General features: G+C 72.8%; 51 protein-coding genes (2 of these 51 cut by a window edge). 42 read left to right on the forward strand and 9 right to left on the reverse strand.

Going from position 1 to position 57,671, the window contains the following annotated elements:
- A protein-coding gene (locus ACFWJB_RS13065) for an ATP-binding protein (protein ID WP_386922146.1) crosses the window boundary here: on the reverse strand, window positions 1-1,971 show its 5' portion. Its footprint begins 210 nt before the window's first position; only the first 1,971 of its 2,181 coding nucleotides appear in the window; the start codon lies at window positions 1,969-1,971; the stop codon falls past the left edge of the window.
- A 171-nt stretch (window positions 1,972-2,142) separates the two neighbouring features.
- Here ACFWJB_RS13065 and ACFWJB_RS13070 point away from each other — a divergent pair, with 171 nt between their 5' ends.
- The 14 genes from ACFWJB_RS13070 to nusB all read left to right on the forward strand — a co-directional run bounded on the left by ACFWJB_RS13070 (window position 2,143) and on the right by nusB (window position 15,471).
- Window positions 2,143-2,586, forward strand: a complete 444-nt coding sequence (locus tag ACFWJB_RS13070; RefSeq protein WP_385470920.1) for a DUF948 domain-containing protein — start codon at window positions 2,143-2,145, stop codon at window positions 2,584-2,586.
- 7 nt (window positions 2,587-2,593) lie between these two features.
- On the forward strand, window positions 2,594-2,944 hold the full coding sequence (locus ACFWJB_RS13075) for a hypothetical protein (RefSeq protein WP_385470922.1): 351 nt from the start codon (window positions 2,594-2,596) through the stop codon (window positions 2,942-2,944).
- On the forward strand, window positions 2,944-5,616 hold the full coding sequence (gene alaS, locus ACFWJB_RS13080) for an alanine--tRNA ligase (RefSeq protein WP_386922149.1): 2,673 nt from the start codon (window positions 2,944-2,946) through the stop codon (window positions 5,614-5,616). The genes ACFWJB_RS13075 and alaS overlap by 1 nt, the downstream gene beginning before the upstream one ends.
- Window positions 5,617-5,624: 8 nt before the next feature.
- Window positions 5,625-6,089: a Holliday junction resolvase RuvX gene (gene ruvX / locus ACFWJB_RS13085; RefSeq protein WP_386922151.1), complete on the forward strand. Its 465-nt coding sequence runs from the start codon at window positions 5,625-5,627 to the stop codon at window positions 6,087-6,089.
- 129 nt (window positions 6,090-6,218) lie between these two features.
- Complete coding sequence (mltG, locus tag ACFWJB_RS13090) at window positions 6,219-7,946, forward strand: endolytic transglycosylase MltG (protein WP_385470928.1); 1,728 nt, start codon at window positions 6,219-6,221, stop codon at window positions 7,944-7,946.
- Window positions 7,936-8,772, forward strand: a complete 837-nt coding sequence (locus ACFWJB_RS13095; RefSeq protein WP_386922154.1) for a shikimate dehydrogenase — start codon at window positions 7,936-7,938, stop codon at window positions 8,770-8,772. Before mltG ends, ACFWJB_RS13095 begins: the two co-directional genes overlap by 11 nt.
- Window positions 8,773-8,820: 48 nt before the next feature.
- Window positions 8,821-9,156 (forward strand): hypothetical protein, encoded by a 336-nt coding sequence (locus tag ACFWJB_RS13100; RefSeq protein WP_386922156.1) that lies wholly within the window; start codon window positions 8,821-8,823, stop codon window positions 9,154-9,156.
- 162 nt (window positions 9,157-9,318) lie between these two features.
- Complete coding sequence (gene aroC, locus ACFWJB_RS13105) at window positions 9,319-10,503, forward strand: chorismate synthase (RefSeq protein WP_385470934.1); 1,185 nt, start codon at window positions 9,319-9,321, stop codon at window positions 10,501-10,503.
- Complete coding sequence (locus ACFWJB_RS13110; RefSeq protein ID WP_385470936.1) at window positions 10,500-11,015, forward strand: shikimate kinase; 516 nt, start codon at window positions 10,500-10,502, stop codon at window positions 11,013-11,015. The genes aroC and ACFWJB_RS13110 overlap by 4 nt, the downstream gene beginning before the upstream one ends.
- A complete protein-coding gene (gene aroB / locus ACFWJB_RS13115) occupies window positions 11,012-12,103 on the forward strand; it encodes a 3-dehydroquinate synthase (RefSeq protein WP_385470938.1) in 1,092 nt (363 codons plus the stop codon). Before ACFWJB_RS13110 ends, aroB begins: the two co-directional genes overlap by 4 nt.
- Before the next feature lie 196 nt (window positions 12,104-12,299).
- Window positions 12,300-13,148 (forward strand): Pro-rich N-terminal domain-containing protein, encoded by an 849-nt coding sequence (locus ACFWJB_RS13120; protein ID WP_385470940.1) that lies wholly within the window; start codon window positions 12,300-12,302, stop codon window positions 13,146-13,148.
- A 149-nt stretch (window positions 13,149-13,297) separates the two neighbouring features.
- Window positions 13,298-14,404 (forward strand): aminopeptidase P family protein, encoded by a 1,107-nt coding sequence (locus tag ACFWJB_RS13125; protein ID WP_385470942.1) that lies wholly within the window; start codon window positions 13,298-13,300, stop codon window positions 14,402-14,404.
- 63 nt (window positions 14,405-14,467) lie between these two features.
- A complete protein-coding gene (gene efp, locus ACFWJB_RS13130; RefSeq protein WP_385470944.1) occupies window positions 14,468-15,034 on the forward strand; it encodes an elongation factor P in 567 nt (188 codons plus the stop codon).
- Between the two features lie 2 nt (window positions 15,035-15,036).
- Window positions 15,037-15,471, forward strand: a complete 435-nt coding sequence (gene nusB, locus ACFWJB_RS13135) for a transcription antitermination factor NusB (RefSeq protein WP_385470946.1) — start codon at window positions 15,037-15,039, stop codon at window positions 15,469-15,471.
- A gap of 58 nt (window positions 15,472-15,529) precedes the next feature.
- Here the strand turns inward: nusB and ACFWJB_RS13140 are convergent, their stop codons facing one another.
- The 3 genes from ACFWJB_RS13140 to bldD form a co-directional block, all read right to left on the reverse strand.
- Window positions 15,530-16,270, reverse strand: coding sequence for a hypothetical protein (locus ACFWJB_RS13140; RefSeq protein WP_385457881.1), 741 nt, complete (start codon window positions 16,268-16,270; stop codon window positions 15,530-15,532).
- A complete protein-coding gene (locus ACFWJB_RS13145) occupies window positions 16,270-19,377 on the reverse strand; it encodes a CHAT domain-containing protein (protein WP_386922160.1) in 3,108 nt (1,035 codons plus the stop codon). The genes ACFWJB_RS13140 and ACFWJB_RS13145 overlap by 1 nt, the downstream gene beginning before the upstream one ends.
- 177 nt (window positions 19,378-19,554) lie before the next feature.
- Window positions 19,555-20,058, reverse strand: a complete 504-nt coding sequence (bldD, locus tag ACFWJB_RS13150) for a transcriptional regulator BldD (RefSeq protein ID WP_385457877.1) — start codon at window positions 20,056-20,058, stop codon at window positions 19,555-19,557.
- 296 nt (window positions 20,059-20,354) lie between these two features.
- On the opposite strand from bldD, the gene pyrR reads away from it, so the two are divergent.
- The 14 genes from pyrR (at window position 20,355) to ACFWJB_RS13220 (ending at window position 36,982) form a co-directional block, all read left to right on the forward strand.
- Window positions 20,355-20,951 (forward strand): bifunctional pyr operon transcriptional regulator/uracil phosphoribosyltransferase PyrR, encoded by a 597-nt coding sequence (gene pyrR, locus ACFWJB_RS13155; RefSeq protein WP_386922163.1) that lies wholly within the window; start codon window positions 20,355-20,357, stop codon window positions 20,949-20,951.
- Window positions 20,952-21,064: 113 nt separating this feature from the next.
- A complete protein-coding gene (locus ACFWJB_RS13160) occupies window positions 21,065-22,063 on the forward strand; it encodes an aspartate carbamoyltransferase catalytic subunit (protein WP_385457873.1) in 999 nt (332 codons plus the stop codon).
- 4 nt (window positions 22,064-22,067) lie between these two features.
- A complete protein-coding gene (locus ACFWJB_RS13165; protein WP_385457871.1) occupies window positions 22,068-23,354 on the forward strand; it encodes a dihydroorotase in 1,287 nt (428 codons plus the stop codon).
- Window positions 23,351-23,917, forward strand: coding sequence for a hypothetical protein (locus ACFWJB_RS13170; protein ID WP_385457869.1), 567 nt, complete (start codon window positions 23,351-23,353; stop codon window positions 23,915-23,917). Before ACFWJB_RS13165 ends, ACFWJB_RS13170 begins: the two co-directional genes overlap by 4 nt.
- A complete protein-coding gene (carA, locus tag ACFWJB_RS13175) occupies window positions 23,914-25,056 on the forward strand; it encodes a glutamine-hydrolyzing carbamoyl-phosphate synthase small subunit (RefSeq protein ID WP_385457867.1) in 1,143 nt (380 codons plus the stop codon). The genes ACFWJB_RS13170 and carA overlap by 4 nt, the downstream gene beginning before the upstream one ends.
- Window positions 25,049-28,357, forward strand: a complete 3,309-nt coding sequence (gene carB, locus ACFWJB_RS13180) for a carbamoyl-phosphate synthase large subunit (RefSeq protein ID WP_385457865.1) — start codon at window positions 25,049-25,051, stop codon at window positions 28,355-28,357. Before carA ends, carB begins: the two co-directional genes overlap by 8 nt.
- 90 nt (window positions 28,358-28,447) lie before the next feature.
- A complete protein-coding gene (locus tag ACFWJB_RS13185; RefSeq protein WP_385457863.1) occupies window positions 28,448-29,554 on the forward strand; it encodes a quinone-dependent dihydroorotate dehydrogenase in 1,107 nt (368 codons plus the stop codon).
- Window positions 29,551-30,405, forward strand: coding sequence for an orotidine-5'-phosphate decarboxylase (gene pyrF / locus ACFWJB_RS13190; RefSeq protein WP_386922165.1), 855 nt, complete (start codon window positions 29,551-29,553; stop codon window positions 30,403-30,405). The genes ACFWJB_RS13185 and pyrF overlap by 4 nt, the downstream gene beginning before the upstream one ends.
- Window positions 30,406-30,628: 223 nt before the next feature.
- Window positions 30,629-30,952 (forward strand): integration host factor, encoded by a 324-nt coding sequence (locus tag ACFWJB_RS13195; RefSeq protein WP_003977346.1) that lies wholly within the window; start codon window positions 30,629-30,631, stop codon window positions 30,950-30,952.
- Between the two features lie 37 nt (window positions 30,953-30,989).
- Window positions 30,990-31,583 (forward strand): guanylate kinase, encoded by a 594-nt coding sequence (gmk, locus tag ACFWJB_RS13200; RefSeq protein ID WP_385457860.1) that lies wholly within the window; start codon window positions 30,990-30,992, stop codon window positions 31,581-31,583.
- 69 nt (window positions 31,584-31,652) lie between these two features.
- Window positions 31,653-31,925, forward strand: coding sequence for a DNA-directed RNA polymerase subunit omega (gene rpoZ / locus ACFWJB_RS13205; protein ID WP_003977348.1), 273 nt, complete (start codon window positions 31,653-31,655; stop codon window positions 31,923-31,925).
- 114 nt (window positions 31,926-32,039) lie between these two features.
- Entirely contained in the window at window positions 32,040-33,242 is a 1,203-nt protein-coding gene (gene coaBC / locus ACFWJB_RS13210; protein ID WP_386922251.1) for a bifunctional phosphopantothenoylcysteine decarboxylase/phosphopantothenate--cysteine ligase CoaBC, read from the forward strand.
- Window positions 33,243-33,483: 241 nt separating this feature from the next.
- Window positions 33,484-34,692, forward strand: a complete 1,209-nt coding sequence (metK, locus tag ACFWJB_RS13215) for a methionine adenosyltransferase (RefSeq protein ID WP_386922168.1) — start codon at window positions 33,484-33,486, stop codon at window positions 34,690-34,692.
- Window positions 34,693-34,831: 139 nt separating this feature from the next.
- Window positions 34,832-36,982, forward strand: coding sequence for a primosomal protein N' (locus tag ACFWJB_RS13220; protein WP_386922173.1), 2,151 nt, complete (start codon window positions 34,832-34,834; stop codon window positions 36,980-36,982).
- A gap of 152 nt (window positions 36,983-37,134) precedes the next feature.
- Here the strand turns inward: ACFWJB_RS13220 and ACFWJB_RS13225 are convergent, their stop codons facing one another.
- The gene (locus ACFWJB_RS13225; RefSeq protein WP_386922177.1) at window positions 37,135-37,683 is read right to left on the reverse strand and encodes a hypothetical protein; all 549 of its coding nucleotides are present in this window, start codon (window positions 37,681-37,683) and stop codon (window positions 37,135-37,137) included.
- Window positions 37,684-38,012: 329 nt separating this feature from the next.
- Here ACFWJB_RS13225 and fmt point away from each other — a divergent pair, with 329 nt between their 5' ends.
- The 11 genes from fmt (at window position 38,013) to ACFWJB_RS13280 (ending at window position 50,807) form a co-directional block, all read left to right on the forward strand.
- A complete protein-coding gene (gene fmt / locus ACFWJB_RS13230; RefSeq protein WP_385457851.1) occupies window positions 38,013-38,945 on the forward strand; it encodes a methionyl-tRNA formyltransferase in 933 nt (310 codons plus the stop codon).
- 74 nt (window positions 38,946-39,019) lie between these two features.
- On the forward strand, window positions 39,020-40,441 hold the full coding sequence (locus ACFWJB_RS13235) for an RsmB/NOP family class I SAM-dependent RNA methyltransferase (protein ID WP_386922179.1): 1,422 nt from the start codon (window positions 39,020-39,022) through the stop codon (window positions 40,439-40,441).
- 121 nt (window positions 40,442-40,562) lie between these two features.
- Window positions 40,563-41,249: a ribulose-phosphate 3-epimerase gene (rpe, locus tag ACFWJB_RS13240; protein ID WP_385457847.1), complete on the forward strand. Its 687-nt coding sequence runs from the start codon at window positions 40,563-40,565 to the stop codon at window positions 41,247-41,249.
- Between the two features lie 77 nt (window positions 41,250-41,326).
- Window positions 41,327-42,370, forward strand: coding sequence for a sugar-binding transcriptional regulator (locus ACFWJB_RS13245; protein ID WP_385457845.1), 1,044 nt, complete (start codon window positions 41,327-41,329; stop codon window positions 42,368-42,370).
- 25 nt (window positions 42,371-42,395) lie between these two features.
- Window positions 42,396-42,749 (forward strand): barstar family protein, encoded by a 354-nt coding sequence (locus ACFWJB_RS13250; RefSeq protein WP_386922181.1) that lies wholly within the window; start codon window positions 42,396-42,398, stop codon window positions 42,747-42,749.
- A 108-nt stretch (window positions 42,750-42,857) separates the two neighbouring features.
- Entirely contained in the window at window positions 42,858-44,300 is a 1,443-nt protein-coding gene (locus ACFWJB_RS13255) for a GuaB1 family IMP dehydrogenase-related protein (RefSeq protein WP_385457841.1), read from the forward strand.
- A 453-nt stretch (window positions 44,301-44,753) separates the two neighbouring features.
- Window positions 44,754-46,250, forward strand: a complete 1,497-nt coding sequence (locus ACFWJB_RS13260; RefSeq protein ID WP_386922183.1) for an amino acid permease — start codon at window positions 44,754-44,756, stop codon at window positions 46,248-46,250.
- Between the two features lie 10 nt (window positions 46,251-46,260).
- Window positions 46,261-46,713 (forward strand): Lrp/AsnC family transcriptional regulator, encoded by a 453-nt coding sequence (locus tag ACFWJB_RS13265; protein WP_385457837.1) that lies wholly within the window; start codon window positions 46,261-46,263, stop codon window positions 46,711-46,713.
- Window positions 46,714-46,851: 138 nt separating this feature from the next.
- A complete protein-coding gene (locus ACFWJB_RS13270) occupies window positions 46,852-48,057 on the forward strand; it encodes an MFS transporter (RefSeq protein WP_386922186.1) in 1,206 nt (401 codons plus the stop codon).
- A 216-nt stretch (window positions 48,058-48,273) separates the two neighbouring features.
- Window positions 48,274-49,062, forward strand: a complete 789-nt coding sequence (locus tag ACFWJB_RS13275; RefSeq protein ID WP_385457834.1) for a carbon-nitrogen hydrolase family protein — start codon at window positions 48,274-48,276, stop codon at window positions 49,060-49,062.
- A gap of 47 nt (window positions 49,063-49,109) precedes the next feature.
- Window positions 49,110-50,807 (forward strand): flavin monoamine oxidase family protein, encoded by a 1,698-nt coding sequence (locus ACFWJB_RS13280; RefSeq protein WP_385457832.1) that lies wholly within the window; start codon window positions 49,110-49,112, stop codon window positions 50,805-50,807.
- Window positions 50,808-50,810: 3 nt separating this feature from the next.
- On the opposite strand, the gene ACFWJB_RS13285 is transcribed toward ACFWJB_RS13280, so the two are convergent.
- On the reverse strand, window positions 50,811-51,740 hold the full coding sequence (locus ACFWJB_RS13285; protein ID WP_386922188.1) for an LLM class F420-dependent oxidoreductase: 930 nt from the start codon (window positions 51,738-51,740) through the stop codon (window positions 50,811-50,813).
- 101 nt (window positions 51,741-51,841) lie between these two features.
- On the reverse strand, window positions 51,842-52,537 hold the full coding sequence (locus tag ACFWJB_RS13290) for a DUF5995 family protein (RefSeq protein ID WP_385457828.1): 696 nt from the start codon (window positions 52,535-52,537) through the stop codon (window positions 51,842-51,844).
- A gap of 174 nt (window positions 52,538-52,711) precedes the next feature.
- Here ACFWJB_RS13290 and ACFWJB_RS13295 point away from each other — a divergent pair, with 174 nt between their 5' ends.
- On the forward strand, window positions 52,712-53,836 hold the full coding sequence (locus tag ACFWJB_RS13295) for a glycoside hydrolase family 6 protein (RefSeq protein ID WP_385457884.1): 1,125 nt from the start codon (window positions 52,712-52,714) through the stop codon (window positions 53,834-53,836).
- Here the strand turns inward: ACFWJB_RS13295 and ACFWJB_RS13300 are convergent.
- Entirely contained in the window at window positions 53,818-55,224 is a 1,407-nt protein-coding gene (locus tag ACFWJB_RS13300; protein WP_386922191.1) for a uracil-xanthine permease family protein, read from the reverse strand. The genes ACFWJB_RS13295 and ACFWJB_RS13300 overlap by 19 nt on opposite strands.
- 185 nt (window positions 55,225-55,409) lie before the next feature.
- On the opposite strand from ACFWJB_RS13300, the gene ACFWJB_RS13305 reads away from it, so the two are divergent.
- Window positions 55,410-55,868, forward strand: a complete 459-nt coding sequence (locus ACFWJB_RS13305) for an acyl-CoA thioesterase (RefSeq protein WP_385457824.1) — start codon at window positions 55,410-55,412, stop codon at window positions 55,866-55,868.
- On the opposite strand, the gene ACFWJB_RS13310 is transcribed toward ACFWJB_RS13305, so the two are convergent.
- Window positions 55,828-57,039, reverse strand: coding sequence for an MFS transporter (locus tag ACFWJB_RS13310; protein ID WP_385457823.1), 1,212 nt, complete (start codon window positions 57,037-57,039; stop codon window positions 55,828-55,830). The genes ACFWJB_RS13305 and ACFWJB_RS13310 overlap by 41 nt on opposite strands.
- Before the next feature lie 123 nt (window positions 57,040-57,162).
- Between ACFWJB_RS13310 and ACFWJB_RS13315 the strand changes: the two genes are divergently transcribed.
- Window positions 57,163-57,671: the 5' end (the start) of an ROK family transcriptional regulator gene (locus tag ACFWJB_RS13315; RefSeq protein WP_386922194.1), read on the forward strand. The gene runs 685 nt beyond the window's last position; 509 of the gene's 1,194 nt are visible here — the first part of the coding sequence; it begins with the start codon at window positions 57,163-57,165; the stop codon falls past the right edge of the window.

Consider the following 57,671-nt stretch of genomic DNA (forward strand, 5'->3'; position numbering starts at 1 on the left):
CGTCGCCTCGCACAGCTCGTGCGGCGCGTTGTAGTGCGCCGAGCCGAACAGCGGCAGCCCCACCGACGGCCACATCCGCGCCGCCGCCCCCTGCAGCACCGCGGCCTCCGCCGCATCGCCCTCCGTCACCGTGACCAGGGCCAGCAGCTCCACCGCCAGCACCGAACCCAGCTGGTCCCGGAAGCGGTGGGCGCCGCCCAGGCAGTCGGTCAGCAACCGCCGGGCGCGCACCGGGTCGCCCTCGCTCCAGGCCGCGTACGCCAGCACGTACAGCGCGTAGCCCCGGGCCCAGCGCTCGCCGTGGTCCTCGCACACCTGACGCACGTCCTCGCACAGCCGCACCGCGTCCGGCAGATCGCCCTGGAACGCCCGCGCCATCGCCAGTTCCACCTGGCCCATCAGCACGTTGGTGTTGAGCTCGCCGATCCGCCGGTACCGGCGCAGCGCCGAACGCAGCAGCGTCTCCGCGCGCGGCATGTCGTCCGTGACCAGCGCCAGACAGCCGGTGCGGTGCTCCGCGTACGCCACCGCCGTCGGGTTGTCCGACCGCTCGGCCTCCTCCCGGCACTCGTGGAGCGCCGCCAGCGCGGGAACGGTGTCGCCCTGGAGGATCGCCACGTGGCCGAGCACCCACAGCGCCTTCAGCCGGGACTGCTCCCCGGCCGGCCCCGTCACGTCCAGCCGTACCGCCTGCTCCAGCCAGTGCCGCCCCTCCGACAGCCGCCCGCAGCCCACCCAGTGGAACCACAGGGCGCCCGCCAGGTACTGGCCCAGGTGCACCTCGTCGGGGTCGGCCAGGCAGTACTCGAGTGCGCCGCGCAGATTCGGCAGCTCCGCCTCCACCCGGGCGGCCACCTCGCGCTGGCGCGGCGAGAACCACTCCAGCTCGCACCAGGTCGCCAGCCCCACGTACCAGTCCCGGTGGCGCCGCCGCAGCCGCGCCGCGTCACCCGTCGCCTCCAGCCAGCCGGCGCCGTACGCCCGCACCGTGTCGAGCATCCGGTAGCGGACCCCGGCCGGTGCCTCCTCGCGCGTCAGCACCGACTGCGTCAGCAGCGCGCAGACCACGTCGAGCACCTCGTCGGCCGGCAGCCCGTCGCCGCTGCACACGTACTCGGCGGCCTCCAGGTCGAACGACCCCGTGAACACCGACAGGCGGGCCCACAGCAGCCGCTCCCCGGGCGTGCACAGCTCGTGGCTCCAGCCGATCGCGGTGCGCAGCGTCCGGTGCCGGGGCGGCGCGGTGCGGTCGCCGCCGGTCAGCAGCCGGAAGCGGTCGTCCAGCCGCCGCAGCACCTGCCCCGGCGACAGCGCGTCCAGCCGCCCGGCGGCCAGCTCGATCGCCAGTGGGATGCCGTCCAGCCGCCGGCACAGCTCCCGCAGCACTCCCTCGGTCTCGGTGTCCACCGCGTCCGCGCACGCGAGGTCCCGCTGCGCCGCCCGCACCGACAGCAGCTCCACCGCCTCCTCGGTGCCCAGCGGCGCCAGCGGGACCAGCCGCTCCCCGGACACGCCCAGCGGCCTGCGGCCCACCGCCAGCACCCGCAGCCCCGGCACGCGGCCCAGCAGGGCGGTCGTCAGCGCGCCGCAGGCGTCCACCAGGTGCTCGACCCCGTCCAGGACCAGCAGCAGCTCCCGTTCGGCGAGGTGCGCCAGCAGCGTCTCGCGCGGCAGGCGCGTCGTGTGGTCGGTCAGGCCGAGCGCCTCCACGACCGCGTAGTCGACGAACTCCGGATCGCGTACCGGCGCCAGGTCCACCCGCCAGACCCCGTCCCGCGGCGCGCACCGTGCCGCGGCCCGCGCCGCCAGACGGGACTTGCCGACCCCGCCCGCCCCGGTCACCGTCACCAGCCGGGAGCCCTCCAGGGCCAGGGCCAGCCGGGCGAGTTCCGCCGCGCGCCCCACGAAGACGTCGAGCTCCAGCGGAAGGTTGCCGGGCGGTGGGCTGCAGGCGCGCCACTGATCTCGCATGGAACACGGAGCGTACTGGTCCGTATGCACTCCGTACAATCTCTTCGCCCGACTTCCCGGCCGGCGGACGGTAATCCGGTACGGAGCCCCGTGTGCGGCGCGATAGGCTCGGTGCACGACTTTCTCGATGTTCTCGATGTTCAGGCACGTCTTTCAGGGAGCGGGTGCACAGTGTCCGGTGGTGAGGTGGCCGGAATCCTGGTGGCCGTCTTCTGGGCGATCCTGGTCTCCTTCCTCGCCGTCGCACTGGCGAGGCTGGCCCAGACGCTCAGGGCGACCACCAAGCTGGTGGCGGACGTGACCGACCAGGCGGTCCCGCTGCTGTCCGACGCCTCCTCGGCGGTGCGCTCCGCGCAGACCCAGATCGACCGGGTCGACGCGATCGCCTCCGACGTCCAGGAGGTCACCTCGAACGCCTCGGCGCTGTCGACCACCGTGGCCTCCACCTTCGGCGGCCCACTGGTCAAGGTCGCCGCGTTCGGTTACGGCGTGCGCAGGGCACTCGGGGGTCGCAAGGAGGACGTGCCCGCGGGCCCGGCCAAGGAGCCGCGGCGCACCGTGATCGTCGGCCGTACGATCCCGGCCGCGCGGCGGACGAAGCGGAAGAAGGACTGATCCAGCGATGTTCCGCCGTACGTTCTGGTTCGGCACCGGTGTCGCCGCCGGTGTGTGGGCCACCACCAAGGTCAACCGGAAGCTCAAGCAGCTGACCCCCGAGAGTCTCGCCGCGACCGCGGCGAACAAGGCGATCGACGCGGGCACCCGGATCAAGGACCGCGCGGTGGGCTTCGCCCTCGACGTCCGCGACAACATGGCCCAGCGGGAGGCCGAACTGGACGACGCGCTCGGGCTGAACGCCCCCGTCGACCGTGAACTGCCCGCGCCCAGGCGGTACACCGCCATCGAGAACGGCAACGAACCGAGGTACGTCGACAGGACGACGTACTCGTACAACCGGAATGAGGACCACTGATGGAGTCGGCCGAGATCCGCCGCCGCTGGCTGAGCTTCTTCGAGGAGCGCGGGCACACCGTCGTCCCTTCGGCGTCGCTCATCGCGGACGACCCGACTCTGCTGCTGGTCAACGCCGGCATGGTGCCCTTCAAGCCGTACTTCCTCGGCGAGGTCAAGCCGCCCTACGACCGCGCCACCAGCGTCCAGAAGTGCGTGCGCACGCCGGACATCGAAGAGGTCGGCAAGACCACCCGGCACGGCACGTTCTTCCAGATGTGCGGCAACTTCTCCTTCGGCGACTACTTCAAGGAAGGCGCCATTAAGCTCGCCTGGGAGCTGCTCACCAGCCCCCAGGACAAGGGCGGTTACGGCCTCGACCCCGAGCGCCTGTGGATCACCGTCTACCAGGACGACGACGAGGCCGAGCAGCTCTGGCGCGAGGTCGTGGGCGTCCCCGCCGAGCGCATCCAGCGCCTGGGCAAGAAGGACAACTTCTGGTCCATGGGCGTGCCCGGCCCCTGCGGTCCGTGCTCCGAGATCAACTACGACCGCGGCCCCGCGTTCGGCGTCGAGGGCGGCCCCGCCGTCAACGACGAGCGGTACGTGGAGATCTGGAACCTCGTCTTCATGCAGTTCGAGCGGGGCGAGGGCACCGGCAAGGAGGACTTCGAGATCCTCGGGGACCTGCCGAGCAAGAACATCGACACCGGGCTCGGCCTCGAGCGGCTCGCCATGATTCTGCAGGGCGTGCAGAACATGTACGAGATCGACACCTCGATGGCCGTCATCGACAAGGCCACCGAGCTGACCGGTGTGGCCTACGGCGACGCCCACGAGTCGGACGTCTCCCTGCGTGTGGTCACCGACCACATCCGCACCGCCGTGATGCTCATCGGAGACGGCGTCACCCCCGGCAACGAGGGCCGCGGTTACGTGCTGCGCCGCATCATGCGCCGCGCCATCCGTAACATGCGCCTGCTCGGCGCCACCGGTCCGGTCGTCAAGGACCTGATCGACGTCGTGATCGGCATGATGGGGCAGCAGTACCCCGAGCTGATCACCGACCGCGAGCGGATCGAGAAGGTCGCCCTCGCCGAGGAGAACGCCTTCCTCAAGACGCTGAAGGCCGGCACCAACATCCTCGACACCGCCGTCGGCGACACCAAGGCCGCCGGTGGCACCGTCCTGGCCGGCGACAAGGCCTTCCTGCTCCACGACACCTGGGGCTTCCCGATCGACCTCACCCTGGAGATGGCCGCCGAGCAGGGGCTGTCCGTGGACGAGGACGGCTTCCGGCGCCTGATGAAGGAGCAGCGGGAGCGCGCCAAGGCCGACGCCCAGGCCAAGAAGACCGGGCACGCCGACCTCGGTGCCTACCGCGAGATCGCCGACCGCGCCGGTGCCACCGACTTCATCGGCTACACCGACACCGAGGGCGAGTCCACGATCGTCGGCATCCTCGTCGACGGCGTCTCCTCCCCGGCCGCCACCGAGGGCGACGAGGTCGAGGTCGTCCTCGACCGCACCCCCTTCTACGCCGAGGGCGGCGGCCAGATCGGCGACACCGGCCGCATCAGGGCCGACTCCGGCGCCGTCATCGAGATCCGCGACTGCCAGAAGCCGGTCCCGGGCGTGTACGTCCACAAGGGCGTCGTCCAGGTCGGCGAGGTCACCGTCGGCGCCAAGGCCCACGCCTCCATCGACGGCCGCCGCCGTACGGCCATCGCCCGCGCCCACTCGGCCACCCACCTCACCCACCAGGCCCTGCGCGACGCCCTCGGCCCGACGGCCGCCCAGGCCGGCTCCGAGAACCAGCCCGGCCGCTTCCGCTTCGACTTCGGTTCGCCGTCAGCCGTCCCGACGGCCGTGATGACCGACGTCGAGCAGAAGATCAACGAGGTGCTCGCCCGCGACCTCGACGTCCGCGCCGACGTCATGGGCATCGACGAGGCCAAGAAGCAGGGCGCCATCGCCGAGTTCGGCGAGAAGTACGGCGAGCGGGTCCGCGTCGTGACCATCGGCGACTTCTCCAAGGAGCTGTGCGGCGGCACCCACGTGCACAACACCGCCCAGCTCGGCCTGGTCAAGCTGCTCGGCGAGTCGTCCATCGGCTCCGGCGTGCGCCGCATCGAGGCCCTGGTCGGCGTGGACGCCTACAACTTCCTCGCCCGCGAGCACACGGTCGTCGCCCAGCTCCAGGAGCTGATCAAGGGCCGCCCGGAGGAGCTGCCGGAGAAGGTCTCCGCCATGCTCGGCAAGCTGAAGGACGCCGAGAAGGAGATCGAGAAGTTCCGCGCGGAGAAGGTCCTCCAGGCTGCCGGCTCGCTCGCCGACTCCGCCAAGGACGTGCGCGGTGTGGCCCTGGTGACCGGTCAGGTCCCGGACGGCACCACCGCCGACGACCTGCGCAGGCTGGTCCTCGACGTGCGCGGCCGCATCCAGGGCGGCCGGGCCGCCGTGGTCGCCCTCTTCACGACGGCGAACGGCAAGCCGCTCACCGTGATCGCCACCAACGAGGCCGCCCGCGAGCGCGGCCTCAAGGCCGGTGACCTGGTGCGCACCGCCGCCAAGACCCTCGGCGGCGGCGGTGGCGGCAAGCCGGACGTCGCCCAGGGCGGCGGCCAGAACGCGGCCGCCATCGGCGACGCCGTCGACGCCGTCGAGCGCCTCGTCGCCGAGACGGCGAAGTAGGACCGGCGATGCGCAGAGGACGCCGGCTCGCCATCGACGTCGGGGACGCCCGCATCGGGGTCGCCTCCTGCGACCCCGACGGGATCCTCGCCACCCCGGTGGAGACCGTCCCCGGGCGCGACGTCCCGGCGGCGCACCGCCGTCTGCGCCTGCTGGTCGAGGAGTACGAGCCCATCGAGGTCGTCGTCGGTCTCCCTCGCTCCCTCAAGGGGGGCGAGGGCCCGGCCGCGGCCAAGGTCAGGGGCTTCGCACAGGAGCTCGCCAAGGGCATCGCCCCCGTTCCCGTACGGCTGGTCGACGAGCGGATGACGACCGTGACGGCGAGTCAGGGGCTGCGCGCCTCGGGTGTGAAGTCCAAGAAGGGCAGGTCGGTCATCGACCAGGCCGCCGCTGTGATCATCCTCCAGCAGGCGCTGGAATCCGAACGGGTGTCAGGCAATGCACCCGGCGAGGGCGTCGAAGTGGTCATCTGATCGCGATACGGTAACGTTCCGCGCGATGCGGCGGCATTTCGAACAGCCCCCGCACAGCAAGAGGCGGAACGGCAGCCGGCCCCCCACGACAGGCCACGCCGACCACCGCCTCGCGGCTCTAGGGGATCGATGACTGAGTATGGCCGGGGCCCGGGCTCCGAACCGTGGCATCCGCAGGACCCGTTGTACGGGGACGGCGGATGGGAGGGACAGCAGGCCCAGACGGGTCAGCAGTCCCCCTACGGCGGCCAGCCGCAGCACTACCCGCAGCAGCCGCAGCAGACCCAGTACGGCGACTGGGGCGACGGCGGTCAGGGCGCGTACGGTCAGCAGCAGTACGACCAGTACGGCCAGCCGATCCCCGGGCCGCAGTACGACCAGTACGGTCAGCAGCAGTACGACCAGCAGCAGTACGACCAGCAGTACGCGGCCCAGGCGCAGCCCCATCAGGGCCAGAACCAGGGTTACGGCAACGGCGGCTGGGGGGCCGGCGAGCACCCCCAGGCGCAGTACCCGGGCGACCCGTCCGACCCCTACGGCCAGCAGAGCGCCGCCTACGGCGCGGAGCAGCCCGACTTCTACGGCACCCCGGAGGCGTATCCGCCGCCGGAGCCGCCCGGCCGCCGGCGCACCGAGCCCGAGCCGGGGAGCTCCGACCGGGATCCCGGTGCCGACGAGGGCGAGCACGCCTTCTTCGCGGGCGGGGACGAGGGCCAACCCGAGGACGGGGGCGACGGCGGCCGGGGCGGTCGCAGCGAGCGCCGGGGCCGGGGCGGCAAGCCCAAGAAGGGCCGCAGCGGTCTCGCCTGCCTCGTGGTCTGCCTGGTGCTCGGCGGCGGCGTCGCGGGCGTCGGCTACTTCGGCCTCCAGTTCTACCAGGATCGTTTCGGCGCGGCCCCGGACTACGCGGGCAACGGCAACGGCGAGAAGGTGACCGTCACCATCCCCAAGGGGGCGGGCGGAGCGACGATCGGCCAGGAGCTCAAGCGCCAGGGCGTGGTGAAGAGCGTCGACGCCTTCATCAGCGCCCAGCAGAGCAACCCCGAGGGCAAGAGCATCCAGGACGGCGTGTACACGCTGCAGAAGGAGATGTCGGCCGCGGCCGCGGTGGAACTCCTGCTCAGCCCCGCCAGCCGCAGCAACCTGATCATCGCCGAGGGCTGGCGCAACGTGCAGGTCTACGCGAAGGTCGACGAGCAGCTCGGGGTGAAGAAGGGCACCACGGCGAAGGTCGCCGAGGCCCAGTGGAAGAACCTCGGCCTGCCCGACTGGGCGGTGAACCACCGCAACACCAAGGACCCGCTGGAAGGGTTCCTCTTCCCGTCCAGCTACTCGGCGGCCAAGGGCCAGAAGCCCGAGGACGTGCTCAAGCAGATGGTGGCGCGGGCCAACGAGCGGTACACGGAGCTCGGCCTGGAGTCGAAGGCGGAGAGCCTCGGTCTGGACGGCCCCTGGGAGCTGCTCACCGTGGCGAGCCTGGTGCAGGCCGAGGGCAAGAATCACGAGGACTTCCGCAAGATGTCCGAGGTCATCTACAACCGGCTCAAGCCCGACAACACCGAGACCAACCGGCTGCTCCAGTTCGACTCGACCTACAACTACGCCAAGGGCCAGAGCAACATCCACATCGGCGAGTCCGAGATCAACAGCGACAAGGACCCGTACAACACCTACACCAACACGGGCCTGCCGCCGGGCCCCATCGGCAACCCCGGTGACGAGGCGCTCCAGGCGGCGATGGACCCCACGAACGACGGCTGGATCTACTTCGTGGCCACCGACGGCAGGGACAAGACCGAATTCGCGAAGAACCACGACGACTTCCTGAAGCTGAAGGACAAGTTCAATGCCAGTTAGGGCCGGGGCGCAGAGGGCGGCCGTGCTCGGCTCCCCGATCGCCCACTCCCTCTCCCCGGTGCTGCACCGCACCGCGTACGCGGAGCTGGGCCTGGAGGGCTGGACGTACGACCGCTTCGACGTCGACGAGGAGGCGCTGCCCGGCTTCCTCGGGAAGCTCGGCCTGGAATGGGCGGGGCTGTCGCTGACCATGCCGCTCAAGCGGGCGGTGATCCCGCTGCTCGACGAGATCAGCGACACGGCGGCCTCGGTGGACGCCGTGAACACCGTCGTCTTCACCGAGGACGGCCGCAGGACCGGCGACAACACCGACATCCCCGGCATGGTCGCCGCCCTGCGCGAGCACGGCATCGAGAAGGTCGACACCGCCGCCGTCCTCGGCGCCGGCGCCACCGCCTCCTCCGCGCTGGCCGCCCTGGCCCGGGTCTGCACGGGCGAGGTCACCGTGTACGTGCGCAGCGAGGCACGCGCCGCCGAGATGCGGGGCTGGGCCGAACGGCTGGACGTCGCCGTGCGCATCGCCGACTGGTCGCACGCCGAGCAGGCCCTGCACGCCCCGCTGGTCGTGGCCACCACACCCGCCGGCACCACCGACGCGCTGGCCTCCGCGGTGCCCGAGAAGGCCGGGACCCTCTTCGACGTGCTGTACGACCCCTGGCCGACCGCGCTCGCGGCCCGCTGGTCGGCGTACGGCGGTGCCGTCGTCAGCGGACTCGACCTGCTGCTGCACCAGGCGGTGCTCCAGGTCGAGCGGATGACGGGCCGCGCCCCGGCCCCGCTGGCGGCCATGCGAAAAGCGGGCGAGCGCGCCCTCGCGGACCGCTAGGATCCGTCCGGTTCCGCAGGGGGCGGAACCGGGAGGGGAAGACGATCCATGTCCACAGGCGTGCCGCTGGCATCCGTGAAGAGCCAGATCTTCGAGGCCGTACTGGGCTTCCTGCCCGACTGGGTGCAGATCACGGTGCTCGCCCTGGTCGTGCTGGCCCTGGTCGCGTCCTGGGTGGTGAAGCTGGCGCGCCGGATCGCCCACCGGCGCGCGGTCCGCAACGGTGCGCCGGTCCCGGCGGCGGTACCGCCCGGACAGGGCCGCGGCGCCGACTACCTGGGCCCCTACGCGCCGGCCCAGGCCCCGCCCCGGCCGCGGCCGAGCGGCGCCGACTTCCTCGGTTCCTACGCGCCCCGGCAGGGCCGGGGCGACGACTCCGCCTGAGCCCGTCCCGTCCGTCAGATGGACCGCCGGACGGGCCGGGCGGCCGGACGTGGGAGGATCGGAGGTGGCGGACCGGGGCCCGCGCACCCGGACACGCCGCAGCGGTACGCGGAGAAGACGCGTACGCAGGGCATACCGGGGCGCGAGCACTGAGGAGCACCGTTGAGCAGGTTGCGCTGGCTGACCGCGGGGGAGTCCCACGGTCCCGCACTCGTCGCGACGCTGGAGGGTCTGCCCGCCGGCGTGCCGATCACCACGGACATGGTGGCGGACCATCTGGCGAGGCGGCGGCTCGGCTACGGTCGCGGTGCCCGGATGAAGTTCGAGCGGGACGAGGTCACCTTCCTCGGCGGTGTCCGGCACGGCCTCACCATGGGCTCCCCGGTCGCGATCATGGTGGGCAACACCGAGTGGCCGAAGTGGGAGCAGGTCATGGCGGCCGACCCGGTCGACCCCGAGGTGCTGGCCGGACTGGCCCGCAACGCCCCGCTGACCCGCCCCCGCCCCGGCCACGCCGACCTCGCGGGCATGCAGAAGTACGGCTTCGACGAGGCCCGGCCGATCCTGGAGCGGGCCTCCGCGCGGGAGACGGCCGCCCGGGTGGCCCTGGGCGCCGTGGCGCGGTCGTACCTGAAGGACACGGCCGGCATCGAGATCGTCAGCCACGTCGTCGAGCTGGCGGCCGCGAAGGCGCCCTACGGCGTCTACCCGACCCCGGCCGACGTCGAGAGGCTCGACGCGGACCCGGTGCGCTGCCTGGACGCCGACGCCTCGAAGGCGATGGTCGCGGAGATCGACCAGGCCCACAAGGACGGCGACACCCTGGGCGGTGTCGTCGAGGTGCTGGCCTACGGCGTCCCCGTCGGGCTCGGTTCGCACGTGCACTGGGACCGGCGTCTGGACGCCCGGCTGGCCGCCGCCCTCATGGGCATCCAGGCCATCAAGGGCGTCGAGGTCGGCGACGGCTTCGGCCTGGCCCGCGTGCCCGGCTCCAAGGCGCACGACGAGATCCTGACCGGCCCCGACGGCATCAAGCGGGCCTCCGGCCGCGCCGGCGGCACCGAGGGCGGCCTGACCACCGGTGAGCTGCTGCGGGTCCGGGCCGCGATGAAGCCGATCGCGACCGTGCCGCGGGCGCTCAAGACCGTGGACGTCGCCACCGGTGAGGCCGCGCAGGCCCACCACCAGCGCTCCGACGTGTGCGCGGTCCCCGCGGCCGGCATCGTCGCCGAGGCGATGGTCGCCCTGGTCCTCGCGGACGCCGTGGCGGAGAAGTTCGGCGGCGACAGCGTCACCGAGACTCGCCGCAACGTCACCTCGTACCTCGACCACCTGGCCATCCGATGAGCACCCCGCTGATCGTCCTCGTCGGACCGATGGGCGTCGGCAAGTCCACGGTCGGCCGGCTCCTCGCCGACCGCCTCGGCACCGGGTACCGGGACACGGACGACGACATCGTCTCCGCGCAGGGCCGCACCATCGCCGAGATCTTCGTGGACGACGGCGAGCCGGCCTTCCGCGCCCTGGAGAAGCAGGCCGTGCACACGGCCGTCGCCGAGCACGACGGCGTCCTCGCCCTCGGCGGCGGCGCGGTCCTCGACGCGGACACCCGCGGCCTGCTCGCCGGGCAGCGCGTGGTCTACCTGTCGATGGACGTCGAGGAGGCGGTCAGGCGCACCGGCCTGAACGCCGCGCGCCCGCTGCTGGCGGTCAACCCGCGCAAGCAGTGGCGCGAGCTGATGGAGGCCCGCCGCCACCTCTACGAGGAGGTCGCCACGGTCGTCGTCGGCACCGACGGCCGCACGCCGGAAGAAGTAACGCAAGCCGCCCTGGACGCACTGGAGTTGAAGGAAGCATGAGCGAGGCAGTCACCCGGATCCAGGTCGGCGGCACCGCGGGGTCCGACCCCTACGAGGTCCTGGTGGGCCGTCAGCTCCTCGGCGAGCTCGCCGGCCTGATCGGCCCGAAGGCCAAGCGGGTCGCCGTGATCCACCCCGAGGCCCTCGCCGAGACCGGTGACGCCCTGCGCGCCGACCTCGCCGAGCAGGGCTACGACGCGATCGCCATCCAGGTGCCCAACGCCGAGGAGGCCAAGACCGCCGAGGTCGCCGCCTACTGCTGGAAGGCGCTCGGCCAGTCCGGGTTCACCCGCACCGACGTCATCGTCGGCGTGGGCGGCGGCGCCAGCACCGACCTCGCCGGCTTCGTGGCCGCGACCTGGCTGCGCGGAGTGCGCTGGATCGCCGTGCCGACCACCGTGCTGGCCATGGTCGACGCGGCTGTCGGCGGCAAGACCGGCATCAACACCGCCGAGGGCAAGAACCTCGTCGGCGCCTTCCACCCGCCGGCCGGCGTCCTGTGCGACCTGGCCGCCCTGGACTCCCTCCCGGTCAACGACTACGTCTCGGGCCTCGCCGAGGTCATCAAGGCCGGCTTCATCGCCGACCCGGCGATCCTCGACCTGATCGAGTCCGACCCGCAGGCCGCGCGCACCCCGGCCGGACCGCACACGGCCGAACTCGTCGAGCGCTCGATCAGGGTCAAGGCCGAGGTCGTCTCCTCCGACCTCAAGGAGGCGGGCCTGCGGGAGATCCTGAACTACGGTCACACCCTGGGCCACGCCATCGAGAAGAACGAGCGCTACAAGTGGCGCCACGGCGCCGCCGTCTCCGTCGGCATGCACTTCGCCGCCGAACTGGGCCGCCTCGCGGGCCGGCTGGACGACGCCACCGCCGACCGCCACCGCAGCATCCTCGAATCGGTGGGCCTGCCACTGCACTACCGCTACGACCAGTGGCCGAAGCTGGTCGAGAACATGAAGGTCGACAAGAAGTCCCGCGGCGACCTGCTGCGCTTCATCGTCCTGGACGGACTGGCCAAGCCCACCGTCCTGGAGGGACCCGACCCGGCCGTCCTCCTCGCCGCCTACGGCGAGGTGGGCGAGTAGGTCCCCCGTCGCACCTTCCGTCCGATTCGCCTCGCGGGACGGGCACTTCGGACCGCCCCCGGCCGTTTCCCCAAAGGACGGCCGGGGACGGTACCGTTCGGGTGGGGCCCCTCCCACGCCCTTTAGGCTGTGGGGGAGAGCGGGTACCCGACCCGCTGTCAGCGCCCATCGCCTGTACGAGACGGAGTGGCACCGGATGCAGCACGCAGTGGGTTCTCCGCTGCCGCCGCCCCCTCAGCCGGGGCACGGACCGGCCGTCGGCTGGTCCCCGGCCGCACACCACCCGGGCCCGCACCAGGGCTCCGCCCCCGTGCCTCCGCCCGTGGCGCCGGGCTACCCCGCGCAGGCCCCGCACCCCGGGCCCCCGCTGCAGGCCCCGGCACCACCGCCCGTGCCGGACACCACCGGCCACGTCCCGCTGCCGCCCGGCGGTCCCGTCGCCGCGCCCAGCATGCCGCCCGCCGCGGCGGCCGTGCCCGATCCGGCGACCACCACCCTCGCGGTGCTGCTCATCGGCCCCGCGGGCGCGGGCAAGACCAGCGTCGCCAAGTACTGGGCGGACCACCGCAGGGTGCCCACCGCCCACATCAGCCTCGACGACGTGCGCGAATGGGTCCGCTCCGGCTTCGCCGACCCCCAGTCCGGGTGGAACGAGAACTCCGAGGCCCAGTACCGCCTCGCCCGCCGCACCTGCGGTTTCTCCGCGCGCAACTTCCTGGCCAACGGCATCTCGTGCATCCTCGACGACGCCGTCTTCCCGGACCGCCCGGTCGTCGGCCTGGGCGGCTGGAAGCGGCACGTCGGACCCGGGCTGCTCCCGGTCGTCCTGCTGCCCGGGCTGGACATCGTCCTGGAGCGCAACGCCGAGCGCAGCGGCAACCGGCGGCTCACCGACGAAGAGGTCGCCCGCATCCACGGCCGCATGGCCGGCTGGTACGGCTCGGGCCTCCCGATCATCGACAACTCCCAGCTCGACGTCCCGGAGACGGCCCAGGTCCTGAACGAGGTTCTCGCCCGCTCGATAGCAAGCCCCCCGAGCTGGTAGGCGGGGGACCACCGGAGCGCCCCGCAAGAGGCACGGGGCGGTATCGACATGCGGCTCCGCCGCGGGGCGCGCGCCCGGGCATACCCCGCGTCTCCCCACTCGGCCTCTCCCGAGCGGCGCCCCCGCAGCGGAGCCCATACGCTCGGGTCATGTCAGAGGTGTACGCGGCCCGCCGGACGCGCCTACGAGAACGCTGCAACGCGGGCGGCAGCGCGGCGGCGCTCGTCTCCCGGCCCGCCAACGTGCGCTATCTCGCGGGCGCCGCCCCGCACGGCGCCGTGCTGCTGCTCGGCAAGACCGAGGATCTCCTGGTGTGCTCCGGACCACCGGACGAACGGCCCGCCGAGGGCCGGCCCGACGAGGCACTGCCGCTGCGCGCCCTGCCCGGCCCCGGCGGAGACCCGGCCGTCGCCGCGGCCGGCCTCGCCGCGGCCCAGGGCGCCGAATCCCTCGCCACCGAGGACCACCACCTCACCGTCGCCCGGCAGCGGGCCATGCGCTCGGTCGCCCCCGGACTGCGCCTGACGGACCTCGGCCAGGCGGTCGAGCAGCTCCGGGTCGTCAAGGACGAGGAGGAGATCTCCTGCCTGCGCATCGGCGCCGAGATCGCCGACCAGGCCCTCGGCGAACTCCTGGAGTCCATCCTCGTCGGCCGCACCGAGCGGCACCTCGCCCTGGAGCTGGAACGCCGCCTGGTCGACCACGGCGCCGACGGCCCCGCATTCCCGACCTCCGTCGGCACGGGCCCGAACTCGGGCCGCCGGGGTCACCGGCCCACCGACCGGCGCGTGGAGGAGGGCGACTTCCTCTCCGTGTGCCTGGGCGCGACGTACCGCGGCTACCGCTGCGAGATCGGCCGTACGTTCGTCATCGGCACCTCTCCGGCCGACTGGCAGATCGAGCTGTACGACCTCGTCTTCTCCGCCCAGCGGGCCGGCCGGGAGGCCCTCGCACCCGGCGCCGCCTGCCGTGATGTGGACCGCGCGGCCCGCCAGGCACTGGACTCCGCCGGGTACGCGGAGAACCTTCCGGCCCTCACCGGGCACGGTGTGGGACTCGAAATCGACGAGGACCCGCAGCTGGCCCCGGCGGCCATGGGTAAACTGGACGCTTGTGTGCCGGTCACCGTCGAACCGGGGGTCCACCTCCCGGGCCGGGGCGGTGTCCGGATCGATGACACGCTCGTCGTGCGCCCCGAGGCGGACGGCGGACCCGAGCTACTCACCATCACGACCAAGGAGCTGCTCGCGCTCTAGCCTCGCGCTGTGCGCACGCCCCGGGGTCGTCCACGTCAGTCCAGTCCAGGAGATTCCGCAACCGTGGCTTCCACGAACGACCTCAAGAACGGCCTGGTGCTCAAGCTCGAAGGCGGCCAGCTCTGGTCCGTCGTCGAGTTCCAGCACGTCAAGCCCGGCAAGGGCCCCGCCTTCGTGCGCACCAAGCTCAAGAACGTGCTCTCCGGCAAGGTCGTCGACAAGACCTTCAACGCCGGCGTCAAGGTCGAGACGGCCACTGTCGACAAGCGCGACATGCAGTTCTCGTACATGGACGGCGACTACTTCGTCTTCATGGACATGGAGACCTACGACCAGCTGATGGTCGACCGCAAGACGGTCGCCGACGCCGCCAACTTCCTGATCGAGGGCTTCACCGCCACCGTCGCGCAGCACGAGGGCGAGGTGCTCTTCGTCGAGCTGCCCGCCGCCGTCGAGCTCGTCGTCCAGGAGACCGAGCCGGGTGTCCAGGGCGACCGCTCCACCGGCGGCACCAAGCCCGCCACCCTGGAGACCGGCCACCAGATCCAGGTGCCGCTCTTCATCACCACCGGTGAGAAGATCAAGGTCGACACGCGTACGAGCGACTACCTCGGCCGGGTGAACAGCTAACCGTGGCTGCCCGCAACACGGCCCGCAAGCGCGCCTTCCAGATCCTCTTCGAGGGCGACCAGCGCGGCGCCGACGTGCTGACGGTCCTCGCGGACTGGGTCCGGCATTCCCGGTCCGACACCCGGCAGCCGCCGGTGAGCGAGTACACGATGGAGCTCGTCGAGGGCTACGCCGAGCGCGCGAAGCGCATCGACGAGCTCATCGCCCAGTACTCGGTCGGATGGACGCTCGACCGCATGCCGGTCGTCGACCGCAACATCCTGCGTCTCGGCGCGTACGAGCTGATCTGGGTCGACGCGACCCCGGACGCCGTCGTCCTCGACGAGATGGTGCAGCTGGCGAAGGAGTTCTCCACGGACGAGTCGCCGGCCTTCGTCAACGGTCTGCTCGGCCGGCTGAAGGAACTGAAGCCTTCGCTGCGCCGCGAAGAGGCCTGACGTCCGTCCCACGTGCCATGGCAGGGCCCGCGGATCCGTCCGCGGGCCCTGCCGTCGTCTACCGGCCGTCCGGTCCCGGCGGCAGGACTCCGGGTGCGCCCCCGGGCAGGTCCCGTGGCGCACGCGCCGCGAGATCGATCGTGTGCAGCCGCGGCGGCAGCTCCGCCCGGACCCACGTGAGCATCCGTCGCCGGAGGGAAGCCGCCACGGCGACCTCGGCCAGCACCGGGGTGCCCGCGGCACCGCACACCACCACCGCCAGCAGGACGTCCCCGTCGAGCGGATGCCCCCGCCGATCGCACAGCCGCCACTCAGGATTGCTGCTGCCCGCGCCGTAGGCGGTGACGTACCGCTTTTCCTTCGTGCCGTTCGCCGCGTACTCGACGGCCGGCTCCGCCACGCCCAGGGGGACCGACAGGGCGATCCGGAAGCCGCTCCCGCCCGGGACGCTCCCCGTGCCGGGGGACAGGGCCAGCGCCGCGGGCGGCCGTGCGCCCTCGGGCGAGCCGAGCCGGATGCCGATGCTCGCCTCCTTGAACGACGCCGGGTCGCCCACGGGCCCCGGCCGGAACGCGCAGCCGAAAGCCAGCAGGAAGTAGTCGTCGTCCGGGGACGAGGCCGAGAGCAGGGCGGGGTCGACTCCCAGTTCGTGCAGTTGCCCGAGAGTCCGCCGGGTGACGTAGGGCTCGGTGACGGTCAGCCGCCGGCGGACGCGCTCCTCGGCCTGGTTGCCCTGAAGGGTCGCGGGCGCGACCAGATCGACGTCGTACCGAGTGAGCGAGGGCAGTTCCAGAACCATCAGACGGTTCTCTCCTCGGGGGGTGTCCAGCCACCGTGATAGGCGAAGGTCCCCCAGTCCCGGTACTGGGGGAAGCGGTCGCGGGTGACTGTCTGGGCGTGACGGAACGCGCGCCGGGTGTCGTGGTGGGCGGCGAGGTGCCCGTGCAGCTCACCGAAGAAGCACGTGGCCGCGTCGGTCCGCACCGGCCACAGACAGCCGACCACGGCCCTGGCACCGGCCAGCAGGAACGCGGCGGGCAGCCCGCGGGGGTTGTCGGCGAGGTCGAAGCGCCCGAGGGCCGATTCACAGGCACCGAGCGTGACCAGGTCGACACCGCGCAGGTCGTGGGCCAGCACGTCGTGGCCGAAGAGCCTGCCGTCCGCCCCCTCCCCCGACGGATCGAGGTACAGGCACTGGAACCACGAGGCGTCCCGGCTGTGCGCGCCGTGCGCCGCCACGTGGAGGTAGCGGGCGCCCTCGGCGCGGGCCAGGAAGGACGCGGGCGTCGCCTCCGGGCCGGTCAGGGTGACGCCGTCCGCGAACGCCGCGACCGCCGCCGCGTGGGCGTCCAGGCCCGGCTCCGGCCGCAGCCCCCAGGGCGTGCCGCCCAGCGCCGCGCCCAGGGACACCAGCCCCGAGCCGGCCCGGGCCCCGCGGGTCCGTGAGCCGGTGACACAGACCGGGCTCGGCACGGTGGTCACGGTCCAGTCGTCGGCCAGGGGACGCCCCGCCAGCCGCAGCAGGGGAAAGGGCATGAAGTGGAAGGGGCCGTGAGCCCAGAAGCACAGATGGCGCTTGCCCTCGCCGTGCAGTCGTGCCAGCACGTCCTCGAGTTCACCGATGAAGGGACCGAAGTCCAGTTCCTCCTCGCCGGCCCGGGTCACCTCCCGGTACAGCGGGTCGGCCTGGGCGACCGCCCGTACCGAGGCCACGTGATGGGCGAAAGGATGCAGGACCTGCCGGTAGCCGTCCCCGCGCACCTGGATCAGGCCGCCGGACACGCCCTCGAACCACCGTACCCGCAGGTCCTGGACGCCTTCCGCGCTGATCGTCAGGAAGTGCAGCGCCGCGGCGGGTCCGCCGTCCGGCCCGCCGGGCTCCGTTCCCGGCGGCTGCTCCGCCATCCAGAGCGAGATCAGCACCGTGTCGTGGGGCAGGCCCGTCACGACGTCTTCGAGCCGAGGGTGACCGGAGTCCGGGCGCTCCGGCCGGAAGAGGTACAGACTGCGGGAGAGCTGACGGTCGAACGAACGCCGCAGATTGCCCAGCAGCGCGGGATCGCCGTGGCCCGACGCGTGTTCCTGGGGGCCCGCGTAGCAGAGCATCTCCAAGTCGTCCTCGGCGACGTCGTCGATACGCGGCAGCACGCTCCCGGCGTGCCCGGCCTCCAGTGCGCGGACCCGGTCGCGGAGCTCCACCAGCACCGGCGCGGGGCGCCGGGGGCCGGGGGACTGCAGCGCGCGGGAGAAGTCGAGCGCCTTGGCGGCCGCGTGCAGCATCAGCGGCGCGACATCCGACCGACGCTCCCGGGGGAGGAGGCCGCCGAGTCGCTGGGCCGCCGCGGCGAGCGCGACGGCCGAGGGCTCGTACACGCCGGACTCCAGCAGCGGTGCGACCGCGGTGCGAAGGAGGACGACCGCCCGCATGACGGCCTCGCCGTCGCCCGCGTCGGCGCAGTCCACCATCCGTTCCAGCTCGCGCCGGACCTGTCCGCGCAGCCCCAGGACGGCGTAGTGGCAGGCGGCCACCGCGTGCAGGTGGACGGCTTTCGCCGGCTCACCCTCCAGCCGGTGCGCCCGGGCGGCCGCGGCCGAGACGCTGCCCAGCAGGCATCGCACGGCGTCGCCGACCTCGGGTGCGGCATCCTCCATCCCGTCGGGCAGCCGGTCCAGCACCGCGCGGGCCGCCCGCGCGAGCCCGGCCCCGTAGAGATGCGCCGCGCAGTGCACGAGGGGAGCGGCCTTGGCGGCCGGGTCCGCGAGTGTGCCGGCGAACGCGAGCCCGATCTCGGCGTCCGTGTCCTCGGCCGGGCAGGGCGTCGGGTCCCCGGGCAGCACGTGCGCGTGGCTCTGCCAGACCTCCCAGAGCCGCTCCCGCTCCCTCGGCTCCGGCAGGTCGGTGTGCACGGCGGCCACCAGCCGCCGCAGCGGGTCGCGCCGACCGGTCTCCCGCAGCAGGAGCAGCGCCTGGTCCACCGCGACCCGGGTCTCCCGCTCGCCCCGTGTCCGTACCAGCCGGGACAGCGGGAGGGGCAGCAGCGTCCCGAGCGTGTCGGGGGCGGGCACACCGTCGTAGTGGGCGAGGATCCGCCGCAGCCGTAACCCGTTCACCGGGTCGCGCGCCGGGTCGAGCAGCCGCACGGCGGACCGGCAGTTGTCCAGCCAGGATTCCATCATCCAGTTCTCGGCGCCCGGGTCGTTCATCAGGATGGCCAGGGCCTCGTTCACCGCGCTCAGACAGCGGGCGTGCTCGTGCCCGCGGCTCAGGCCCGCCGCCCCGTAGAGGTAGGGGAGGGCCTCCCGCGCGGCGTCCACGGGATGGGGCAGTGCGTCGACGGAGCCGGGGCCGTCGTCCCCTCCACCGGGGCCCGGGGCGAACAGGCGGCCGAGGAACAGGTCGCGGAGCTGCCGTTCCCGCAGGGCGAGCGCGTCGTCCAGCACGGGAGCGGCGATGTGCGGGTGCACCCGGAGGATACCCGCCGCGTACATGGTCTCGGCCAGTTCCTCCAGTTCCCCCGCCTGCCGGAGGACCTCGATCTGCTCGTCGGCCACGGCGCAGGCCAGCCGGAGACGGACCCCGCTCGGCCGTTCCGCGAGGTCGAGTCGCACGGCCTCCACCAGCAGGTCGGCGGCCTGCCACCACGGGGAGGACATGCCCCGCCCCCACCGCTGCTCGGACAGGGCCATGAGGAGCCGGGCCACCAGGTACCCCGCGGCGGGCGCACCGGCCTCGACCTGATGCCTGCCGAACTCCACCAGACGACGTGTCCGGTCCGGGGTCAGCGGCCAGTCGGCGGTCCGGACGTGCCGCTCGGCCGCGTCCTCGCCGACATGGCCGTCGTGGACGTCCTGCACGAGACTCACCAGAGCGTCCAGTACCTCGTCCGTCCGGTCACTCACCGACATGGCCGCCCCCAGTCCGACATCGGCTCGGATGGCAGGATCGTGGCACAGAGGGGCGGGTTCGCGTGCCGGATCGGGGCAGCCGGGCCGCGGACCGGGACGCCCGGGAAACGCGCCAGGGGGCGGAGCCGGGTGGCTCCGCCCCCTGGGTAGAGACGTTTCTGCAGAGGTCCCGGGCGGCTAGCCCTCGTCGTGGGACGCCACCGCGCGGCGCGCGTCCGCGTCCAGGACGCCCCAGCTGATCAGCTGCTCGGTGAGGACCGAGGGCGACTGGTCGTAGATGACGGCGAGTGTGCGCAGGTCGTCCTGGCGGATCGAGAGCACCTTGCCGTTGTAGTCGCCGCGCTGCGACTGGATCGTGGCCGCGTACCGCTGCAGCGGACCCGCCTTCTCGGCCGGCACCGTGGCCAGCCGCTCCAGGTCCAGGACCAGCTTCGGCGGCGGCTCGGCGGCGCCACCCGGGGTGGTGCCCGGCAGCAGCTCCTGCACGGGAACGCCGTAGAAGTCCGCCAGCTCGGCGAGGCGCTGCACGGTCACGGCACGGTCACCGCGCTCGTACGACCCCACCACGACCGCCTTCCAGCGGCCCTGGGACTTCTCCTCGACACCGTGGAGGGAAAGGCCCTGCTGGGTGCGGATGGCCCGGAGCTTGGCCCCGAGCTGTTTGGCGTATTCGCTGGACATATGGCTCCCCGGACAAGGTGTCGACGCGGCCGGCTGTGTGACTGCCGCGCGGCTGGTAACTCACTGTGAGGTTACGCAGCGTTACTCTTGTGCGTCAAGCCGAATGGTCCGCACCGGCTCTTCCGTGGTACCGGCGATCCGTTACGGCGAACGGGTGACGCGGACGCGGCGCGGGGGTGACGGGGGAGTGTCGGGGGCCCGGTCGGGGCCCTTCCGCGGACCTGATAGCGTAGGTGGCGCAAATCCGACGTCCTTTAAGGTCCGTCCCGTGAGGCGGAGAAGGAGGTCCGTTTCGTATGGACAAGCAGCAGGACAGCAGGCAGCAGGAGACGCGGTCCGACGCACGGCCCGTTCTCGAAGGGCCCGACATCGCGCGGGTGCTGACCCGTATCGCCCACGAGATCGTCGAACGCGCCAAGGGCGCCGACGACGTGGTGCTCCTCGGCATCCCGACCCGGGGCGTCTTCCTCGCCCGGCGGCTCGCCGACAAGCTGGAGCAGATCACCGAGCGCAAGATGCCGGTCGGCTCGCTCGACATCACCATGTACCGCGACGACCTGCGCACGCAGCCCCCGCGCGCCCTCGCCCGCACCGAGATCCCCGGTGACGGCCTCGACGGCCGCCTGGTCGTCCTCGTCGACGACGTCCTCTTCTCCGGCCGCACCATCCGCGCCGCCCTGGACGCCCTGAACGACATCGGCCGCCCGCGCGCGGTGCAGCTCGCGGTCCTCGTCGACCGCGGCCACCGCGAACTGCCCATCCGCGCCGACTACGTCGGCAAGAACCTCCCCACGTCGCTGCGGGAGACGGTCAAGGTCCAGCTCGCCGAGGAGGACGGTCGCGACACCGTGCTGCTCGGTGCCAAGCCGGACACCCCGGGCGCCCACCCGTAACACCCGGCACAGCCCGCACCGGTGCCAGGTGCCGACCCGGTGTGCCCCCGCACGCACCCGGCCGCCCGAATTATCCCGCTCTTCCGCATGAATCGCCCTACGGAGCCTGACAGATGCAGCGTCATCTCATCTCGGCCGCCGACCTCACCCGCGACGACGCCGTCCTGATCCTCGACACCGCCGAGGAGATGGCCCGGGTCGCGGACCGGCCGATCAAGAAACTCCCGACCCTGCGCGGCCGGACCGTCGTCAACCTCTTCTTCGAGGACTCCACGCGGACCCGGATCTCCTTCGAGGCCGCCGAGAAGCGCCTGTCCGCGGACGTCATCAACTTCACCGCCAAGGGCTCCAGCGTGTCCAAGGGCGAGTCCCTCAAGGACACCGCCCAGACCCTGGAGGCCATGGGCGTCGACGCCGTCGTCATCCGGCACGGCGCCTCCGGCGCCCCCTACCGCCTCGCCACCTCCGGCTGGATCGACGCCCACGTCATCAACGCGGGCGACGGCACCCACCAGCACCCCACCCAGGCCCTGCTGGACGCCTTCACGATGCGCCGCCGCCTGGTCGGCCGCGACGCCGGTCTCGGCAAGGACCTGGCCGGCCGCCGCATCACCCTGGTCGGCGACGTCCTGCACAGCAGGGTCGCCCGTTCCAACGTCGACCTGCTGCACACCCTCGGCGCCCAGGTCACCCTCGTCGCCCCGCCCACCCTGCTGCCGGTCGGCGTCGAGACCTGGCCCTGCGAGGTCTCCTACGACCTCGACTCCACCCTGCCCAAGTCCGACGCCGTGATGATGCTGCGCGTGCAGCGCGAGCGCATGAACGCCGCGTTCTTCCCGACCGAGCGCGAGTACTCCCGCCGCTACGGCCTCGACGGCGACCGCATGGGGCGGATGCCCGAGCACGCCATCGTGATGCACCCCGGCCCGATGGTCCGCGGCATGGAGATCACCGCCGAGGTCGCCGACTCCGACCGCTGCACCGTCGTCGAGCAGGTCACCAACGGCGTCTCCATCCGCATGGCCGTCCTGTACCTGCTGCTCGGCGGCGCCGAGTTCGGTGCGAGGAACGAGCCCGCCGTCACCCACGCCCGCACCCCCGAGGAGAAGTAAGAAGATGAGCAAGACCCTGATCCGCGGTGCGAAGGTGCTCGGCGGCGAGCCGCAGGACGTGCTGATCGACGGCGGAACCGTCGCCGAGGTGGGCACGGGACTGGACGCCGAGGGCGCCGAGGTCGTCGAGGCCGGCGGCAAGGTGCTGCTGCCCGGCCTGGTCGACCTGCACACCCACCTGCGCGAGCCCGGCCGCGAGGACTCCGAGACCGTCCTCACCGGCACCCGCGCCGCGGCCAGCGGCGGCTACACCAACGTCTTCGCCATGGCCAACACCTTCCCGGTCGCCGACACCGCCGGCGTCGTCGAGCAGGTCTGGCGGCTCGGCCAGGAGTCCGGCTACTGCGACGTGCAGCCCATCGGCGCCGTCACCGTCGGCCTGGAGGGCGCCAAGCTCGCCGAGCTGGGCGCCATGCACGAGTCCGCGGCCGGTGTCACCGTCTTCTCCGACGACGGCAAGTGCGTCCACGACGCCGTGATCATGCGCCGCGCCCTGGAGTACGTGAAGGCCTTCGGCGGAGTCGTCGCCCAGCACGCCCAGGAGCCCCGGCTCACCGAGGGCGCCCAGATGAACGAGGGCGTCGTCTCCGCCGAGCTGGGCCTCGGAGGCTGGCCCGCCGTCGCCGAGGAGTCGATCATCGCCCGCGACGTCCTGCTCGCCGAGCACGTCGGCTCCCGCGTCCACATCTGCCACCTGTCGACCGCCGGCAGCGTCGAGATCGTCCGCTGGGCCAAGTCCCGCGGCATCGACGTCACCGCCGAGGTCACCCCGCACCACCTGCTCCTCACCGACGAGCTGGTGCGGTCGTACGACCCGGTCTACAAGGTCAACCCGCCGCTGCGCACCGAGCGGGACGTGCACGCCCTGCGCGAGGCGCTCGCGGACGGCACGATCGACATCGTCGCCACCGACCACGCCCCGCACCCGCACGAGGACAAGGACTGCGAGTGGGCCGCCGCCGCCATGGGCATGGTCGGCCTGGAGACCGCGCTGTCGGTGGTCCAGGAGACCATGGTGGACACGGGCCTGCTGGACTGGGCCGGCGTCGCCGACCGGATGTCCTTCAAGCCCGCGCGGATCGGACGGGCCACCGGACACGGACGTCCCGTCTCGGCTGGTGAGCCCGCCAACCTCACCCTCGTCGACACGGCATACCGTGGCCGGGTGGACCCCGCGGGCTTCGCCTCGCGCAGCCGCAACACCCCCTACGAGGGACGTGAGCTGCCGGGCCGTGTGACGCACACGTGGCTGCGGGGCAAGGCCACGCTCGTCGACGGGAAGCTCACGTGACACCTGTAATCCTGCTGGCCGCCGGGAAGGAATCGGCGGAAGTGACCGACTGGGCCGCCCGCGTCGGCTGGGTCGTCGGCCTCGGCCTGTTCGTCGCGCTCGTCTACTGGCTGATGCGCGAGGGCTGGAAGTGGCGCGGCACCCTCCAGGGCGACCTGCCCCCGCTCCCCACCGCGCCGGACGAGCCGGGCCGGGCGAGACTGACGATGAGCGGCCGGTACCACGGCTCCACCACCGCCGGTCAGTGGCTCGACCGCATCGTGGCGCACGGCCTGGGCACCCGGAGCCGGGCCGAGCTCACGCTGACGGACGCGGGACTGGACGTCGTACGCCCCGGCGCGGCCGACTTCTTCGTCCCCGTCGCCGCCCTGCGCGAGGCCCGGCTGGACAAGGGCATCGCCGGCAAGGTGCTCACCGAGGGCGGTCTGCTGATCGTCACCTGGGCACACGGCGGCAAACTGATCGACTCCGGTTTCCGCTCCGACCACGCGGCCGAGCACAACGAGTGGGTCGAGATTCTGAACGACATGATCAACAAGACGGAAACGGAAGGCGCACGATGACGACCTCCACCAGGGGAGCCCACAGGACTCCCGCCGTACTCGTCCTGGAGGACGGCCGGATCTTCCGCGGCCGCGCCTACGGGGCCGTGGGGGCGACCTTCGGCGAAGCCGTGTTCTCCACCGGCATGACCGGCTACCAGGAGACCCTGACCGACCCGTCGTACCACCGCCAGGTCGTCGTGATGACCGCACCCCACGTCGGGAACACGGGCGTCAACGACGAGGACATGGAGTCCAGGAAGATCTGGGTCTCCGGGTACGTCGTCCGCGACCCCGCGCGCGTGCCCTCCAGCTGGCGCTCCACGCGCACGCTGGACGAGGAACTCGCCGCCCAGGGCGTCGTCGGCATCTCCGGCATCGACACCCGCGCCCTCACCCGCCACCTGCGGGAGCGCGGCGCCATGCGCGTCGGCATCTTCTCCGGCAACGCGCTGCCCGACGAGGGCACCATGCTCGCCGAGGTCCGCCAGGCCCCCGAGATGAGCGGCGCGGACCTCTCCGCCGAGGTCGCCACCACCGAGGCGTACGTCGTCCCGGCGATCGGTGACAAGAAGTTCACCGTCGCCGCCGTCGACCTCGGCATCAAGGGCATGACCCCGCACCGCATGGCCGAGCGCGGCATCGAGGTGCACGTCCTGCCCGCCACGGCCACCGTCGAGGACGTCTACGCCGTCGACCCGGACGGCGTCTTCTTCTCCAACGGCCCCGGCGACCCGGCCACCGCCGACCACCCGGTCTCGGTCATGCGGGGCGTCCTGGAGCGCGGCACCCCGCTGTTCGGCATCTGCTTCGGCAACCAGATCCTGGGCCGCGCCCTCGGCTTCGGCACCTTCAAGCTGAAGTACGGCCACCGCGGCATCAACCAGCCGGTGCAGGACCGTACGACCGGCAAGGTCGAGGTCACCGCGCACAACCACGGCTTCGCCGTCGACGCCCCGCTCGACAAGGTCTCCGAGACCCCCTTCGGCCGCGCCGAGGTCTCCCACGTCTGCCTCAACGACAACGTGGTGGAGGGCCTCCAGCTTCTGGACAGGCCGGCCTTCAGCGTCCAGTACCACCCCGAAGCGGCAGCCGGTCCGCACGACGCCGCCTACCTGTTCGACCGCTTCGTTTCCCTGATGGAGGGCCAGCGTGCCTAAGCGCACCGATATCCAGTCCGTCCTGGTCATCGGCTCCGGCCCGATCGTCATCGGCCAGGCCGCCGAGTTCGACTACTCCGGCACCCAGGCGTGCCGCGTGCTCAAGGCCGAGGGCCTGCGCGTCGTCCTGGTGAACTCCAACCCGGCGACGATCATGACCGACCCGGAGATCGCCGACGCCACCTACGTCGAGCCGATCACCCCCGAGTTCGTCGAGAAGATCATCGCCAAGGAGCGCCCCGACGCGCTGCTGCCCACCCTGGGCGGCCAGACGGCCCTGAACACCGCGATCTCCATGCACGAGCAGGGTGTGCTGGAGAAGTACGGCGTCGAGCTGATCGGCGCCAACGTCGAGGCCATCAACAAGGGCGAGGACCGCGACCTCTTCAAGGACGTCGTCGAGGAGGTCCGCAAGAAGATCGGCCACGGCGAGTCCGCGCGGTCCGTGATCTGCCACTCCATGGACGACGTCCTCGCGGGCGTCGACACGCTCGGCGGCTACCCCGTCGTCGTCCGCCCCTCCTTCACCATGGGCGGCGCCGGCTCCGGCTTCGCCCACGACGAGGAGGAGCTGCGCCGCATCGCCGGCCAGGGGCTCACGCTCTCCCCGACCACCGAGGTGCTCCTGGAGGAGTCCATCCTCGGCTGGAAGGAGTACGAGCTGGAGCTGATGCGCGACAAGAACGACAACGTCGTGGTCGTCTGCTCCATCGAGAACTTCGACCCGATGGGCGTGCACACCGGTGACTCGATCACCGTGGCGCCCGCGATGACGCTGACCGACCGCGAGTACCAGATCCTGCGCGACGTCGGCATCGCGATCATCCGCGAGGTCGGCGTCGACACCGGCGGCTGCAACATCCAGTTCGCGGTGAACCCGGCCGACGGCCGCGTCATCGTCATCGAGATGAACCCGCGTGTGTCCCGCTCCTCGGCGCTCGCCTCCAAGGCGACCGGCTTCCCGATCGCCAAGATCGCCGCCAAGCTGGCCGTCGGCTACACCCTGGACGAGATCCCGAACGACATCACGCAGGAGACCCCGGCCTCCTTCGAGCCGACGCTCGACTACGTGGTCGTCAAGGCCCCGCGCTTCGCCTTCGAGAAGTTCCCGAGCGCCGACTCCACCCTCACGACCACCATGAAGTCGGTCGGCGAGGCCATGGCCATCGGCCGCAACTTCACCGAGGCCTTCCAGAAGGCGCTGCGCTCCCTGGAGAAGAAGGGCAGCCAGTTCACCTTCGTCGGCGAGCCCGGCGACAAGAAGGCGCTGCTGGAGGAGGCCGTCCGGCCCACCGACGGCCGGATCAACGCCGTCATGCAGGCCATCCGCGCCGGCGCCACGCCCGAGGAGGTCTTCGAGTACACGAAGATCGACCCCTGGTTCGTCGACCAGCTCTTCCTCATCAAGGAGATCGCCGACGAGCTCGCCGAGGCGCCCGAGCTGACGGCCGGCCTGCTCGGCGAGGCCAAGCGGCACGGCTTCTCCGACCAGCAGATCGGCGAGATCCGCGGCCTGCGCGAGGACGTCGTCCGCGAGGTCCGGCACGCGCTCGGCGTCCGCCCGGTCTACAAGACGGTCGACACCTGCGCCGCCGAGTTCGCCGCGCGGACGCCGTACTTCTACTCCTCCTACGACGAGGAGACGGAGGTCGCGCCGCGCGAGAAGCCCGCGGTGATCATCCTGGGCTCCGGCCCGAACCGCATCGGCCAGGGCATCGAGTTCGACTACTCCTGCGTCCACGCCTCCTTCGCGCTCCACGACGCCGGGTACGAGACCGTGATGGTCAACTGCAACCCGGAGACCGTCTCCACCGACTACGACACCTCCGACCGGCTGTACTTCGAGCCGCTCACCCTGGAGGACGTCCTGGAGATCGTCCACGCGGAGCAGCAGGCCGGGCCGATCGCCGGCGTCGTCGTCCAGCTCGGCGGCCAGACCCCGCTGGGTCTGTCGCAGGCGCTCAAGGACAACGGCGTGCCCGTTGTCGGCACCTCCCCGGAGGCCATCCACGCCGCCGAGGACCGCGGCGCCTTCGGCCGCGTGCTCGCCGAGGCGGGCCTGCCCGCCCCCAAGCACGGCACCGCCACCACCTTCGCCGGCGCCAAGGCCATCGCCGACGAGATCGGCTACCCCGTCCTCGTCCGCCCGTCCTACGTGCTCGGCGGACGCGGCATGGAGATCGTCTACGACGAGACCCGCCTCGAGGCGTACATCGCCGAGTCGACCGAGATCAGCCCGTCCCGTCCGGTCCTGGTCGACCGCTTCCTGGACGACGCGATCGAGATCGACGTCGACGCCCTGTACGACGGCGAGGAGCTGTACCTCGGCGGCGTCATGGAGCACATCGAGGAGGCCGGCATCCACTCCGGCGACTCGGCGTGCGCCCTGCCCCCGATCACGCTGGGCGGCTTCGACATCAAGCGGCTGCGCGCCTCCACCGAGGGCATCGCCAAGGGCGTCGGCGTGCGCGGCCTGATCAACATCCAGTTCGCGCTGGCCGGGGACATCCTCTACGTCCTGGAGGCCAACCCGCGCGCCTCGCGCACCGTCCCCTTCACCTCGAAGGCGACCGCGGTGCCGCTGGCCAAGGCCGCCGCCCGCATCTCGCTCGGCGCGACCATCGCCGAACTGCGCGCCGAGGGCCTGCTCCCGGCGACCGGCGACGGCGGCGAGCTGCCGCTGGACGCACCGATCTCCGTCAAGGAGGCCGTGATGCCCTGGTCCCGCTTCCGGGACATCCACGGGCGCGGCGTCGACACGGTGCTCGGCCCGGAGATGCGCTCCACCGGCGAGGTCATGGGCATCGACTCCGTGTTCGGCACGGCGTACGCCAAGTCGCAGGCGGGCGCGTACGGGCCGCTGCCGACCAAGGGACGGGCGTTCATCTCGGTCGCCAACCGCGACAAGCGCTCGATGATCTTCCCGGCGCGCGAGCTGGTCGCCCACGGCTTCGAGCTGCTCGCCACCTCCGGCACCGCCGAGGTCCTGCGGCGCAACGGCATCAACGCCACGGTCGTCCGCAAGCAGTCCGAGGGCACCGGCCCGAACGGCGAGAAGACCATCGTCCAGCTCATCCACGACGGCGAGGTCGACCTCATCGTCAACACCCCGTACGGCACCGGCGGCCGCCTGGACGGCTACGACATCCGGACGGCGGCCGTGGCGCGGTCCGTGCCGTGCCTGACGACGGTCCAGGCGCTCGCCGCGGCGGTCCAGGGCATCGACGCCCTCAACCGCGGCGACGTGGGAGTCCGCTCACTCCAGGAACACGCGGCGTTCCTGACCGCGGCCCGCGACTAGCAGCCCCGAGGGGGACACCGGAAACGGTGTCCCCCTCTTCATGGGGCCCCACTGCATGAGGCCCGCCTTCACGAGGCCCTACGAGGACACATGTACAGGATCTTCTTCAAGCTCTTCTTCGCCCGCCTGGACCCGGAGCGGGCCCACCACCTGGCCTTCCGCTGGATCCGTCTCGCCGCCCGCGTCCCCGTGCTGCGCACCTTCGTCGCCGCCGCGCTCGCGCCGCGCCACAGGGAGCTGCGCACCGAGGCCCTGGGCCTGCGGATGCACGGCCCCTTCGGGCTCGCCGCCGGTTTCGACAAGAACGCGGTCGCCATCGACGGCATGGCGATGCTCGGCTTCGACCACGTCGAGATCGGCACCGTGACGGGGGAGCCGCAGCCCGGCAACCCCAGGAAGCGGCTGTTCCGCCTGGTGGAGGACCGGGCGCTGATCAACCGCATGGGGTTCAACAACGACGGTTCGCGGGCCGTGGCGGCCCGTCTGGCCTCCCGCAACCCCGTCTTCCGGACGGTCGTCGGCGTCAACATCGGCAAGACCAAGGTCGTCCCGGAGGAGGAGGCCGTCGGCGACTACGTGAAGTCCGCCGAGCGGCTGGCGCCGTACGCCGACTACCTGGTCGTGAACGTCTCCTCCCCGAACACCCCCGGCCTGCGCAACCTCCAGGCCACCCAGGCGCTGCGTCCCCTGCTGAGCGCCGTCCGCGAGGCCGCCGACCGGGCGGTGCCCGCACGGCGCGTGCCCCTGCTGGTCAAGATCGCCCCGGACCTCGCCGACGAGGACGTCGACGCCGTCGCCGACCTGGCCGTCGAACTCGGGCTGGACGGCATCATCGCCACGAACACCACCATCGCGCGCGAAGGACTCGGCCTGCGGTCGGCGCCCTCCCTCGTCAAGGAGACCGGCGGCCTCTCGGGCGCCCCGCTCAAGGCGCGCTCCCTCGAGGTGCTGCGCCGCCTGTACGCGCGCGTGGGCGACCGGATCACCCTGGTGGGCGTCGGCGGCATCGAGACCGCCGAGGACGCCTGGCAGCGCATCCTGGCCGGCGCCACGCTGGTCCAGGGCTACAGCGCCTTCATCTACGAGGGGCCCTTCTGGGGCCGTGCCATGCACAAGGGGCTCGCCGCCCGCCTGCGGCAGAGCCCGTACGCCACCCTCGCCGACGCGGTCGGCGCCGATGTGAGGAACTCCCGATGACCGGCACGACAGGACTCGAGCCCTTCGGCGCCCGGCTGCGCCGCGCGATGGACGCACGCGGTCCGCTGTGCGTCGGCATCGACCCGCACGCCTCCCTGCTGGCCGAGTGGGGCCTGAACGACGACGTGGCGGGCCTGGAGCGCTTCAGCCGCACCGTCGTCGAGGCGGTGGCCGACCGGGCCGCCGTCCTCAAGCCGCAGAGCGCGTTCTTCGAGCGCTTCGGCTCGCGCGGCCTCGCCGTCCTGGAGACGTCGGTCCGGGAGGCCCGGCAGGCCGGCGCGCTGATCGTCATGGACGCCAAGCGCGGCGACATCGGCTCGACCATGACCGCGTACGCCGAGTCCTTCCTGCACCCGGACGCCCCGCTGTTCTCGGACGCGCTGACGGTCTCCCCGTACCTCGGCTACGGCTCGCTGAAGCCGGCCGTCGACCTGGCCCGGGAGAACGGCGCCGGTCTGTTCGTGCTGGCCCTGACCTCCAACCCGGAGGGCGGCGAGGTCCAGCACGCCACCCGCGCCGACGGGCGGAACGTGGGGGCGACCATGCTGGCGCACCTGGCGGCCGAGAACGCGGGGGAGCGGCCGCTCGGCTCCTTCGGCGCGGTGGTCGGCGCCACCCTCGGCGACCTCTCCTCGTACGACCTGGACGTCAACGGTCCACTGCTGGCACCGGGGATCGGGGCGCAGGGGGCCACCCCGGCCGACCTGCCGCGGGTCTTCGGCACCGCGGTGCGCAACGTGGTCCCCAACGTCAGCCGGGGTGTTCTGCGTCACGGCCCCGATGCGGCCGCGTTGCGGAGCGCCGCGGACCGCTTCGCGGAGGAGATCGGCGGCGCGGTCACCGCGGCCTGACCATGGATACATGCGGAAAACCGAGGCAGTATGTCCTTAATGCCCGGCCTCACGGAGGCTGACCAGGACTTTTCCGCTGTTCTCGCTGACTCAGGTGGACTTGGACGCTAGTCTCCGGGAAGAGTCATCGGGCGAGCGTGTTGCTCGTAGCTCCCCTGGTGTGGGGCGACTAGGTTCCTCACCGGTCCGTATCCGACAGTTCGACATCCGAGGTGACGTAGGCGTGGCTCTTCCGCCCCTTACCCCTGAACAGCGCGCAGCCGCGCTCGAAAAGGCCGCCGCGGCTCGCCGGGAGCGGGCCGAGGTCAAGAATCGACTCAAGCACTCCGGCGCCTCCCTCCACGAGGTCATCAAGCAGGGCCAGGAGAACGACGTCATCGGCAAGATGAAGGTCTCCGCCCTCCTCGAGTCCCTGCCGGGCGTGGGCAAGGTCCGCGCCAAGCAGATCATGGAGCGGCTCGGCATCTCCGAGAGCCGCCGTGTGCGGGGCCTCGGCTCCAACCAGATCGCATCCCTGGAGCGCGAGTTCGGCAGCACGGGCTCCTGAGTCCCGGGCACTGCGCGATTGCTGGAATAATCGCTGCATGGCTGCAACACCCCGGGGGACGTCCCCCGTACCCCCGGACGCACGTCCGCGGCTGACCGTGCTCTCCGGCCCCTCGGGGGTCGGCAAGAGCACGGTCGTCGCCCATATGCGCAAGGAACACCCCGAGGTCTGGCTCTCGGTGTCGGCGACGACCCGCAAGCCCAGGCCCGGCGAGCAGCACGGGGTCCACTACTTCTTCGTCACCGACGAGGAGATGGACAAGCTGATCGCCAACGGCGAGCTGCTGGAGTGGGCCGAGTTCGCGGGCAACCGCTACGGCACGCCCCGCGCCGCAGTGCTGGAGCGCCTGGAGGCCGGTGAGCCGGTACTGCTCGAGATCGACCTCCAGGGCGCACGGCAGGTCCGCGAGTCCATGCCGGAGGCCCAGCTCGTGTTCCTGGCCCCGCCCTCCTGGGAGGAGCTGGTGCGCAGGCTCACCGGCCGGGGCACGGAACCGCCGGAGGTGATCGAGCGCCGCCTCGCCGCGGCCACGGTCGAGCTGGCGGCCGAGCCGGAGTTCGACGAGACCCTGGTGAACACCTCCGTCGAGGACGTGGCGCGCGAGCTGCTAGCCTTGACGAACGTCGTGTGATCGCGACAGGTCCAGCGACCCCGGCCGATCAAGGCGACTAAATCTTTCCCATCCATCGGAAGGTAGAGCGTGTCCTCTTCCATCTCCGCGCCCGAGGGCATCATCAACCCGCCGATCGACGAGCTCCTCGAGGCCACGGACTCGAAGTACAGCCTCGTGATCTACGCGGCCAAGCGGGCCCGCCAGATCAACGCGTACTACTCGCAGCTCGGCGAGGGCCTCCTCGAGTACGTCGGTCCGCTCGTCGACACCCACGTCCACGAGAAGCCGCTCTCGATCGCCCTGCGCGAGATCAACGCGGGTCTGCTCACGTCCGAGGCCATCGAGGGCCCGGCGCAGTAGAACCGGCAATAGTATTTTCAGCTTGAAGCTGACTTCTCCAAAGGCCCGGCAGCCCGTCTGCCGGGCCTGTGGTGTGTGATGGGGGCATACGCAATCCGAGGTCCGGGAGAGATGGTGGACAAGCCCAAGGTCGTTCTGGGGGTCAGCGGCGGAATCGCCGCCTACAAGGCCTGTGAGCTGCTGCGCAGGTTCACGGAGTCGGGACACGACGTGCGCGTCGTCCCCACCGCCTCCGCGCTGCACTTCGTCGGCGCCGCCACCTGGTCCGCCCTGTCCGGGAACCCGGTCTCCACCGAGGTGTGGGACGACGTCCACCAGGTCCCGCACGTGCGCATCGGGCAGCACGCCGACCTCGTCGTCGTCGCCCCGGCCACCGCCGACATGCTCGCCAAGGCCGCCCACGGCCTCGCCGACGACCTCCTCACCAACACCCTGCTCACGGCCCGCTGCCCGGTCGTCTTCGCCCCCGCCATGCACACGGAGATGTGGGAGCACCCGGCCACCCAGGAGAACGTGGCGACGCTGCGCCGCCGCGGCGCCGTCGTGATCGAACCGGCCGTCGGCCGCCTCACCGGCGTCGACACCGGCAAGGGCCGGCTGCCGGACCCGGGCGAGATCTTCGAGGTCTGCCGCCGGGTGCTCGCCCGCGGCGTGCGGGAGCAGGACCTCGCCGGACGGCACGTCGTCGTCAGCGCCGGCGGCACCCGCGAGCCCCTCGACCCCGTCCGCTTCCTCGGCAACCGCTCCTCGGGCAAGCAGGGCTACGCCCTCGCCCGCACCGCCGCCGCCCGGGGCGCCCGCGTCACGCTGGTCTCGGCGAACGCGGCGCTGCCGGATCCGGCCGGCGTGGACGTCGTCCCGGTGGGCACCGCCGTGGAGCTGCGCGAGGCCGTGCTGCGCGCGGCGGCGGACGCCGACGCCGTCGTCATGGCCGCCGCGGTCGCGGACTTCCGACCGGAGGTCTACGCCGCCGGAAAGATCAAGAAGAAGGACGGCCAGGAACCGGAACCGATCGCTCTGGTGCGTAATCCGGACATCCTCGCGGAGGTCTCGGCCGACCGGGCGCGATCCGGCCAGGTGGTCGTCGGCTTCGCCGCCGAGACGGACGACGTCCTCGCCAACGGCCGGGCCAAGCTGAAGCGCAAGGGCTGCGACCTCCTCGTGGTGAACGAGGTGGGGGAGCGCAAGACCTTCGGCTCCGAGGAGAACGAGGCCGTGGTCCTCGGCGCGGACGGCAGCGAGACCCCGGTGGCGCACGGCCCGAAGGAGGCTCTGGCCGAAACGGTGTGGGATCTCGTGGCCGAACGGCTCGGCTGAATGACCCATTCGTTTCCCCGGTGCTCGTGCACCCCGCACATTCGGGCGTGGCGAGCCTGGCCAACGGCCCTTCGCATTGTGCAGAATGCCCGTGCCGCAGGTCACAGCCCTTCCGAGAGCTGAGACGGGTGAGTCCGCGGCCGAGCGCGACCGATAAACTGTTCTCGGACGTCGCCGGGTGCAGCTCCCCGTGCCGTCCACCAATGATCAGCCAGCAGCCGCTGCAACCCCAGGGAGCGTTGTGTCCCGTCGCCTGTTCACCTCGGAGTCCGTGACCGAGGGCCACCCCGACAAGATCGCTGACCAGATCAGCGACACCATTCTCGACGCGCTCCTGCGCGAGGACCCGACCTCCCGGGTCGCCGTCGAGACGCTGATCACCACCGGTCTGGTGCACGTGGCCGGCGAGGTCACGACCAAGGCCTACGCGGACATCGCGACGCTGGTCCGCGGCAAGATCCTGGAGATCGGCTACGACTCCTCCAAGAAGGGCTTCGACGGCGCCTCCTGTGGCGTGTCCGTGTCGATCGGCGCGCAGTCCCCGGACATCGCGCAGGGCGTCGACACCGCGTACGAGTCCCGGGTCGAGGGCGACGAGGACGAGCTGGACCGGCAGGGCGCGGGCGACCAGGGCCTGATGTTCGGCTACGCGTCCGACGAGACGCCGACGCTGATGCCGCTGCCCGTCTTCCTGGCGCACCGCCTGTCCAAGCGCCTGTCCGAGGTGCGCAAGAACGGCACCATCCCCTACCTGCGCCCCGACGGCAAGACGCAGGTCACCATCGAGTACGACGGCGACAAGGCCGTCCGCCTCGACACCGTCGTCGTCTCCTCGCAGCACGCGAGCGACATCGACCTGGAGTCGCTGCTCGCTCCCGACATCAAGGAGTTCGTGGTCGAGCCGGAGCTCAAGGCGCTGCTCGACGACGGCATCAAGCTCGACACGGAGAACTACCGGCTCCTGGTCAACCCGACCGGCCGCTTCGAGATCGGCGGCCCGATGGGCGACGCCGGCCTGACCGGCCGCAAGATCATCATCGACACCTACGGCGGCATGGCCCGCCACGGCGGCGGTGCCTTCTCGGGCAAGGACCCGTCCAAGGTGGACCGCTCGGCGGCGTACGCGATGCGCTGGGTCGCCAAGAACGTCGTCGCCGCGGGCCTCGCCTCCCGCTGCGAGGTCCAGGTCGCCTACGCGATCGGCAAGGCCGAGCCGGTCGGTCTGTTCGTCGAGACCTTCGGCACCGCCAAGGTCGACCCCGAGAAGATCGAGCGGGCGATCGACGAGGTCTTCGACCTCCGCCCGGCCGCGATCATCCGCGACCTCGACCTGCTCCGCCCGATCTACGCCCAGACCGCGGCCTACGGCCACTTCGGCCGCGAGCTCCCCGACTTCACCTGGGAGCGCACCGACCGCGTCGACGCCCTGCGCAAGGCGGCGGGGCTGTAACGGCGGTCCGTACCGACGGCACGTCGCGAGGCCCGGGGTCCCCGGCGGGGATGCCGGGCCTCGGCGCGTCCGGAGCCGAAGCCGGACGGCGGGAAGCGGGCGTCGTCGTCTGTCAGTGGTCTTTGGTAGGAATGCAGGCGTGAGCAGCGAGAACGAACCGGCGGCCGGAGGCGCGGACGACGCGCCCCCCGAGCAGCTCGCGCTCATCCGGGAGACCGTGCGGGAGGCGAGGACCCCGCGGGCCAAGCCGCGGACCTGGCGCGGCGCGGCGCTCGCCAAGGAGCTGCCCGTCGCCCGGGTGCTGGTCGACAAGGGCGTGCTCCACCTCGACCGGTACTTCGACTACGCCGTGCCGGAGGAACTCGACGCCGACGCCCAGCCGGGCGTCCGGGTGCGGGTGCGCTTCGGGGCCGGACGACACCGGGTGCGGGACGGGCGGCGCGAGGGCGGCGGCCTCATCGACGGCTTCCTGGTGGAGCGGCTTCCGGAGTCCGACTACGCGGGACCGCTGGCCGCGCTGGCCCAGGTCGTGTCGCCCGAGCGGGTGCTCGACGCCGAGCTGCTCGGTCTCGCCCGGGCCGTCGCCGACCGGTACGCCGGCAGCCTCGCCGACGTGCTTCAGCTCGCCGTGCCGCCGCGCAGCGCGCGGGCCGAGAAGCGGCCCTCGCCCGACCCGCTGCCCCCGCCCCCGGTGCCCGAGCCGGGGCCCTGGACGCGGTACGAGCAGGGCGCCGGGTTCGTCGCGTCCCTCGCGTCGGGCGGCGCGCCGCGCGCCGTGTGGAACGCGTTGCCCGGCCCCGGGTGGGCCGAGGAGCTGGCGCGGGCCGTCGCGGCCACGCTGGCCTCCGGCCGGGGCGCGCTCGTCGTCCTCCCGGACGGGCGGGCGGTCGCCCGGGCCGACGCCGCGCTGACCGCCCTGCTCGGCGAGGGCCGGCACGCGGTGCTCACCGCCGACGCCGGGCCCGAGAAGCGGTACGCGCAGTGGCTCGCGGTGCGCCGGGGGGCGGTGCGGGCCGTCGTCGGGACCCGGGCCGCCATGTTCGCGCCGGTGCGGGACCTCGGGCTGGTCGCGCTCTGGGACGACGGCGACGACAGCCACGGCGAGCCGCACGCCCCCCAGCCGCACGCGCGCGAGGTGCTGCTGCTGCGCGCGGCCCAGGACAGGTGCGCCTTCCTGCTGGGCGGCTGGAACTGCACCGTGGAGGCCGCCCAGCTCGTCGAGACCGGCTGGGCCCGGCCGCTGGTCGCCGCACGGGAGCAGGTGCGGGCCGCCGCCCCGCTGGTCCGGACCGTGGGGGACGGGGACCTGGCCCGTGACGAGGCGGCCCGGGCCGCGCGGCTGCCCTCGCTCGCCTGGCAGGTCGTCAGGGACGGGCTGCGGCAGGGACCGGTTCTCGTGCAGGTGCCCCGGCGCGGATACGTGCCGCGGATGGCGTGTGCCGCCTGCCGGACGCCCGCGCGGTGCCGGCACTGTTCCGGGCCGCTGGAGGGGCAGGAGTCCGGGCCGGCGCTGCGCTGCGGGTGGTGCGGGCGCGAGGAGGGCGCCTGGCACTGCCCGGAGTGCGGGGCCTTCCGGCTGCGCGCGCAGATCGTGGGGGCCCGCCGTACCGCCGAGGAGCTGGGCCGTGCCTTCCCGGCGGTGCCGGTGCGCACCTCGGGACGCGAGCATGTGCTGGACACCGTGTCGCGGACGCCGGCGCTGGTCGTGAGCACCCCCGGCGCCGAGCCCGTCGCCGAGGGCGGTTACGCGGCGGCCCTGCTGCTCGACGGCTGGGCCATGCTCGGGCGGCCCGACCTGCGCGCCGGTGAGGACGCGCTGCGGCGCTGGCTCGCCGCGGCCGCGTTGGTGCGCCCGCAGCAGGCCGGCGGCACCGTGGTCGTGGTCGCCGAGCCGACCCTGCGGCCGGTGCAGGCTCTGGTGCGCTGGGACCCCGTCGGCCATGCGGTGCGCGAGCTGGCCGAGCGGGCGGAGCTGGGCTTTCCGCCGGTGTCGCGGATGGCGTCCGTGGCGGGGCCGCCGGAGGCGGTGGCCGGCTTCCTCGGCGCGGTGAGGCTGCCGCGGGAGGCGGAGATCCTGGGACCCGTGCCGCTCCCCGTCACGGCGCCGGGGCGCCCGCGCCGGGTGGGCGGGCCGCCGCCGGGGGAGCGGTGGGAGCGGGCGCTGGTCCGGGTGCCGCCGGGGAGCGGGGCCGCGCTGGCCGGTGCGTTGAAGGCCGCGCAGGCGGCACGGATGGCACGCGGGAGCGACGCGGCGGTGTGGGTGCGGATCGATCCGCCCGACATCGGGTGAGGAGCGGGCGTCGGCCGCGGACGAGGGCGATGCCCGGGTGTGCCGTGAGGGGGATGTCCGGGCGTGCCGTGAGAAAAGCTGGGGGCCGTCGCTCCGGGAGGGCGGCGGCCCACCGCTTTTTCACGGAGCGTGCCGGAGGGGCGAGGCGCGGGTCAGCCGTTGCGCGGGCCGGGGAAGGCCGTCGGCCTGACCTCTTCGCGCAGGGACGGGCTGCCCGCCGTCGGCTGGGTCGGCATGGAGCGGGCCGCGGGGACCGTGGGCACGGCCGGGCCGCCGGTGCCCAGGTTGACCGGGTGGGTGCCCGTCTGCTCCGGTGCGTGCTCGGGGGACTCGGTGGCCGCCGGCTGGGCCGTGGTGCGGCGGGAGCCGTAGCGGCGGTGCACCGCCTGCTTGGTGACGCCGAGCGCGGAGCCCACGGCGTCCCAGGAGAAGCCGAGCGAGCGGTCGAAGTCCACGGCGGCCGTGACCAGGGTCTCGACACTGTCCCGGAGTTCCTGGGCGAGGCGGACCGTCGGGGCGGGAGCGCGTCCGTAGACGACGAAGCCCGTGGACGGGCCGGAACGGCGCGGTCGGTAGACGTTGCCCAACTGGGCGGTGAGGGTGCGCAGTGCGTCCACCTGCCGGCGGACGCGCTCGATGTCCCGCACCAGCAGGTGCAGGCTGGCCCGAGCCTGGGCGTCGTGGGTTGCGTGGTCGGCCATGGACAAGCCTCTCGAACCGGCGGCGTGGGAATCGGGCCGCGGACGGCCCTGTGGTCAACTCTTCCTTGACCAACGCGTGGGCGCTCCGCTGGTCACGGGGTGGGGGCGTGCGGGCATATGCGCGCGCCCTCCCGGCGGTGTGTGCGCCTCGGCCCGCGGCCGCCGGTCCCCGGCTCTCCTCTCCCGTGCGCGCGCCACCCGTCTCCGGCCCGCCGGGAGGCGTCAGCCCGCCGTCGTGGCGCCGCGCCGTCCGCGGCTTCCCGCCCGTGGCGGGCTCGTAGACTGGTGCGTCGCCCGCACCGCCCCCGCCCGAGAGGCCCGTCCCACCCATGAAGCTGGTCTTCGCCGGTACCCCCGAGGTCGCCGTTCCCGCCCTGGACGCCCTGATCGCCTCCGGGCGCCACGAGGTGGCCGCCGTCGTCACGCGGCCCGACGCGCCGGCCGGGCGCGGGCGCCGGCTGGTCGCCTCTCCCGTGGCCGAGCGCGCGGAGGAGGCCGGGATCGAGGTGCTCAAGCCCGCGAAGCCGCGCGACCCGGAGTTCCTCGAGCGGCTGCGCGAGATCGCGCCCGACTGCTGCCCCGTCGTCGCCTACGGCGCCCTGCTGCCCCGCGTCGCCCTGGACGTGCCCGCCCAGGGCTGGGTCAACCTGCACTTCTCGCTGCTGCCCGCCTGGCGCGGTGCCGCGCCCGTGCAGCACGCGCTGATGGCGGGGGACGAGATCACCGGGGCGTCCACCTTCCTCATCGAGGAGGGCCTCGACTCCGGGCCCGTCTACGGGACGGTCACCGAGACCATCCGCCCCACCGACACCAGCGGCGACCTGCTGACCCGCCTCGCCTTCGCCGGCGCCGGACTGCTCGCCGCCACCATGGACGGCATCGAGGACGGAAGCCTGAAGGCCGTCCCGCAGCCCGCCGAGGGCGTCACCCTCGCGCCGAAGATCACCGTCGAGGACGCCCGGATCGACTGGGCCGCCCCGGCACTGCGCGTCGACCGGGTGGTGCGCGGCTGCACCCCGGCGCCCGGCGCCTGGACCACGTTCCGCGGCGAGCGGCTCAAGCTGGTCCAGGCCCGGCCGGTGCCCGACCGGACCGACCTCGCCCCCGGGCAGCTCGCCGCCGGCAAGAACGACGTGTACGCCGGCACCGGCTCGTACGCCGTCGAGCTGCTGTGGGTGCAGGCTCAGGGCAAGAAGCCGATGCGCGCCGCGGACTGGGCGCGCGGGGTGCGGATCGCCGAGGGCGAGCTGCTCGGCGGCTGACCCGGCCGTCACCCTCGACCGGCCCGACGTACGCTGGTGAGCGCACTTCACCCCACAACCGGAGCACCTTTTTCGTGAGCGAGCAGCCTCGTCGTCCCCGCAAGCCCGGCAAGCCGTACCGCAGGCCCCAGAAGGACCCCGTCCGCATCCTCGCCTTCGAGGCGCTCAGGGCGGTGGACGAGCGGGACGCGTACGCCAACCTCGTCCTGCCGCCGCTGCTGCGCCGGGCGCGGGAGAACGACGAGGGGTTCGACGCCCGGGACGCCGCGCTCGCGACCGAGCTGGTGTACGGGACGCTGCGCCGGCAGGGGACGTACGACGCGATCGTCGCCGCCTGCGTCGACCGGCCGCTGCGGGAGGTCGACCCGCCGGTGCTGGACGTCCTCGGCCTCGGCGTGCACCAGCTCCTCGGGACGCGCATCCCGAGCCACGCGGCGGTGTCCGCCTCCGTCGAGCTGGCGCGCGTCGTGCTGGGCGACGGGCGGGCCAAGTTCGTGAACGCCGTGCTCCGCAAGGTGGCGCAGGACGATCTCGACGGCTGGCTCGAGCGGGTCGCGCCGCCCTACGACGAGGACCCCGAGGACCACCTCGCCGTCGTGCACTCGCACCCGCGCTGGGTCGTCTCCGCGCTGTGGGACTCGCTCGGCGGCGGCCGGGCCGGCATCGAGGAGCTGCTGGCCGCCGACAACGAGCGGCCCGAGGTCACCCTGGTGGCCCGGCCCGGCCGGGCGACGACCGGGGAACTGCTCGAGGAGGAGGCGGCCGTCCCGGGGCGCTGGTCGCCGTACGCGGTGCGGCTCAGCGAGGGCGGCGAGCCCGGGGCCGTCGAGGCGGTGCGCGAGAACCGGGCGGGTGTGCAGGACGAGGGCAGCCAGCTCGTCGCGCTCGCCCTCGCCAACGCGCCGCTGGAGGGGCCCGACCGGCGCTGGCTGGACGGCTGCGCGGGGCCCGGCGGCAAGGCGGCGCTGCTGGGCGCCCTGGCGGCGGAGCGGGGCGCCTTCCTGCTCGCCTCCGAGAAGCAGCCGCACCGGGCGGGGCTCGTGGCCAGGGCACTGGACGGCAATCCGGGTCCGTACCAGGTGATCGCCGCCGACGGGACCCGCCCGCCCTGGCGGCCCGGGAGCTTCGACCGCGTCCTGGTCGACGTGCCGTGCACCGGCCTCGGCGCCCTGCGCCGCCGCCCCGAGGCGCGCTGGCGGCGCCGGCCCGAGGACCTGGACGGGTTCGCCCCGCTCCAGCGCGGACTGCTGGGCAACGCCCTGCAGGCTGTCCGGGTCGGCGGTGTCGTCGGCTACGCGACCTGCTCGCCCCACCTCGCCGAGACCCGCGCCGTCGTCGCCGACGTGCTCAAGCAGCACCCCGACACCGAGCTCCTCGACGCCCGCCCCCTCCTCTCCGGAGTCCCGGACCTGGGCGACGGCCCCGACGTACAGCTCTGGCCCCACCTCCACGGCACGGACGCGATGTACCTGACCCTGATCCGCCGCACCGCATAACGCGCCCCGAAGGGGCGCGGGGAACGGCGCGACCGGCCCCCACCGCCCCGCGGCCGAAGAACAACCGCGTCCCCCGGTACCGATGCCCCCCACCCCCGGCGGGCATGGCAGGCTTGGGGGCATGGCCGCGCAGATCAACCCCAGCATCCTGTCCGCCGACTTCGCCCGCCTCGCGGACGAGGCCAAGGCGGTCGGGGGAGCCGACTGGCTCCACGTCGACGTCATGGACAACCACTTCGTCCCCAACCTCACGCTCGGCGTGCCGGTGGTGGAGTCCCTGGCCCGGGCGACGGACACCCCGCTGGACTGCCACCTCATGATCGAGGCGCCCGACCGGTGGGCGCCCCAGTACGTGGAGGCCGGCGCCGGTTCCGTCACCTTCCACGTCGAGGCGGCCTCCGCGCCGGTCCGGCTCGCCCGCGAGATCCGGGCCAAGGGCGCCCGCGCCTCCATGGCGCTGCGGCCCGCGACGCCGATCGAGCCGTACGAGGACCTGCTGCCCGAGCTCGACATGCTGCTGATCATGACGGTTGAACCTGGCTTCGGCGGGCAGGCGTTCCTCGACATCATGCTTCCGAAGATCCGCCGCAGCCGTGAGCTGATCAGGAAGCACGGCCTGGAGCTGTGGCTGCAGGTCGACGGCGGTGTCTCGGCGTCCACGATCGAGCGGTGCGCCGACGCCGGCGCCGACGTCTTCGTCGCGGGTTCCGCCGTGTACGGGGCGTCCGACCCGGCCGAGGCGGTACGTGCACTGCGCAATCGGGCCGAGGCGGCGACCGCCAAGGCGTCCTGGGCGTGCGACCACTGAGGAACAGAACGTGAACGGCTCCCATCAGGGCTGATCAAGTGCGCCGAATCTGCAAGGATGAACGGCGAATCCAGAGTGTGAACAGCAGTGAGGAGATCGCCGTGTCGGGTATGTCGGCGGGCCGTTCAGCCATGCGGATGGGACCCGCTGAGCTGGTCCAGGCGGCGGCCATGGCCCGCCGCTTCTACCTCGAGGGCAAGTCCAAGATCCAGATCGCGGAGGAGTTCGGCGTCAGCCGCTTCAAGGTGGCCCGGGTCCTCGAGACCGCCCTCGAGCGGGACCTTGTACGAATCGAGATCCGGGTGCCCGCCGAGCTGGACGCGGAGCGCTCGGACGCCCTGCGGGCCCGCTACGGCCTCAGGCACGCCGTCGTGGTGGAGTCCCCGGCCGACGCCGAGGAGACCCCCGACCCCGAGAACCTGGGCGAGGTGGCCGCCGACCTGCTCGGCGAGCTGGTCAACGAGGGCGACGTACTCGGCCTCGCCTGGGGACGCTCCACGATCCACATGGCGGCGGCGCTGGACCGGCTGCCGCCGTGCACGGTGGTGCAGCTGACGGGCGTGTACGACGCCGGGACCGCCGAGCGCGGCTCGGTCGAGGCCGTCCGCCGCGCCGCCCAGGTGTCCGGCGGCGACGCCCACCCCATCTACGCCCCGATGCTGCTGCCGGACGCGGCCACCGCGACGGCGCTGCGCCACCAGACCGGGATCGCCCGGGCCTTCGAGTACTTCGACAAGGTCACGGTCGCCTGCGTCTCCATCGGCTCCTGGGAGCCGGGCATCTCGACGGTGCACGACATGCTCAGCGACGAGGAGCGCGCGCACTACGCGTCGCTCGGTGTCGCCGCCGAGATGTCCGCGCACCTCTTCGACGCCGAGGGGCGCCGGGTGGGCCGGGACCTGGGGGAGCGGTGCATCACGGTCACGGCCGACCAGCTCCGCCGCATCCCCGAGGTCGTCGCGATCGCGGGCGGTCAGCGAAAGGCGGGGGCCATCGACGCCGTGCTGCGGTCCGGCCTGGTCACCAGCCTGGTGACGGACACGTCGGCCGCGGACTACCTGATGACGGCGGGCACGACGCCGAAGCCGACGCTCAACCGCTCGGACCCCGACGGGGTCTGACGGACGATCAGGAGGAGGAACGGGCATGACGGAGGACCCCGCGGGCCGGCTCGTGGTCGCGCTGGACCTCGACGGGGTCACGGACAAGGCGGGCCTCATGGACCGCTGCGCCCGGGCCCTGGACCTGCCCGACTGGTTCGGCCGCAACTGGGACGCGCTCGCCGACTCCCTGGCCGACCCGTCCGTCTGGCCGGGGGAGGCGGCGGAGCGGGGCCTGCTGCTCCTCGTGCGCGGCTGGCGCGGGTACGCCGAGGCGCGGCCGGACGAGTGGGCCGTCGCCGAGGAGGTCTTCGCGGAGGCCACCGACCGCGGCCCGGGGCTCTTCGTGACCCTGGGGCCTGGAGAATCCTCCAAGGGGGCCGCTGACCAGCCTGGATGATCCGCCCGGGGATATTCGCACGCCGGTCATGGGAGAATGAAGTACGTGCTCTTTCCCCCTGGCTGACCTGTCCGGGGGCCACCTCTGATCGACTGGGATGTGCAGCACGTGCGTTTCCTCAATGACATCCAGCCCTCGTACGACCTGACGTACGACGACGTCTTCATGGTGCCGAGCCGTTCCGCCGTCGGCTCCCGGCAGGGCGTGGACCTCGGCTCCCCGGACGGCACGGGCACCACCATCCCGCTGGTCGTCGCCAACATGACCGCCATCGCCGGACGCCGCATGGCCGAGACGGTGGCCCGCCGCGGCGGCCTCGTGGTCATCCCGCAGGACATCCCGATCGAGGTCGTCACCGACGTCGTCACCTGGGTGAAGAGCCGCCACCTCGTCCTGGACACCCCGATCGTGCTGGCCCCGCACCAGACCGTCGCCGACGCGCTCTCGCTGCTGCCCAAGCGCGCGCACAACGCCGGTGTCGTCGTCGACGGGGACAACCGGCCCGTCGGCGTGGTCACCGACAACGACCTGACCGGCGTGGACCGCTTCACCCAGCTCGAAGAGGTCATGTCCAAGGACCTGATCCTGATCGACGCGGACCTGGACCCGCGCGAGGCCTTCAACACCCTCGACGCCGCCAACCGCCGCTACGCGCCCGCCGTGGACGGGGACGGCCGCCTGGCCGGCATCCTCACCCGCAGGGGCGCCCTGCGCGCCACGCTGTACACCCCGGCCACCGACGCGCAGGGCCGGCTCCGCATCGCCGCCGCCGTCGGCATCAACGGCGACGTGGCGGGCAAGGCCAAGCAGCTGCTGGACGCCGGCGTGGACACCCTCGTCATCGACACCGCGCACGGCCACCAGGAGTCGATGATCGGCGCCGTCAAGCTGGTGCGCGACCTCGACCCGCAGGTGCCGATCGTGGCCGGCAACATCGTCTCCGCCGAGGGCGTGCGCGACCTGATCGAGGCGGGCGCGGACATCGTCAAGGTCGGCGTCGGCCCCGGCGCCATGTGCACCACCCGCATGATGACCGGCGTCGGCCGGCCGCAGTTCTCCGCCGTCCTGGAGTGCGCCGCCGAGGCGAGGAAGTACGGCAAGCACGTGTGGGCCGACGGCGGCATCCGCCACCCGCGCGACGTGGCCATGGCCCTCGCGGCCGGCGCGTCCAACGTGATGGTCGGCTCCTGGTTCGCCGGGACCTACGAGTCCCCGGGCGACCTCCAGCACGACGCCAACGGCCGCCCCTACAAGGAGTCGTTCGGCATGGCCTCCGCGCGCGCGGTGCGCAACCGCACCTCGGAGGAGTCGGCGTACGACCGGGCCCGCAAGGCGCTGTTCGAGGAGGGCATCTCCACCTCCCGCATGTTCCTCGACCCGGCCCGCCCGGGCGTCGAGGACCTGATCGACTCGATCATCGCGGGCGTCCGCTCCTCCTGCACCTACGCCGGTGCCGCCTCCCTGGAGGAGTTCGCGGAGAAGGCCATCGTCGGCATCCAGAGCGCCGCCGGCTACGCCGAGGGCAAGCCGCTGCACGCCAGCTGGAGCTGACCCGCGAGGCTGTGCCGTACGGCCCCCGTCCCTCCCGTCGCCCGGGTCGGACGGGGGCCGTACGCCGTTCCGCCGGGCCGGGCGACCGCTGCCGAACCGCGGCCTTCGCGGGCGATCCGGACGGGTGCTGACCAGGCCCGATCCACCGTCCGTCCACCACCGCCCCGGCCTCTCGCGGGCGCCCCGCGCAACGCCCGACAGGCCCCGCGCAACGAACGCCCGCCCTGCCCCGGCGAACGCAACGATCGTGCGGAGACGCGCAAGGTTGCTGCATTACCCGGGGAACGTGTCGCTCATAGGGTTCTTCGCTGTACGTGGCGTGGCGGGGACCCCGCTCGGTGGGTTCCCGCTTCCGCGAGGGACGCCGCCGGTCCCCGCCGCTCCAGAAGCCCGCCGCGAGAGAGCCCGCTCGACACCGGGCGGCGCGACCGGCAGCGACAGAGGAGTCAACGCGTGCTCGACCACGGCGCACCCCCGCACCACGACACACCGGCCGCCCCCGCGTCCCCGGGGCCGGCCGCGCGCCTCATGCGCCGCAAGCCCGTGGAACGGCTGGTCGCCGAGGGCGGCCAGGGCGAGGGCGGCAGCCTGCGCCGCTCCCTCGGCCTGTGGCAGCTCACGATGATCAGCATCGGTGCCACCCTCGGCACCGGCATCTTCGTCGTCCTCGGCGAGGCCGTCCCCAAGGCCGGACCGGCCGTCACCCTCTCCTTCGTCATCGCCGGCCTGACGGCGCTCTTCTCGGCCCTGTCCTACGCCGAGCTGGCCGGCACCATCCCGGTCGCCGGCTCCTCGTACTCGTACGCCTACGCCACCCTGGGCGAGCTGGTCGCCTGGATCTGCGGCTGGTGCCTGGTGCTGGAGTACGGCGTCTCCGTGGCCGCCGTCGCCGTCGGCTGGGGCGAGTACCTGAACGAACTCCTCGACGGCACCCTCGGCGTCACCATTCCGGACGCCCTGTCGGCGCCGCCCGGCGACGGCGGGATCTTCAACCTGCCCGCGCTGGTCGTGGTGCTCCTCGCCATGACGTTCCTGCTGGGCGGTGCCCGCGAGTCGGCCCGCGCCAACACGGTCATGGTCGTCGTCAAGATCGCCGCGCTGGTGCTGTTCTGCGCCATCGGCGTCCAGGGCTTCCGCTCCGGCAACTACGAGAACTTCATGCCGCTCGGCATGGCCGGCGTCAGCGCGGCCGGCGCGACGCTCTTCTTCTCGTACATCGGCTTCGACGCCGCCTCCACGGCCGGTGAGGAGGCGAAGAACGCCCAGCGCGACCTGCCCCGCGCGATCATGCTCTCCCTCGTCATCGTCACCCTGCTGTACGTCCTCGTCGCCGCCGTCGCCGTCGGCGCCAAGCCCTGGAAGGGCTTCACGGACTCCGAGGCCGCGCTCGCCCAGATCATGACCGACGTCACCGGCCAGAGCTTCTGGGGCACCCTCCTGGCCTTCTGCGCGGTCGTCGCCATCGCCAGCGTCGTGCTGACCGTCCTCTACGGCCAGACCCGCGTCCTGTTCGCCATGTCCCGCGACGGACTGGTGCCCAAGGTGTTCTCCAGGGTCCACCCGAAGACCGGCGCGCCCCGCGCCAACACCGTGATCGTCTCGCTGTTCTGCGGCGTCCTGGCCGCCGCCATCCCGCTCGGCCAGCTCGCCGACGCCACCAGCATCGGCACGCTGTTCGCCTTCGCCCTGGTCAACGTGGCCGTCGTGGTGCTGCGCCGGACCCGCCCGGACATGCCCCGCACCTTCCGGGTGCCGCTGTCCCCGGTCCTGCCGGCCCTGGGCTTCGCCCTCTGCGTATGGATGATGGGCAGCCTGTCCACCGTCACCTGGGTGGTCTTCGGAATCTGGATGGCCGCCGGGCTCGTGTTCTACTTCGTGTACGGCTACCGCCGCTCCCGACTCGCCACACCGGACACGTCCCAGGTCCGGGACGCATCAGAAGTGAAGTGAACGACCCGCAGTGCTGAACGATCTCGACGAACGCATCGTGCACGCCCTCGCCGAGGACGCCCGCCGCTCCTACGCGGACATCGGGCAGTCGGTCGGCCTGTCCGCGCCCGCCGTGAAACGGCGCGTGGACAGGCTGCGCGCCACCGGGGCCATCACCGGCTTCACGGTGCGGGTCGACCCCGCCGCGCTCGGCTGGGAGACCGAGGGCTTCGTCGAGATCTTCTGCCGCCGCAACACCTCGCCGGAGACCATCCACCGGGGACTGGAGCGGTACCAGGAGGTCGTGGCCGCGTCCACCGTCACCGGGGACGCGGACGCGATCGCCCAGGTCTTCGCCGCCGACATGCGGCACTTCGAACGGGTCCTGGAGCGGATCGCCGGGGAGCCCTTCGTGGAACGCACCAAATCCGTGCTGGTGCTCTCGCCGCTGCTGCGGCGCTTCTCCTCCGGGTCGCCCGCATAAACGCTGGGCCCGCGGCGCCGTCCCGTCTACCATCGGTGCCATGACCTGGCGACATTGATTCACCAGCCGTGCCCGCTCCCGAGGGCCGCCTCGGACGCCGTACCCCCGGTGTCCGATCCGCTCCCTCGGGAAGGCCTCATGACTCACGCACCCACGCGTGTGCCGCCCGCCGGTTACCGGCGGCTGACGGCCACGCTGTACGGCTACGCGTTCCTCGACGACTTCGTCCTGCTGTACCCGGTGTACGCGCTGCTCTTCAGCGACGCCGGTCTGTCCGTCTGGCAGATCTCCTCGCTCTTCGCCCTGTGGTCGGTCACCGGGGTCCTGCTGGAGGTGCCCTCCGGCGCCTGGGCCGACGCCGTCTCCCGGCGGCTGCTGCTGTGGCTCGGCCCGCTGTTCACCGCCGCCGGCTTCGCCCTGTGGGTGCTCGTCCCGTCCTACGGCGCCTTCGCGCTGGGCTTCGTGCTGTGGGGCACCGGGGGAGCGCTCGTGTCCGGCACGCTGGAGGCGCTGGTCCACGACGAGCTGGACCGGCTCGGCGCCACCGACCGGTACGCCCGGGTCATGGGCCGGGCCCGTTCGGCCGGTCTGGTGGCCGTGATGGCCGCGATGGGCCTGGCCGGACCGGTGCTCGCCCGTGGCGGCTACCCGGCGGTGGGAGCGGCGAGCATCCTGGTCTGCCTGCTGGCGGCGGCCCTCGCGACCCGCTTCCCCGAGCACCGCGCGCCGGCGGAGGGCGGCGACGGGTGGGCCTCGACCCTGCGCTCCGGTCTCGCCGCGGCCCGCGCCGACCGTTCCGTGCGCGGTGCGCTGCTGCTCGTGCCGGCGGTGGGGGCCGTGTGGGGCGCCCTCGACGAGTACACGCCCCTGCTGGTGCGCGACACCGGCGTGGCCGAGGCGACCGTGCCGTGGCTGCTCCTGCTGATCTGGGCCGGCCCCACCGTCGGGGGCCTGCTGGCCGGACCCGCCGAACGGCTCGGCAACGCCGGCTTCGGCGGGCTGCTCGCCGGTGCCGCGCTCGCCCTGGCCGTGGGGGCCGGCGCGGGGACGCCGGCGGGACTGGCGCTGGTCGCCGTCGCCTTCGGCGGCTTCCAGGTGGCCGGCGTGCTCGCCGACGCACGCCTCCAGCGGCGCATCGACGCCTCCGGCCGGGCGACCCTGACCTCGGTGGCGGGGTTCGGCACCGAGCTGGCCACGGTCGCGGTGTACGGGGCGTACGCCGTGGCCGGGACGCGGACGGGACACGGCGCCGCGTTCGCGGTCTTCGCCGTGCCGTACCTGGTGACGGCGGTGGTGCTGGTGGCCGCCCGGACCACGGCCCCGGCCGCCGGAACACGGCCCTGAGACCGCCCCGGCCGCCTCCCCGCCGCCTCGACGGGAGCCGGCACCGTGCACCGAAGTGCGGGTGACGGGCGGGGTGCGCAACGAATCGCCGCGGTGCGCCCGGTGGACGCAACGATCCGCTCACCGGCGCGCAACGGCTCCTTCTTGTCCGGCCGAGTGCGCCGACCGTACCGTCTATGTCGCCCCCCGACCCCCTCCCACCGGCGAGGAACACGCATGCGCACCGCCCTGCTCCAGAGCTCCGGACGACCCGGCTCCACCGTCGAGAACCTCAAGGTCCTCGACGAGGCCGCGGGCCGCGCCGCCGCCGCGGGCGCCGGGCTGCTCGTCACCTCCGAGCTGTTCCTCACGGGGTACGCGATCGGCGACGGCATCGGCCGCCTCGCCGAGGCCGCCGACGGCGAGGCCGCCGACGCGATCGCGGAGACCGCCACGCGTCACGGCCTCGCCGTCGCGTACGGCTACCCGGAGCGGGCCGGCGAGAGCGTCTTCAACTCCGTGCAGCTGATCTCCGCCGACGGCACCCGCCTGGCCAACTACCGCAAGACGCACCTCTTCGGCTGCTTCGAGCACGACCACTTCGTGCCCGGCGAGCAGCCGGTCGTGCAGGCCGAGCTGAACGGCCTCACCGTCGGCCTGATGATCTGCTACGACGTCGAGTTCCCGGAGAACGTGCGCGCCCACGCCCTGGCCGGCACCGACCTGCTGCTCGTGCCCACCGCGCAGATGCACCCGTTCCAGTTCGTCGCCGAGTCCGTCGTGCCCGTACGGGCCTTCGAGAACCAGATGTACGTGGCGTACGTCAACCGGGTCGGCCGGGAGGGCGAGTTCGAGTTCGTCGGGCTGTCCGTGCTCGCCGGCCCCGACGGCACCGCCCGCGCGCGGGCCGGGCGCACCGGGGAACTGCTCCTCGCCGACGCCGACCCGGCCTTCCTCGCCGCCTCCCGCGAGGCCAACCCGTATCTGAAGGACCGCCGCCCCGGCCTCTACGGGTCCCTCGTCTGACCCCCCACCGCCACCCCCGTTCCACCTGTGCAAGGAGTCCGTACCCCATGACGTCCACGGTGCCCAACGCGATCGAGCACGCAGACGAGCAGCAGCCGCCGATCACCATGTTCGGGCCGGACTTCCCCTACGCGTACGACGACTTCCTCGCCCACCCGGCGGGCCTCGGCCAGATACCCGCGACCGAGCACGGCAGCGAGGTCGCCGTCATCGGCGGTGGCCTGTCCGGCATCGTCGCCGCCTACGAGCTGATGAAGATGGGCCTCAAGCCCGTCGTCTACGAGGCCGACCGGATCGGCGGCCGGCTGCGGACCGTCGGCTTCGAGGGCTGCGACCCGTCGCTGACCGCGGAGATGGGCGCGATGCGCTTCCCGCCGTCCTCCACGGCGCTCCAGCACTACATCGACCTGGTGGGCCTGGAGACCCGTCCCTTCCCCAACCCCCTGGCGGAGGCGACGCCGTCCACCGTCGTCGACCTGAAGGGCGAGTCCCACTACGCCGAGACCCTCGACGACCTGCCCCAGGTCTACCGGGACGTGGCCGACGCCTGGGCCAGGTGCCTCGAAGAGGGCGCCGACTTCTCCGACATGAACCGCGCCCTGCGCGAGCGCGACGTCCCGCGCATCCGCGAGATCTGGGCGAAGCTGGTGGAGAAGCTCGACAACCAGACCTTCTACGGCTTCCTCTGCGACTCCGACGCCTTCTCGTCCTTCCGGCACCGCGAGATCTTCGGCCAGGTCGGCTTCGGCACCGGCGGCTGGGACACCGACTTCCCCAACTCCATCCTGGAGATCCTCCGCGTCGTCTACACCGAGGCCGACGACCACCACCGCGGCATCGTCGGCGGTTCCCAGCAACTGCCGCTGCGCCTGTGGGAGCGGGAGCCGGAGAAGATCGTCCACTGGCCGTACGGCACCTCGCTGAAGTCCCTGCACGTGGACGGCGAGCCCCGCCCGGCGGTGACCCGCCTGAACCGCACCGCGGGCAACCGGATCACCGTGACCGACGCCGACGGCGACATCCGCACCTACCGGGCGGCCGTCTTCACCGCCCAGTCCTGGATGCTGCTCTCCAAGATCGCCTGCGACGACTCGCTCTTCCCGATCGACCACTGGACGGCGATCGAGCGGACCCACTACATGGAGTCCTCGAAGCTGTTCGTGCCCGTGGACCGGCCGTTCTGGCTCGACAAGGACGAGGAGACGGGCCGGGACGTCATGTCGATGACGCTCACCGACCGCATGACCCGCGGGACGTACCTGCTCGACGACGGGCCCGGCAAGCCCGCCGTCATCTGCCTCTCCTACACCTGGTGCGACGACAGCCTGAAGTGGCTGCCGCTGTCCGCGAACGAGCGGATGGAGGTCATGCTCAAGTCGCTCGGCGAGATCTACCCGAAGGTCGACATCCGCAAGCACGTCATCGGCAACCCGGTGACGGTCTCCTGGGAGAACGAGCCCTACTTCATGGGCGCGTTCAAGGCCAACCTGCCGGGCCACTACCGCTACCAGCGGCGCCTGTTCACCCACTTCATGCAGGAGGAACTGCCCGAGGACAAGCGGGGCATCTTCCTGGCCGGCGACGACATCTCCTGGACGGCCGGGTGGGCCGAGGGCGCCGTCCAGACCGCGCTCAACGCGGTCTGGGGCGTCATGCACCACTTCGGCGGGGAGACCGACGCGACCAACCCCGGCCCGGGCGACGTCTACGACGAGATCGCGCCCGTCGAACTGCCCGAGGACTAGACCCTAGACCCCGGCGGCCCTGGCCTTCTCGTACACCGCCGCGGCGACGTCCTTGAGCTCCTCGGCGTCCCGCAGGGATCCCTGGAGGTCGACGAGGATCTCGTCGAGGCCGATCTCCGCGTGGGCGGCCAGGTCCTCGACGATCTGGTCGACGCTCCCGTGGAAGGGGCGGCGCCCGGCGCCGTCCTCACCGGCCGCCCGGTGGCGGGCGTTGACCCGCAGCACCGTGCGGATCGGCTCCGTACGGCCCCGTTCCTCGGCCAGGTCGCGCAGCAGGCGCCACTGCTCGGCCACGGCCTCGGCGCCCACGCCGTTCGGCAGCCAGCCGTCGGCGTGGTCGACCAGCCGGCGCCGGGCCCTGCCGCTGCCCGCCGCCAGCATGATCGGGATCGGCCGGGCGGGCTTGGGGCCGACCACGGCGGACGCGATCCTCGTGACGTGTCCGTCGTACACCACCGGGTCCGGACCCCACACGGCCCGGCACACCCCGATCAGCTCGTCCAGCGCCCGTCCGCGCTCGGCGAACGGCCGTACGGACGCCGCCGCGTACTCGTCGTGGGACCAGCCGGTGCCGAAGCCCGCGACCACCCGGCCGCCGCTCGCCGCGTCCAGCGTGGCCAGCGACTTGGCCAGCTGGAACGGCACGTGCAGCGGGGCGACCAGCACGCTGGTGCCCAGCCGGGCCCTCTCGGTGGCCGCGGCGGCGAGGGTCAGGGTGACCAGCGGCTCGGCCACGCTCCGGTACGAGTCGGGCCAGGGCAGTCCCTCGATGCCGTACAGGCCCTGCGTGGCGGGCTCGGGGAACAGGGCCCGTTCGAAGACCCACAGGCTCTCGTAGCCCATCCGTTCCGCCGCGCGTGCCACGTCGGGGACGTCCTTGCCGATGTCGTACTGGCGCATCTGGGGGAGGCCGAGTCCGAGCCGGGTCGTCATGCCTGGTGCTCCTTCGCAGTCGGGTGCGATGTTGCCCAAGGGGCCAACGTACAGCGGGAGGAGCGGAGTTCATGGTGTGCGCACCGGTGGCGCCGGCCGGGTCAGCCGGGCAGCGGAGTGAGCAGCATGCGGCCCGCGAAGCCCACCGCCGCGTCCAGCCGCTCGGTGAACTCCCCGGCCACGTCGGGCACCCGGCGCAGCGCCCACAGCGCCCGGGCCGCGGCCCAGGTGGCGTCGCGGGCGCGCTCCAGGCTCCAGGAGCCGAGCAGATGGGTCAGCGGGTCGGCGATCTGCAGCAGGTCGGGACCCGGCATCAGCTCGTCGCGGATGCGTTCCTCCAGCGACACGAGGAGATCGCCCACCCGGTCGAACTCGTCCTCCAGGTCGAAGGGTTCGCAGCCGAGCGTACGACAGGTGTCCACCACGGCCAGCGCGAGGTCGTGTCCGATGTGCGCGTTGATGCCCGCCAGCGCGAACTGCAGTGGTCGTACGCCGGGGTGGCGGCGGAACTGGAACAGGGGCCGCCAGCACGCGGGCGGCCGGCGGCCGCTCTCCAGGGTGTCGACGGCGGTCAGATAGCGCTCCGCGAACCGCACGTCCAGCGCGATCGCGGCCCGGGCGTCCGGGAAGGCGCCCCGGTCGATGTGCCGGTCGACCGCCTCCGTGACCGCCAGGTAGACGCCGTTGAAGACGGCCACGCCGTCCCGCGCGGGCAGCGTGGTGTCGAGGGCGCGCATCCGCTTCAGGACCGTGTCCACCGTCCGGGCGGCCGTCGGGAGTTGCTCGCAGTGCGCCATGGCCGCAGGGTCGCAGCTTTAGGGTGACGGCAGTGCCGGCGGGACCGACGCTTCCCCAGAACGGGGGAACGCGCCCGCCGTGCGGGGGAGGGGGAACCGTACGTGTCAGGCCTTCGTGCCCGGCGCCTGGCCGCTCGCAGGGCCGAGCGCAGGCGCGCCGCCCGCCGCGGTGTGATGGTCGCGGCGGCGTCCGCCGTCGTCGCGGTCGGTACCGCGACCGGCATGCTCACCGCGTTCGGCGACGACGGACGGGGCGCGGACGAGGCACGGCCGCGGGTGACGCGGTCGCCGCTGCCGGACCCCCGGCCCGTCGCGCCGACCCGGTCCGCCCCGGCGACACCCTCGGCGTCCGCCTCGCCCTCTCCCGCCAGGACGCCGAGCGCCGGTCCCTCGCCGAAGCGGACCGAACGGACCGTGCCCCGAACCGCGGCGGCCTCCGCCCGGCTCTACCGGCATCCCGACTCCCAGGTCCTCGAGTGGGTGCGGGCCCATCCCGACGACCCGCGCCGGGACGTCATCCGGTCCCGCATCGCCGACCACCCGGCCGCCGTGTGGTTCGCCGACTACACGCCGGAGAACATCACCTCCCGGGTCCGGGCGGTCACCTCGGGCGGGGCCGCCCAGGGCCGGGTGCCGGTGGTCGTGCCGTACGTGATCCCGGACCGCGACTGCGGCGGCTACTCGGAGGGCGGGGCGCCGGACCTCGACGCCTACGACGACTGGATCGACCGGTTCGCCGCGGGGCTGGGCTCGGGCGAGGTCGTCGTCGTCCTGGAGCCCGACTCGGTGGCCCAGGCCGAGTGCCTGTCCGCCGCGGACCGTGCCGACCGCTTCGCCTCCCTGGCCCGGGCCGGCCGCGTACTGAAGGAGGCCGACCCGAAGGCGCGCGTCTACTTCGACGCGGGCCACTCCGGCTGGCACGCGCCCGCCAGGCAGGCGGGGTGGCTGAAGCAGGCCGGTGCCGCCTCGGCCGACTCCTCGGACGGCGTCTTCAGCAACGTCTCCAACTTCCACGCCACCGCCGACGAGGTCGCCCACGACCGCGCGGTCCTCGACGCCCTCGGCGGGCCGGCGGGCCTGGGCGCCGTCATCGACACGAGCCGCAACGGCAACGGAGCACCGCCCGACGGCGAGTGGTGCGACCCCGACGGCCGCAGGCTCGGCAGCCCGCCCACCCTGAGCACCGGCCTGGGGCGCATCGACGCCTACCTGTGGGTGAAACTGCCGGGGGAGTCGGACGGCTGCAAGGGGTCGCCGGGCACGTTCACCCCGTCGTACGCCTACGACTTGGCACGCTGAGAACCGCCGTCGTCCTTCTTCTCGTCGTACGACGACGTCCCCTCGTCCAGCAGCGGCTGCTGCGTCTTGAGGTGGGCCGGGGCGAAGGCGCGCAGCGCGTGGTAGCCGGTGATGACGACCAGGGTGCCGAGCGCGATGCCGCTGAGGGAGAAGGTGTCGGTGAACTTCATGCTGACGTTGCCGACGCCGATGATGATGCCCGCGGCGGCCGGCACCAGGTTCAGCGGATTGCGCAGGTCCACCCCGGAGTTGATCCAGATCTGCGCGCCGAGCAGGCCGATCATGCCGTAGAGGATGACCGTGATGCCGCCGAGCACGCCGCCGGGGATCGCGGCGACGACCGCGCCGAACTTCGGGCAGAGGCCGAACAGCAGGGCGAAGCCGGCGGCGGCCCAGTAGGCGGCCGTCGAGTAGACCCGGGTCGCGGCCATCACGCCGATGTTCTCGGAGTAGGTGGTGTTCGGCGGGCCGCCGACCGCGGTGGACAGCATCGAGCCGACGCCGTCCGCGGAGATCGCCGTGCCCAGCTTGTCGTCGAGGGAGTCGCCGGTCATCTCGCCGACCGCCTTGACGTGGCCGGCGTTCTCCGCGATCAGCGCGATGACGACGGGCAGGGCGACCAGGATCGCCGACCACTCGAAGCTCGGGCCGTGGAAGGACGGCAGCCCGATCCAGTCGGCCCGGCCGACGGCGGAGAAGTCCAGCCGCCAGTGGTCGGTGACCTGGCCGCTGCCGTCCACCGAGTGGATCTTCCCGAAGATCTGGTCGAGGGCCCAGGACAGGGCGTAGCCGAAGACCAGTCCCAGGAAGATCGCGATCCGGGACCAGAAACCGCGCAGGCAGACCACGGCCAGGCCGGTGAACAGCATCGTCAGCAGGGCCGTCCACTGGTCCTGCGGCCAGTAGGTGGAGGCGGTGACGGGCGCCAGGTTGAAGCCGATCAGCATGACCACCGCGCCGGTGACGATCGGCGGCATGGCGGCGTGGATGATCCGCGCGCCGAACCGCTGCACCGCGAGGCCCACCAGGAACAGCGCGGCGCCGACGACGAGCACCGCGCCGGTCACCGTGGCACTCGTGCCGCCCTGCGCCCGGATCACGGCGGCGACGCCGACGAAGGAGAGCGAGCAGCCGAGGTAGCTGGGCACCCGGCCGCGGGTGGCGAGCAGGAAGATGACGGTCGCCACGCCCGACATCATGATCGCGAGGTTGGGGTCCAGGCCCATCAGGACGGGAGCCACGAAGGACGCCCCGAACATGGCCACCACGTGCTGGGCGCCGAGCCCGGCCGTGCGGGGCCACGAGAGCCGTTCGTCCGGGCGGACCACCGCTCCGGGGGCGGGTACCTTCCCGTCCCCGTGGAGCTTCCAGCGCACGCCGAGGTCCATGGTGAGGTTTCGCTTTCTCTGTACGTGAGGACTGTCCGCACCATTGTCGGGGGTAGCGAGGTGTCCCTCGTCCCGCGCCCCCTGCTGACCAGCGCCTTCCCCCCGGCCGATAAGGCTGAGCGTCCGCTTAGGATGAACGGGACCGTTGTCCGTGAGCCAGTCGAGCACCACTAGGAGCCCCGCCCGTGACCGCCGAAGCCCCCGCCGCCCCCGCCCTGTCCCACGGCAGGCTCGTCCCCGTCACCGTCCACTTCGACGACCTGGACGCTCTCGGCCTGCTGCACAACGCCCGCTATCCCGTGATGGTCGAGCGGGCGTGGTCCGAGCTGTGGGCCGGGCACGGTTTCCGCTTCGAGGGCGACTGGGCGGCGGCCGGCGACGCCTGCAACGCGGTCAAGGAGCTGACGGTCAGCTACGAGGCGCCGGTCACCCGGCCGGGCGCGTACGCCGTCCACCTCTGGCTGGAGCGGCTCGGCACGACCGGGCTGACCTACGGCTTCCGCTTCTGCTCGGCTGACGGTGCCACCACGTACGCCCGCGGCACCCGGGTGCTGGTCCGGCTGGACTCGCAGACGCTGCGCCCGGCGCCGTGGAGCGAGGCCTTCAGGACTGCCGGTCGGGCACTGCTGCGCTCGGCGGACTGATCTTCGGCCGGTTGCGGTCGCCGGCGCGCAGGACCCTCGCGAACACCACCAGGCAGCAGGCCAGCACGGTCACCAGACCGAACGACACCACCAGGCTGGTCGCCTGCGCCAGGCCGCCGATCGCGCTCGGCGCCACCAGCCCCGAGGTGTACGTGATGGTCGCGACGCCCGCGATGGCCAGGCTGGGGTTGGAACCGGCACGGCCGGCGGCGGCGAAGCACAGCGGGACGACCACGGCGATGCCGAGGCCCATCAGCGCGAAGCCGCTCATCGCCACCGCCGGATGGCCGCCGACGACGACGAGCACGCCTCCGAGCGCGGCCAGCACTCCGCTCACCCGGACCGTGCGCACCGCGCCGAAGCGGTCCACCACCCTGTCCCCGGCCAGCCGGGCCACGGCCATGGTCAGCGTGAAGCCCGTCGTGCACGCCGCCGCGAGACCGGCCGACGTCTCCAGCTGGTCCCGCAGGTAGACCGCCGACCAGTCCAGGCTCGCGCCCTCCGCGAACACGGCGCAGAACCCGACCGCGCCGATCAGCACCGCCGACCTGGGCGGCAGCGCGAACCGTGGCGGCGGGTCCTCGTCCTCGGCGGGCTGGAGGTCCAGCACCCAGGTGCAGGCCGTCACGCCCAGCACGGTCAGCACCGCCGCGGCGAGCACGTGGTGCAGCCGCGCGTCCGCGCCCAGGTGGGCGGCGATCGTGCCGGCCGCCGAACCGGTCAGGGCACCCGCGCTCCACATGCCGTGCAGCCCGGACATGATCGACTTGTTGAGGCGGTTCTCCACCTCGACGCCGAGCGCGTTCATCGCCACGTCCGACATGCCCGCCGAGGCGCCGTAGACGAACAGGGCGAGGCACAGGGTGAGCAGGTTCGGGGCCAGGGAGGGCAGGACCAGGGCCAGCGTCCACAGGGCGAGCAGGCCGCGCAGTGCGGTACGGGCGCCGAAGCGGTGGCTGACGCTGCCGGCCAGCGGCATGGCGACGGAGGCGCCGAGCGCGGGGAACGCCAGCGCCAGCCCCAGCTGCCCCGCGCTCACCCCGGCGTGGTCCTGGATCCACGGCACCCGGGTCGCGAACGAGCCGGTGACCGCGCCGTGCACGGCGAACACGGCCGCCACGGCGTACCGGGCACGCCTCACCTCACTGTGCGCGTGGACCACTGCGCTCATTCCGGGCTCCTCCGTCGATTCCGCGACTGCTCCGTCGCGCCGCGTAAACTATCAGGAACCCTGCCTGATAGATAGTGAGTTCTCGGCGCCACCCCACGCCCGTCGATCTGGAAGGATCCCGGCATGCCCGCATCCCCGAGCACCGCCCGGGCCATCAACGACCGGCTCGCCCTGCGTCTGCTCCAGCAGGAGGGCGCGTTGACGGCCACCCAGCTGAAGCAGCTGACCGGCCTCTCCCGCCCCACCGTGGCCGACCTCGTCGAACGCCTCACCGCCTCCGGTCTGATCGAGGTGACCGGGGAGTCGGGGGAGCAGCGCCGCGGGCCGAACGCCAAGCTGTACGGCATCGTCGCCGGCCGCGCCCACCTGGCCGCCCTCGACGTGCGCACCGAGAGCGTCTCCGTCCTCGTGTCGGACCTGCTGGGCCGGGTCCTCGCCGAGGCGTCGGTACCGATCGGCGACGGCACCGGTACGGGCCCCGCGGTGGAACAGGCGGTCACCCTGGTCGAGCGCACGGTGAAGGAGGCGGGGGCCGACCGGCTGCACACCGTCTGCGTCGGCGCCCCCGGCCTGATCGACCCGGCCAGCGGTGAACTGCACGACTCGACCGGCCTGCCCGAGTGGCACCGCCG

The sequence above is a fragment of the Streptomyces sp. NPDC127100 genome (assembly GCF_042724095.1).
GTDB lineage: Bacteria > Actinomycetota > Actinomycetes > Streptomycetales > Streptomycetaceae > Streptomyces.

What these genes read in the sequence shown, in the direction of transcription:
- ACFWJB_RS13075 (WP_385470922.1), top strand. Translation starts at nt 2,594, where the DNA reads ATGTTCCGCCGTACGTTCTGGTTCGGCACCGGTGTCGCCGCCGGTGTG.
- alaS (WP_386922149.1), top strand. Translation starts at nt 2,944, where the DNA reads ATGGAGTCGGCCGAGATCCGCCGCCGCTGGCTGAGCTTCTTCGAGGAG.
- ruvX (WP_386922151.1), top strand. Translation starts at nt 5,625, where the DNA reads ATGCGCAGAGGACGCCGGCTCGCCATCGACGTCGGGGACGCCCGCATC.
- mltG (WP_385470928.1), top strand. Translation starts at nt 6,219, where the DNA reads ATGACTGAGTATGGCCGGGGCCCGGGCTCCGAACCGTGGCATCCGCAG.
- ACFWJB_RS13095 (WP_386922154.1), top strand. Translation starts at nt 7,936, where the DNA reads ATGCCAGTTAGGGCCGGGGCGCAGAGGGCGGCCGTGCTCGGCTCCCCG.
- ACFWJB_RS13100 (WP_386922156.1), top strand. Translation starts at nt 8,821, where the DNA reads ATGTCCACAGGCGTGCCGCTGGCATCCGTGAAGAGCCAGATCTTCGAG.
- ACFWJB_RS13110 (WP_385470936.1), top strand. Translation starts at nt 10,500, where the DNA reads ATGAGCACCCCGCTGATCGTCCTCGTCGGACCGATGGGCGTCGGCAAG.
- aroB (WP_385470938.1), top strand. Translation starts at nt 11,012, where the DNA reads ATGAGCGAGGCAGTCACCCGGATCCAGGTCGGCGGCACCGCGGGGTCC.
- ACFWJB_RS13120 (WP_385470940.1), top strand. Translation starts at nt 12,300, where the DNA reads ATGCAGCACGCAGTGGGTTCTCCGCTGCCGCCGCCCCCTCAGCCGGGG.
- ACFWJB_RS13125 (WP_385470942.1), top strand. Translation starts at nt 13,298, where the DNA reads ATGTCAGAGGTGTACGCGGCCCGCCGGACGCGCCTACGAGAACGCTGC.
- ACFWJB_RS13140 (WP_385457881.1), bottom strand. Translation starts at nt 16,270, where the DNA reads ATGGTTCTGGAACTGCCCTCGCTCACTCGGTACGACGTCGATCTGGTC.
- ACFWJB_RS13145 (WP_386922160.1), bottom strand. Translation starts at nt 19,377, where the DNA reads ATGTCGGTGAGTGACCGGACGGACGAGGTACTGGACGCTCTGGTGAGT.
- bldD (WP_385457877.1), bottom strand. Translation starts at nt 20,058, where the DNA reads ATGTCCAGCGAATACGCCAAACAGCTCGGGGCCAAGCTCCGGGCCATC.
- pyrR (WP_386922163.1), top strand. Translation starts at nt 20,355, where the DNA reads ATGGACAAGCAGCAGGACAGCAGGCAGCAGGAGACGCGGTCCGACGCA.
- ACFWJB_RS13160 (WP_385457873.1), top strand. Translation starts at nt 21,065, where the DNA reads ATGCAGCGTCATCTCATCTCGGCCGCCGACCTCACCCGCGACGACGCC.
- ACFWJB_RS13165 (WP_385457871.1), top strand. Translation starts at nt 22,068, where the DNA reads ATGAGCAAGACCCTGATCCGCGGTGCGAAGGTGCTCGGCGGCGAGCCG.
- carA (WP_385457867.1), top strand. Translation starts at nt 23,914, where the DNA reads ATGACGACCTCCACCAGGGGAGCCCACAGGACTCCCGCCGTACTCGTC.
- ACFWJB_RS13185 (WP_385457863.1), top strand. Translation starts at nt 28,448, where the DNA reads ATGTACAGGATCTTCTTCAAGCTCTTCTTCGCCCGCCTGGACCCGGAG.
- pyrF (WP_386922165.1), top strand. Translation starts at nt 29,551, where the DNA reads ATGACCGGCACGACAGGACTCGAGCCCTTCGGCGCCCGGCTGCGCCGC.
- gmk (WP_385457860.1), top strand. Translation starts at nt 30,990, where the DNA reads ATGGCTGCAACACCCCGGGGGACGTCCCCCGTACCCCCGGACGCACGT.
- ACFWJB_RS13225 (WP_386922177.1), bottom strand. Translation starts at nt 37,683, where the DNA reads ATGGCCGACCACGCAACCCACGACGCCCAGGCTCGGGCCAGCCTGCAC.
- fmt (WP_385457851.1), top strand. Translation starts at nt 38,013, where the DNA reads ATGAAGCTGGTCTTCGCCGGTACCCCCGAGGTCGCCGTTCCCGCCCTG.
- rpe (WP_385457847.1), top strand. Translation starts at nt 40,563, where the DNA reads ATGGCCGCGCAGATCAACCCCAGCATCCTGTCCGCCGACTTCGCCCGC.
- ACFWJB_RS13250 (WP_386922181.1), top strand. Translation starts at nt 42,396, where the DNA reads ATGACGGAGGACCCCGCGGGCCGGCTCGTGGTCGCGCTGGACCTCGAC.
- ACFWJB_RS13270 (WP_386922186.1), top strand. Translation starts at nt 46,852, where the DNA reads ATGACTCACGCACCCACGCGTGTGCCGCCCGCCGGTTACCGGCGGCTG.
- ACFWJB_RS13275 (WP_385457834.1), top strand. Translation starts at nt 48,274, where the DNA reads ATGCGCACCGCCCTGCTCCAGAGCTCCGGACGACCCGGCTCCACCGTC.
- ACFWJB_RS13280 (WP_385457832.1), top strand. Translation starts at nt 49,110, where the DNA reads ATGACGTCCACGGTGCCCAACGCGATCGAGCACGCAGACGAGCAGCAG.
- ACFWJB_RS13285 (WP_386922188.1), bottom strand. Translation starts at nt 51,740, where the DNA reads ATGACGACCCGGCTCGGACTCGGCCTCCCCCAGATGCGCCAGTACGAC.
- ACFWJB_RS13290 (WP_385457828.1), bottom strand. Translation starts at nt 52,537, where the DNA reads ATGGCGCACTGCGAGCAACTCCCGACGGCCGCCCGGACGGTGGACACG.
- ACFWJB_RS13295 (WP_385457884.1), top strand. Translation starts at nt 52,712, where the DNA reads ATGGTCGCGGCGGCGTCCGCCGTCGTCGCGGTCGGTACCGCGACCGGC.
- ACFWJB_RS13300 (WP_386922191.1), bottom strand. Translation starts at nt 55,224, where the DNA reads ATGGACCTCGGCGTGCGCTGGAAGCTCCACGGGGACGGGAAGGTACCC.
- ACFWJB_RS13310 (WP_385457823.1), bottom strand. Translation starts at nt 57,039, where the DNA reads ATGAGCGCAGTGGTCCACGCGCACAGTGAGGTGAGGCGTGCCCGGTAC.